Below are 57,671 nucleotides of genomic sequence, written 5' to 3'. Positions count from 1 at the left end.
AGTGCCAGTCGTTTCAGCGGCGTGCCATGCCAGGTCTGAAGATATACTGTATGCTTTGGTTTGGACATCCACAACGGTAGACGAACATTAGTCACCCAGTAATTTGCCCGAGTCATAAGCATCAGCCATTTTAACGAGAAACGTTTAACATAGGGGAGTTGATGCTGCTCGAAGAGATCCGTATAGTTGGCGTTAGCACTCCAAATCAATTGATATTCCGGACAATGTTCACGCATATACTCGTAAATAGCTCGAGGATTACAACTATATTGACGCCCAAAGAAGCTCTCAAACATGACTAAATTTTTCTTCATTGGGAGATGTGACAGCATCTGAAACGTACGGTGGTAGAGTGCGGTAAACGCCCGGCTCTTCTTAACACGATTCATTCCCCGTCTTGCTTTGCCCTTCAGTGCCTCCTTGATCGTGTATGGAGCAATACGGAAAGCAAGACTATGATTGCGATTGCGCTTCACAATCAAACTCTTCTTCATACCATTGAGATTAATGATATGGCGCCCGGTAATCACCTTTCTCCTAGCAAGGATACGGACCGGTCGTTCTGAATATAACATTCCATTTTTCTTATGGGTGAGTTCCAACCTGAAATACAGCAGCATTGGTTCCGCTATATCAGCAAACTGACTCGCAATCGGCTTCAGATCAATCACTAGTGAGAAACCCGCCCAATCGTAGTTTCTCCCTATAGACTTCGCCTCTTCAGTCAAATCCGGTCGTTCAACATTCTCTGCCCGCCATTCTGCGATGACTTCTTCCTCGCCAGTAACAAGCATTACCTTTTTTTGGATATCCGGCTTCGCTAATACATCGGAGAATGGAAAAACAACGTGGCCTTCGAGTGAAAGCATAAAATTTCTGCTGATCGCTGCCCGATCAATTCTCGCCATAACATGCACTTCTTCAATACGCAGCGAAAGGCCTCTTTTCTTCGTATAAAAGGGAATGAGCATCTTGTCCAGTTCTTCATCATAAAGACTAAAAAGGTCAAGTGATTGAAGCGGTCGAAGCGCGTGCAAACGGATAGTTAGGTGAAAAGCGTCTTCCAGCTCTTCACGCTCTGCAACAGGTACTTCATCCGTTTGTGCTTCATCCAGTTCGGCATACACTTGATCCAACAACAGTTTGTCAACGGACACTGAAACGAAGAAATCCCAATTATCTCGTTCAAACAACCGTTGCTGAATCGGGCTAAGCGAGACTTGTGTCTTGGCAATCCAATAATCATTTTCATCCTTATTTACAGAATTTATTGGAAATGCGAATGATGTATCACCAAAGCGATCACATAGCAAAAGCTCCATTTGCTTTATGTACTTTTCATCTGCCATCGGATTAATCCGAATCGTAATCGTCCATTTCTCCGGATTTGCTTCAAAAAACGTGATCCGTGGTTTCACTATTTTTTTTATTTTTTTCTCAGCTTGTTCACTGATCATTTCCCCTGTTCCTCCTAGATATAGTAGGATCTATCCATTTATTTCAATTATTTTCTTCCTAGGTAAACCGAATCATTCACTTTTACCGGCGAAGTTGAACCCTTCAACCAGTTAATCACTTATTTAAACAACAGGTTAAATAATCAACTACCTGGCTACTGGATTGACCTGTAGAATAGCGATTCCATTTTTCTGAAAAAGCGGCGATTTGATTCAAATCAAATACGTTTCGCTTTATTATTTGAACCACTTCTTGGGTGGAATGCGCAATCGGTCCGGGAACCGCCTTTATATAATCTCCCCATAATCCTCTACTTCTTTCATACGCACTAAGATCGTACGGAAAAAAGATCATCGGCCTTTTTAATAGTGCGTATTCAAATGGAATAGACGAATAATCTGTCACCAGTAAATCTGCACCAAGTAGCAGTTCGTTCACACTGTCCCATTCGGACCCGTCAATCACAAATTTTGGGTTTAAGCCGCTAAAATCCAATTTTCCTCTTTCGGCAGGATGAAGCCGAAGCAACAAAACATACTCATTGCTCAGCTCCTTTTCCATTATTTTCAAATCCAGTCCAAAGTTGTCTTCTTCCATCGGATGATCTCTAAATGTCGGTGCATATAAAATTATTTTTTTTTCTCGCCGCAACGGCTGCAGAGATTTTATCATTTGCTCTTTCTTTGTCAAGTCAAAAAAAAGATCGGTTCGTGGAACACCCAAATGAACAAAATGGGTTTCATCTAAACCGAATGACCGCATAAAAATTTTCTCCATAGCATCGGAACCGACTACAATCTTGTCGAAGTGCCGATATACGGCTGTAAAGCGAACTTGCGCACGCGCTGATCTGAGAGCAACTGAACGGTCTTTTAAGCCAAACGTTTTAAACGCCCCACAGGCATGCCAAAGCTGTATACATGTAACTTTTTTTTTGAACGTCGAAACAGACAGAAAACCATAGTAGTTATCAACAATAACAAGTTTCGCCGTCGCAAGATGGTAGGCGGACCGTATCATTAAAAGTACATTAGTAGTCTCAAATGGGATCACCAACTCGCCTGTTTTTGTAAAATGGGCAAGTGTCGCTTTACCACGGCAAAGAAAGACAACGTCCGTTTTGATTTTTCTATACATCATTTCATCATAAACAAATTGACTATTATCTGTATAGGAACAGACAAACACCACTTTGTTTCGCAATGAAAAGCCCTTGCAGATCGTAAATATAATTTTGAAGAAGAAGAGATAACAGTTGATCAGAAGTTCTTTAGCCATTTTTTACAGAGAACAAATCATGTTTAATCTTTGTCGTAGAGATACCTACCGTACGCGGAAGATAAACGACCTCACAATAGTCCTTAAGAAAATCGAATTTTCCCTTCCAATCGTCGCCCATAACAAATACATCCACATCATTATTCTTGACGTCGGAGACTTTCTGGTCCCAATCTTTTTCCGGAATGACTTCATCAACATAACGAATCGCTTCGAGAATCAATTTTCTGTTCTCATAGCTGTGATAAGCTTCTTTATGTTTCACTGCGTTAAATTCATCTGTTGAAAGGCCGACAATTAAATAGTCGCCGAGTTCTTTCGCACGTCTCAATAAATTTATATGCCCATAGTGCAATAAATCAAAGGTTCCATAAGTTAAAATTCTTTTCATTTTAATTCGCTCTCCTTAAGTTCATAGTGTACATAAACTCGTCAAATCTCACTTGATTTCGATTGATTAACGATGTGCCTATTCTACCCTAACAGGTACCTCAAATAAGTGAAAATCGTGGAAAAGATAATTTGGAAAATACTCGCCCATTATAGTTCCAAACAGACCTTAATTCAAATGCACATATGAATACAAGCATTCTACATTTTGCGTCTCTAAATGTCAATGAGCGCGTTGTATTTACGCTTTAAACACCCATAGTTTACTCAAAATGAAATTAATGCTTAATCCAATGGCTGTACTGATCAGCTTATTGACATAGAGCGGTAAAAATAACATGCTGCGCATCGCAAGCAAGGTGACCCCTAATACAGCAACATTCAGCACAACAAATCGGATTATTCGTGAGAAAGATCGCTCAGATTCAGCAAATGTAATTTTTGAGTTCCACAGGTAACTGTTCAACATCCCTGCTCCATAGGACGCAACTTGAGCTGCCGCATAAAAAGTGGAGAAAAAATGTGTAAGCAGGAAAAAGACAATAAAATCAACAGCCGTATTGCTGACTCCGACAAAACCGAAAATGAACGCTTGCTTGACCCAGCGCCATTTCGAATGCTCTGCATTTATCTTTTTTTTATCTGATATTTTCCGGATATGGTCGCTCATGGGACAAAGGTTCCTTATCGTTATTTTCATCATACATCGTATTAATCTCAATGGTATATCGTGGTCTTTTTTTCGTTTCAGTAAAGATCTTACCAATGTATTCACCAATTACGCCGATTGCGATCAGCTGCATACCTCCGATGATCCAAATTGATAAAATAAGAGAGGTCCAGCCGCTTATCGTATGATCCATCAGCCAATTGAGAAACGCATAAACCGCGATTCCGCCGCCGACCAAAACAAGCAGGAAGCCGATGCTCATAACTAATTTGATTGGTGCGATACTAAACGAAGTGATTCCGTCGACAGCAAATTGAATCATCTTCTTCAATGGATACTTTGATTCACCTGCATAACGTTTCTGACGATCATAATAAACTTTAGCCGATCTGAAACCAAGCAGTGGGATGATGCCCCGAATAAACAGGTTTTCCTCTTGGTAGCGCATGAATTCCCGCACTGCTCTTCGGCTCAGCAATCTGAAATCTGCATGGTTCTGAACCAGGTTGACCCCCATCTTTGCGATCAGTTTATAGAATGCAAGTGCGGTATACTTTTTGAAAAAGGTATCTTGATCGCGTCCTTTTCTCACCCCGTAGACCACATCGTAACCCTCATAAAACTTGTTGACAAAGGTGCGAATTGCACGGACGTCATCCTGCAAGTCAGCATCAATGGTAATCACACAGTCCGCGTGATCGCTCACTGTTTCAATACCCGCAATCAATGCATTTTGGTGACCAAAATTCCTGCTCAGCTTTAATCCGTGAATTGCTGAGTCAGCTTCGCTTTGAGTACGAATCAGTTGCCACGTCTTGTCTGCACTGCCATCATCAACAAACAGAATAAAGCTTTGACTGCTTATTATTTCCTCATTAACCAGAGATTCAAGTATTTTAGTCAACACTTTTATCGTCTCCGGGAGTACCGCCTCTTCGTTATAGCAAGGAACGACAATGCTTAGCAGCGTTTCTTCGTTCATAACACCCGCCATCTTTCTTTGACTAAATACCGACTTTTCGATCACTCAATAGTCACGTATTGGATTACGATTGTTAGTATACCGTAGCATTTTGCCTTCGAAGGCAAAATGAAATTCTTTTCATATGATCTCTGCCGAATTTCAATTACTGATGACGAAGCACATTAATAGCTAAACAGGACCAGCTCTCCATACGTTCAAAAATCGCTGGTTCGGTTAATTCCGGCAGCGTCTTCCAGCTGCCTTCTAGTTTATCCTTCTCTCGCACAGCTACTTCGGCGTTCTCAGGCAAGGCCACCACAATAAGAACGCCAACATGAACTTTGCCCACTTCCGTCTCATCATCATTAATGATGCCAATCGTTTGAATCTTTGCCCCATCTGCGTTGCTGAGGATCAATTCCTCATTAATTTCCCGATCTAAATTTTTCGCGAGAACCTGCTGAAAATCTTCCGCATCCTTTACTCTATTCATGTGGCCGCCCACACCAACGGAAAGTTTGCCGTAGAGCCGTTCTTCACCGCCTCCGCCTAAACGCCTGTATGTAAAATAATGATTATTCTTCTTAAGTACAGCGTAAGGAATAGGCTGCTTATACGCCGGATTTTCCTCCGCGTCGCCACGCCGCATCACCGTAAAATATTGGGACATTCGTTTTTTTAATTCTGCAACAGAAGCTTCTGCTCGCTCCGTTCCCTGAAAGAGTAAACGATCCACTCCTTGTCCGAATAGGTCACTTCTTTTAACCACAATGATTTGTTCATCCATTTTTCCCATAACTATACCTCCAAGTCACATTCTCTATCACAAGGGTGGGTGAATTGCTTGTACTTGTCAAGTTGCTTCAATGAAAACGATCTTTGCGTCCGTTTACCCCGAGCTTAACATGTACTGAATGGCGCTATAGTTTCCTTATCTGCTCTCATTTTCAGTTCTTTTTATAAGGCAAACGTACATCTGCAAGGATTGGGCGTTTTATTCATCGCCAAATGTCCTTGAGCAACATAGTATATCTTATCACGTGATAAAGGAGTGACTTGAATGGGCAACTTTGGTTTCGGCGGCGGATTTCCGTCAAATGCTCCATACGGTGGTGCTAGTGAAGGCTGCGGCTGTGGCGGCGGCTATCCATCTTATCCTGTAGGTGGCGCATCCTGTGGCAGTGGCTTTGCGCTAATCGTCGTATTGTTCATCCTGTTAATTATCGTTGGCGCTGCATTTGTTTGCTGATTTAATGAAAGGATTATGAAAATACCCGGCGGAATCTGTCCGTCGGGTATTTTCAATACATAAACAGAAGAAATATAATTTGACCAGAGTTTCTCGTTCAAAATCGTCCACCGTTCATGTATAATAAAAAAAGTAACACTTGATTATCTAACTGGAGGTGACACCTGAACATTGACGACAATGTTCAGGACTCATTTGGACGATACCATTGGTATATTAATCGTCATTTTTTTAATTGCTTTAACCGCTTTTTTCGTTGCCGCAGAGTTTTCGATTGTTAAAATCCGATCAACTCGTTTAGATGAACTCGTCAAGCTCGGCAACAAACGTGCCATAGCGTCTAAGAAAATTGTGGATGATTTGAATGCCTATCTGTCAACAACACAGCTCGGTATTACAGTAACCGCACTCGTGTTAGGCTGGATTGGCGAACCCGCAGTCGCACATCTTTTCAATCCCGTTTTTCAATTATTCGGATTGAACGCTGCTATGATTCATACCCTTTCCGTTATTACCGGCTTTATCCTGATCACATTTACCAGCGTCGTGCTCGGAGAATTGGCGCCTAAGGGGATTGCGATCCACAAAGCAGAGCAAATTACTTTAAATATCGCTTATCCGCTCATTTGGGTCCACCGCCTGCTCTTCCCGTTTGTCTGGCTTCTGAATGAAATGTCTAATTGGGTAACTCGCATGCTTGGTATTAAACCGGAAGATCGCCATGACAGCGCCTTAACAGAGGGAGAGTTACGGCTGACTTTAGCCGACAGTTTTAAAAGCGGTGAGATAAGTCAAGGTGAATTACGCTTCATGACGCGTATTTTCGACTTTGATGAACGAACTGCTCGAGAAATTATGGTTCCACGAACAGAGATTGTATGCATTTATAAGGAGGATGCTCTAGAAGAATCTCTCCAAACGCTGCATAGTGAAAAGTTTACCCGTTTCCCTCTTGTCGAAGAGGATAAAGATCATGTTGTCGGCATGATTAATATTAAGGATATGTTCACCGATGTGCTGAATAAGGATCTTCAGCCTATGGAGCATTATATTCGCCCCATTCTATCTGTTCTTGAGACGACGCCTATCCGCATGCTGCTCGAACGCATGCAGAAAGAAAGCATACACATGGCGATTCTGACCGATGAATATGGAGGCACATCAGGGCTCGTTACCGTTGAAGATATTTTGGAGGAAATCGTTGGAGAAATTCGCGATGAATATGACGAAGCCGAAGAACCGTTAATTAAACGAATAAGTCCGGATCAAGCACTCGTTGACGGCAAGTTACTGATCTCGCATGTTAACCGGCAATTTCAGATTGATATCGAGGAAGAAGGCATCGATACGATTGGCGGTTGGATGCTGGCTGAAGAGCCGAACGTTGAAGTTGGTTCGACTTTAAACTATGATCACGTGACTTTTGAGGTTACTGAAATGGACGCACATCAAATTCGGAAAATCATGATCACTAAGATCAAAGCCTTAACGAATAATTAAAAACCTTGGCTTTGCCAAACCTCTGGCGAAGGCAAAGTCTTAGTTGTGCCAGACATGGATGGCTAAATGTCGGATGTCCACAGGACGTACTTCCGCAGGATGCGGTGGCTTCGATGTTGCTCACAGGAAGTGAGTGCCGTTAATCGAAGATCCTTTACTTTTCCGACCACTTACACGCGTTTCCATTAATTTTTTATATACTTACCGGTGTTAAGATAGAATTTTAAAAAGAGAGGCGCCAACTAATGGCTGCCTCTCTTTTTAGTGCTCTCTATTCTGCTCTTCAACGATTTTTCTTAGATGCTTGGGTACATCTAGTTCATAAAGGCTGCGGTAACGCGGTGAATCTCGGATCAGCTGTTCGTGCGTTCCTCGCATACCCACGTGACCGTTCTCCATGAAAATAATCTGATCCATGTTTTCTGTTCCGGTCAGATGATGCGTTACCCAAATCAATGTCTTTTTGTCAAGAGTGTCAAAAATCTTTTTCATCAAATCACGTTCAGTGATTGGATCCAATCCGACGGTTGGTTCATCCAAAATAACAATCGGTGCATCGCGTAGTAAAATACGTGCCAACGCAACTCGCTCCTGTTCACCACCAGAGAAAATCGAGCCCGCTTCATGCATTTGGGTATGGTATCCCTCCGGCAGCTGCTCTATTAATTGGTGTAAACCAACCTTCTTGGCTGCCTGTACAACATCACTAAAGTTTGCCTGAGGGCTGCCAAGCGCAAGGTTGTTCAGCACTGAAGTGTCAAACAAATGCGGGTTTTGACTGAGAACAGAAATTTGTTTTGATCGGTTCGCCCCGATCTGGTGTGCCGGTGTTCCATTTAGCGTAACAGTACCCTTATTCGGAATAAGTGTACCATAGATTAAATGTGCGAGTGATGATTTGCCTGCACCGCTTCTTCCAATCACAGCGAGCTTCTCTCCCTGTTTTAGGCTAAGCGAAACATCGCTTACCGACCAGTCGTCGTCTGCTGCGTAGCGAAACGAAACATGACGCATAGATATATCAATTTTCTTGAGCGGCTTGCTCCAGCCGTCAGCCGTCGTCTGCTGACTAGAACCAGAGGACGTTTTTATTTCTTCCAATCGATTTATCGCCTGTTCATATTGAGGCAAACGTTCGACCGCTTCTGAAAGGGGAACGAAAGCCTCGGAGATCGAAAAGACGACCAGTGCGAAGGCTGCAATTAAGGTTGGGGTCATTAAGCCTTCATGCGCAAGTCGCCCCGACCAGAGTACCAAAGCGATGACGCAGATTCCGACCAGCATTTGGGCGATGAAATCGCGCCATTTTCTAAAGGAATTCAGAGCGCGCTCCTGCGCCCTTGTTCCTTGTTCTAATCGTTCATACCGATCAAGGAAGCGTTCCTGTCTTCCAGACATCATCCAGTCGGCAGAACCCAATACCGCGTCTGTCAGCTGCTCATAAAGTGTATGCCGGCTTTGTGAAATGCGCCGATACCTCTTCCGCATCCATAGTAACGACACAATCGGAAAAACAGCAAGCAAAATTAATAGATACAGCGCCATGAAGAAAGCAAAACCTAAGTCAAAAAGTCCAAGCGTCGCGATCCAAAGCACATAAATAACAAAAGCAATTCCCCCAGGGATCACCGTTCTTATAAACAGATCTTGAAGATGTTCAATATCTTCTGACAGTACACTAAGTATGTTGCCGGCTTTATATTTCGATTGAATAAATAGGGCAGATGATTCCAATTTTTCATAAAGATGCGCGCGCATTTCCGAAAGAATTTTTAAAATTGTATTATGACTTGCGAGCCTTCCCGTGTAGTTAAATACTGCCCGAAACGTCCCAAATGTCCGCACGCCGACAATGGGCACATAGATCATCAGTATGTTTTCAGGTCGCAAAGCCGCTTTTGAAATCAAGTACCCGGAAGTAAACAGCAAACCGCACGCGCACAGGATCGCTAAAAGACTGAGCACTGATGCAAGAAGCAAGCCCCTCCAATGCCTTCTCACAGAGGGAAGCAGCCATTCATTCATTAGATCCCCTCCAATTGAGAGCGAACCATGGCGCGATAGACACCGTTTGTTTGGATAAGTTCATCCTGATTGCCCGTTTCTGCGATCCGACCATCATGAATCACCACTATCCGATCCATTTGCTCCATCCAGTGCAGCCGATGGGTCGCAAGTATAACCAATTTGTTCTCAAAGAGCCGAAGCATAGGTTCCTTGAGCTCATATTCAGTTTCAATATCCAAATGCGCCGTCGGTTCGTCAAGTAACAGAATCGGCCGTTCACAAAGAAAAGCTCGCGCCAATGCGACACGCTGCTCTTGGCCTCCACTCAATTGTCTGCCCCCATTGCCAATTCGTTCGTTCATCCCTTGCGGAAAACTGCGAATCAGCAAATCTAATCCTGCCGCTTTCGCAGCCTGACGAATCTGCCGTTCTGTCGCTTCCGGACTATAAAATGCAATATTATCTCGAAACGATGCACTGAACAAGTAAGGGTGCTGTGGAATATAAGTTACTTGCTGTCGCCACTCATTCGATGCGAAACTTATCGTTTTTCCGTTCATTTTAACGGTTCCCGAGCCATTTTTTATAAATCCACTGACAAAATCAATTAATGTCGATTTTCCGGCACCGCTTGGTCCGATAACCCCCACCTTCTCAAATCCGGAGAAGGTGACCCTCAAATCCTTAAGTGCCGCTTTGCTCCCATCTTCATACGTCACCGAACAATTTTCAATTGCCAATTTCGCTTTGTCCGACCAGTAATCAGGAGCTGAAAAATGTTTAGAGTGCGGTGCCTCAACGCCATTTTTTTGCGTATACGCACTCAATTGCCGCGCAGCCTCCTTGCCATCCAGCGTCGCGTGATAATCCTGACCCAATTCGCGAACAGGCAGAAAATATTCCGGAGCAAGAATCAGCACAATCAATGCCGGCTCAAGCAGAATATGACCATCCACCAACCGAATTCCGAGCGCTACCGCGACAAAGGCTATGGATAGCATGGTGAAAAAATCCAAAGCAAAGGATGAAAGAAAGGCGAGTCGTAAAGTGCCCATAGTCATGGTACGGTATTTGTCACTAACACGGTTGATCGTCTGTTTATGGAGCTTACTTATGCCTAAATAATAAAGTGTCGGCAAACCCCTTAATGAATCAATGAAATGATTGGATAGAACGCGATAAGAGGCCCAGCGGTCATCCATCTTTTTCTGCGCGGCAAGTCCAAGAAGAATCATAAAAATAATCAATACCGGCATAGTAAACAGCAAAATGATACCGGACATCCGATCTTCCCAAAATACGTAGGCGAGAATCAGTACAGGAATAATACCGTTTGCCGCCATTTTCGGAATAAACAATTCGAGGTAGTTTCGTGTTTGGCGCACACCCTCAACTGTGAGTGACACCAGCGCGCCCGTTCCTTCCTTACGTGCTGATTTGGGGCCAAGTTCAAAAAGCTTGCTGAGAAATGATCTCCTTAATGCCGAACTCGTGCGGTCCGCAAAACGATAACAGATTTGTTTAATGATAAAAACCGTAATGTGTCTGGAGATCAATACAACGAAAAAAAGGAGCAGATCAGAGCTTACGCTCACAATCTGTTTCCCTAAAAAAAGGCCGGAGACTGCCCGGCCTAAAAATACTGCTTGAAGAATGATGCACATTCCTTGGATAACGGTCAGTAAAGCGGTTAGCGCAAAAAGAGGCTTGGCGCCTTTATAAGACAACAGTTCCCGATCCATACACAGGCTTGGCAATGACTCCGACTTGTTGCCACGAAGGCCAAGCACTCACTTCCTTTCCTATTCTTCTCTCAGTATTCCAAATGTTCGTCTTTTGAAACTCTCTTTCTAAATACATAGTAACTCCAGATCGAGTATCCGATAACAAACGGCAACAGGGTAACTGCCACAATGGTCATAACGGTTAGTGAATATGAGCCCGACGCTGAATTGTATACAGTCAGGTCATAGGCCTGTTTGACATTACTGATCATCAATCTCGGGAACAAACCAATGAATAATGAGCTGATTGTTAACAAAATAACTCCCGCGTTCATTCCGAATGCCCAGCCATCCCGCTTTTTACTCAAGAATACGACCGAAAGAATTAATGCGGCCACATCAAGTACGTAGATCGGGTACAGAAATACACCTCGCTTTGCAAATAGATCGGTCACGAAGAACGTAACAATAACAAAAGCAACCGCCGCAACTGCAAGAACCCAAAATATTTTCTTCGCCAATGCGCGGGCACGTGTTTGAAGATCATCAGATGTTCTCAAGCAAATGAAGACAAGACCGTGATAGAGGCAAAGGAGTGTAATCAATACGCCTCCAAGAACAGTATAAGGATTGACAATACTCATAAACGTCGCATGCATATTCATATTTTTATCAATAGGGAGTCCATAGACGAGCGTTGAGAAAACGACACCCCATAAGAACGGACATAGCAAACTTGCGATGAAGATTGCCCAATCCCAAGTACCTGCCCATTTCGGATGATCTACTTTCGCTCTGTATTCAAAAGCAGTACCACGCGCGATTAGAAGAAGGAGAAGGAATACAAGCGGGACATAAAAGCCGCTGAATAACGTTGCATACCAATCTGGAAAAGCGGCAAACATCGCACCGCCTGCAGTGATCATCCACACTTCGTTCGCGTCCCAGAATGGTCCGATCGTGTTAATCAACATTCTTCGCTCCATCTCATTTCGAGCGACAAAACGGGTAGCCATCCCTACGCCAAAATCATAACCTTCAAGAAAGAAGAATCCGATAAACAAAACAGCGATGAGTAAAAACCACAATTCATTCAGTAACAATATGATAACCCTCCCCATCAAACGGATCATTTGATTGAACCGTCGCCTTAGTGTTCAATGAAGGTCCTTCTTTAAATGTCCGCACAAAAAGGTAAACCATAACGACTGCAAGAATCGAATACATTGAAATAAAAGCGATAATTGAGAAAAGCAGTTCTCCCGCGGAAACATTAGGTGAAACACTAGCCGCTGTCTGCATAAAGCCGAATACGGTCCATGGCTGGCGGCCAATTTCCGTCATAATCCATCCGGAAGTACTGCCAATGTACGGGATGGCAATAGAAGCTACCATAATACGTAAAAACCATTTGCTTGTTAACAATTTCTTTTTCCAAATGAGGAACACGCCGAGCATTCCGAGCACGCAGAGCAAGCCGCCCATCACGGTCATGATACGAAAGCTCCAAAATGTTGTTTTAACCGGTGGAATATAGTTTCCCTTTCCGTATTTCGCAACATATTTTTTCTGAAGGCTGTTCATCCCTTCTACGCTGCCGCTAAATTTACCATAGGACAAGAAACTTAATAAATAAGGAATTTTTATTTCTCCTGAATTTGTGTGATTCTTTGCATCAATTTTTGCAGCGACCGTCCACGGTGCAGGATCACTGGTATCTTCCCATGTCCCCTCACTTGCAGCCATTTTCATTGGCTGTGTTTCCACTAGATATTGTGCCTGGGTATGGCCAAAAAGTGCTAACACTACCCCGGAGACGAGCCCGATAATAATGGCAAGTTTAAACGATTTTTGAAAAAAATCCACTTGTCTTTTCTTCAGCAACGCAATCGCACTGATTCCGGCAACGACAAAGGCGCCGGTGGCAAATGATCCGAAAATCGTGTGTGGAAATTCAACCCATAATTGCGGGTTTGTCAAAAGCGCCAAAAAGTCATTCATTTCCGCTCTTCCATTATTGATATGAAAACCAACCGGATGCTGCATAAATGAGTTCGCGGTCAGGATCCATAGCGCAGATAAACTTGTTCCGGCCGTAACGAGCCAAATGCAAGTAAGATGAACTTTTTTTGACAACCGATCCCATCCGAACAGCCACAAACCGATAAATGTAGATTCCATAAAAAAAGCAAGCAATGCTTCAATAGCAAGAGGTGCACCAAATACGTCGCCCATGAAACGCGAATACTCCGACCAGTTCATGCCGAATTGGAACTCTTGCAAGATCCCTGTGACGACACCAATCGCAAAGTTGATTAAAAAGAATTTCCCCCAAAATTGTGCCATTTTCTTGTAGATTTCATTGTTTTTAACAACGTACATGGTTTCCATAATCGATATCATCAGTACAAGTCCAATAGACAGCGGAACAAAAAAGAAATGAAAAATCGTCGTTGCCGCATACTGGAATCTTGCTAAACTCAAGACGTCAAACATACTCTCTCCTCTTTTCAAATAGATGACATACCTGAACGCCACCATTTATCTGTAAAAATGAAATTCGTGTACCCTGATCTGATCGAAACCTTAAAGCTCAAAGTGTAACAGATGTCACATTCCACTTATTACTTTACAACTTCCTTAACACACTTTACCCACTTGTTCATGACAATTTTGTGAACGTTTTGTGGCGCATTTTTTTCTGATTTGTGACAGAACACGCATACGCCATTGATTAAAACATATTGAATACGCAAAAAAATTCGGCATTTTTGCCGAATTTAGTGGTTTTCTATCAAAATATGGTATTTGATTCGTCTAAAAAAGGGAATTCTACAACCATTTCTTTTTATTTTCCAATTTCGACAAACCCATACATAATCAATCTCTTTTGTTGAAATAAGCGTTTAATTGTCCACGAATCATGCGTTCTTTAAGCTTATTGTCATATCGTTTGCTTTCTTTTTTTTGCATTTCTTTACGCAATTCGGAAGTCTGCATGCCATCTTCCATTTTATTGGCTATATCCATAAGCATTTCAACATCGGAAAAGGAATATTTTCGATTTCCTCGCTCTGTTCGTTCCGGAAAAATCAATTTTCTTTTTTCATAATACCGAATTTGCCGTTCACTTAAACCGGTTAGTTCGCACACCGTTCCGATTGTGATGACTTTTTTATAAAGATAAGCATCTTTTTGAGAATGTGTCGCCATTCATTCATCATCCTCTCTTCGCAAATAGGATACATCAATCGCGTATTTCGCTTGTAAGATAATATTACATCACAAATGTGTTTGTGGCAATAACTGTGTAAGACTTTATGACACATATCTGGAATTAAGGACATGAATTACGTAAAATAGTAGAGTGAATTAATCAATTTTCAAACAGTCTATTCGCGCCATAGGAGGCATTCCAATGGATCAAGAGAAAGCAATGACTTTAGCTGAGAAAATTATTCAATTAGATTTGAAACGTGATGAGTTATTTGAAGAACTAATTGCTGCCTGCGGCAATGATGCCTTCGAACTCTTGAGGCATGTCCAAAATGTTAACCAATTATCTTATGATTAGTCATTGGTTTACGAAGAAATCTTACGGAAAACAAAGAGGTGTGCGTGATGACCGATACACTCACAAAAGGTTACGAAAAGAAAAAAAACGACCTCATTGGCAAGTTACTCGATCTCGGTATCTTCAAAACCAAGAATCGCCAACTTTACGAACTTTCCTTAAACGAACTCGAAGATACGTACAGACAGCTTCTGCAAGGAAGCTAATATATAATAAAATTATCGATAGAAAGCCGGAGGATCTAATCCTCCGGCTTTCTCCAATTCACATCTGTGAATCCGGAATCCACATGACGTCTTCTAAACAGAGATGAAGCATCCACGGCCATGCTCCGTAGCCTGATTGGATGTTGATATGTCCCTGTCCCGGCAAAATCAAGCAAGGAATATGATAATCGAAATACTGCTGCAATTCTCCCTGAGGAAGGAACGGATCATTGGTTGATAAGATTAAGAGTGATTTCTGCGCGATGGTTCGTAGGAGAATCTTGTCCGCCGGCAGCGGGAAAAATTTCTGAATTTCCTCCTGCTCTAATTGATTGGATGGTGGACAGACCATGATTAATTGATCAACTTTTCTGGCGTTTCGCTGGGATGCATAATGAATCCAAAGAATGCATCCCAGACTATGTGTAATTACGACCAGGGGACCATCATCTGGGATCTCGTTGATCGTCTCATCAAGGCAGTTCAGCCATGTTTCTTTGTCCGGGTGATCCCACTGTGGAAATTGAGGAAACCAAACCCTCTTTCCTCTTTTTCTTAATTCGCGGGTCAGCCATTCCTGCCAATGCCCGTCAGTGCTGCCTCCAAGGCCATGCAGCACAAGGTAACTCGTCATATTCTGCACCTCATCAGTCATTATGCATATGTAATTCATTGATTGAATCGTAGATTGCGCTAGATACTTGTCTCATTATACCATCAAGTGAACTACATCGGCTACTTGCATCCTGATCATCTGGGGACATTGCTTACTTACTCTTGTTTTTTAAACCATGAGCAGATGTTACAACTTTTTTACCGAGGCTTGTCCCAAGCTATTTTTTCATTGCTTAATTATGGCACGTGCGTTCGTTATCTGACTATTATCGAAACAGTTACCTAACAAATTAATGGAGACCAGTTGATTTAACTGGTCTCCTCTATAAACGGATCGGGAGAACCAGATCCGTTTAGTGCTCTTTCGCTTGTGAGATACGTTTTTCTTCGTCATCCCTAACGCGGTGCGCGAGACGGCTTGACGCATCGGCCGCAATGCTGGCGATCAGATCATCAAGGAATGTATTTACCTTCCCATGCTTTTCCAAGTCAAGGCGGCCGATGATTTTCGGCTTAACTTTATCCAAATAGCCAAAGGTTGTGGCCGCGATACTGCCAAAACTAGAAACCGCTCCTAAGGCAATGGTTTCATCAACTCCAAACAAACCTTCATCCTGATCGACGAGTGATTGTAACGGTTGAGACAACATATTTTTCTCCGCAAGTCTGTCGAGTTCAATTCCGACAAGAATCGCATGCTGAAGCTCCCGTTTCGCAAGAACAGCGCGAACATTCTCCACGCAATTCTCCAGCGTCAAGCCTGACATAAATGGTTTCTGCAAATCCAACACAATTTCAGCAATATCCTTGATCATGACTCCGCGTTCTGATAAGGCTTCTTCAACAGCTTTTGCTATAGCATGTGAAGTCACTCTTTTTTTGTGTGCAGAATAAAAAGTTGCGCCTTCCGGCAATCCCGGCGCGTAAGTCATACTTTTCGAAAAAGGTTGTTCATTCATCTATCATGTCTCCTTCCAAAAAACAGCTAGAAATAGAAAGACCGGCTTGGATCATGGAAATTTTATAGCCCTTGCAATGATGGATTCAAGCCAACATATCTGCATTTCTCCGCATCTATCGCCAGTTTAAGCGGCGCAGTACGCCTGCCCCATTCTATGCAAAAAATAGTGGAAAAATGACTAACATTCCATAAATACACAAATTCGATACAGATCCACTCAATGCTACATGGTGCGATCATTATGAACTATTGTTCAATAAAAAGTCTGCACGGTTATCATAGCGTAATTGACTGCGCGCAAGCAAGGATGACCAGAAAATATCAGCAATTTTGCCTTCAAACGAATAAAAAGATTGGCTAGCCCTCAAAATAAACAGAGATTACCAATACGGCGATTGTTACGAAAGGTGGCATTTAAATGCGTGAACTACTCTCGATCGTTATTGAATTGAGTGTCGGCTTATTTGCGTTACTTCTTCTCACAAAAGTGATGGGCCGAGCATCGATGTCTGAATCTACACCATTTGATTTCATTTCAATGATCGTAGTCGGAGACTTTGTCAGTGACGCAATCTATGATCCGCACACTCATGTGTATAAAGTCATCTTCGCCATTTTATTTTGGGGTATATTAATCTACATCATTGACTTAATCACTTTAAAGTTTTACCAATCACGAAGATTTTTTGAAAGTGAACCTGCATTAATTATAAATAAAGGCCAGATCGACCGAAAAGTCATGAAGAAAAACAGGGTGGACATGAATCATCTTCAAATGCTCCTTCGTGACCGCAATATTTTTTCCCTTCGCGAAATTGAGTTTGCACTATTGGAACCGAACGGAAAGGTTTCTGTGATGAGAAAGTCCGACTATGAACAAACAAACCGCAACGATTTAAATATCGCTCAAAAATCAGTCTCCATTCCGATCACATTAATCAGTGACGGCGTTGTACTTACTAATAATTTAAAGCGAATCGGCAAAACAGAGTCATGGCTCGAGAGCGAGCTGAAAAAACACTCCGTTCACGAACCAAAACATGTAATGATTGCCGAATGGCGAAGCGAGGATGGACTATACATTCAGAAAATACGTTAATCGTTTTGTAAGTACGGAAATACATCTGCACGACACCTAGGAATCATTTACTCGGATGTGTGCCGTGATCGTCATCTTTGACTATAGGCTCTCGGTCTTGTTTTGTAAAAGATGTGTTCACAACAATTTCATTACCACATTTAATTTTATACATGTCTTCACCAAAGAACACGAAACATTCAATACGTACTGAAGTCAGATAACTGTGATCAATAGGGATTTGGAAATTGGTGAACGCAGTCGATTGGTCTGGGTTCAAGATCAAGGATCCTGAAGGCCTCACCCAAATTTCTCCGGTGGGATTCAGGTCACTCTCATCTTCCATGTCCAAAATAACCCATTGGTTCTCCTCCTGTTCACTTTCGCCCGCGAGCGCGTCCTCCTCGTGCAGGACATGTCCTTTCAATGCTGCGATATCACCAGGGTGAAAACGGAAGCAAATAGTCGGTGTACCCAATGGTAAAGATCCTGTATTTTCAATCACGACATTACCTTGAATCAAGCTTTTTTTCCCATTAAGAATCCAAGCATAATTGATATAGGAAATTGCTCGATAGTTTGCTGTACCTCTATCGCCCGTTTCGACAACCGGTTCCACTTTTTTTCGTTCATTTTTTAATCTGTTTTCAAGAATTGCGAGACGTTTTTCATAGACTGCAATTCGCTTATCTTTATCATTTATTTCTTTCTGCACCTCACCAAGCAGGCGCTCATACCCCTGAACACGGCGCTGATACGTTTCGTGTGACAGATCGGTCGTCGCACGTTGGTTCTGTTTCAGTTGGGCAATCGTCTCTTCAGCCTTATCAAGTTTATCTTGAATTTCACGGTGGCGCAGTGTGAGCGCCTCATAATCTTTTTTTAAATCAGATAATTGCTGCGTCAAGTTCTGATGATTCCGATTAATTTCCTTAGTCTTTTCACTCTTCTCGCTCAATTCCTCTTTCAACTGTGCTAATTTTTCTTTTGCGAAAATCATACTTTGCTCCAGTTTCAGCGCCTTATTACGATAATATTTCTGCCTGTCTTCCAGTGAAGCAATAGTCAACATGTCCTTTGAGTTGGTCATGATTGGCGCCTCCCGATAAATGTGATCACTAAACCCAGTATATGTTCAAACACCCCGTCCATTGCTTGATCATCTTTTTTATGCTTGTGAATGAAAAAAAGTTAAGGATTGCAGGTCACGCGAGGTACATCCCCTGCAATAAGAGGACTTCTACGATGAGATGTGCGTCATGCATTCATAATTCAAAAAAAGCAAAAAAAAGAGAGTGAAAAAATCACCCCCCTGCGCCATACCATACTTAACCGAGGTCTATTTTGATATTCCCCTCATCTACCTCGACTAATCCGGTTGCGAATGTTACTTTTCCACTCTTTTTATTGATAAGCTTTAAACTGAATCTATCTTGGCCGTCTCCTTCAGCCAGATCAAGTTCAAACCCAACTTCCTTGTCGTCCGCATGACCGACACCGGAAACTTTTAAAATAGAATATCCGTTTTTCTCAAAAGTATCAATTGATGATGGATCAAATTGGTCAGCCTCAAATGTAAAGTCCCTATCACGCTTGTCATCGCCAAGGTCTTTATATTTGAACGTCAAATTGCTCTCATCAGGATCATCGCTGTCAATCGCGACTTTTATGGCTGCGCGGCCATCATACTCACTTTCGTCAGTAACATGACCTGAAGAAGCTCCATTTGCGCTTACTGAATGATGTTTTCTCGGAAAGATATTGTCGCATTCTTTCGGAAACTCAATCTCTGGACATGGGTCATTCCAATCTGGATCAATCACTTGAATATCATTGCCACGTGATTTGCAGAATTTAGCCTGAACAGACAGTTTCACTTCTGCTTCAACCTGAACATCTGCGCAGAAATATACTTTAAGCTTGATAAACGATGGAAACGGACCATTGAGAATAACTGTATTGTCTAAGACACGCGCAGAAATTTTGGTGACTCTGCAAAGCAGATCTGTTCCATCCGGATAGCAAAGGGCAAAAGGTTCGATGGCGGAAACATCTGTTTTCAGTTTCGCTACCTCTTCACCTGCTCTGTCGACAACATATACAGTCACATTCGCCGTGAATAGAATATTGACGAGTTGTGCGTATACTTTCTTCCCGCAAAGTATTCCCTCAACGGATTGTTTCTCACCTACTTGCTCACAGAAGAAATCTTTATGCTGGCCTTTTTTTACCTCACTGTCGCCGAGCGGAAATAAAGGCGGAGTTTTCGGTGTCTTAACCACCACACGCAATGGTCTTCTGCATGGGTCGGCCAAGGCGCATTCAATGTCTTCAAGCTGCGCTTTACTAAATTGAAGTTTCACTTTGGTGCCGATTTTGTCCGTAACCCAGTCATAGACCTTGGGAACTCTGATACATTCATCCTTTAGCCTGCATTTAGGCTTGGAGATTAGTTTGCTTCCCATTCAAAACCTTCCTTTCTGTCAAATATAAAAAACATGGTTAGTTGTTTCCCTACATAGTATGGGTATGGCATAGGGATTGGCACACTTGGGGCTGCCCATTTTTTGTGCAGATTAACTAGATTGAATCTATTGGTGGATAAGGGACTGCCCATCTATACCTATGCAAATTATCAATATGATGTTTTTGCGATGAACCATGATCGCAATTTCTCACCAAAAAAAGAACTAAACAGGGGTTGATGTTGTGAAAAAAGAACACGAAGATCCGGATAAAACAATCCATTCAAGCTCTTCCCAGCAAATAGAATGGCCAATATTTCCGAGTAAGAAGAACAGTATCACACAGTCAATAAATGAAAAACAATTAAAAGATCAATCGAAGAGGATGGAAAAAGAGGGAAATCGTTTTTATCCACTATTCGAGGAACAAGATGAGAAGTCGGAAAGTGAAACCATTCAACCATTTCTAAATCAAGATGAACCACCCGGAATCAAAATTGATCCTTTTCCTGCAGATGATGTTGATCGCCCAAACGCTCCTAATCGTACTGAATAAACTGATGAAAGATACGAAAAGGAGATGCGTTCAATGAGTAGAGAGGAATCCGAGGAGCGAATTCGTAATTCAAAAAAAAGAAAGAGCAAAGCCGATCAATTTTTTACTGCACCAAAAAAGCATGGCGGTTGCAGCACGTGCGGCCATGTCACTTGGCGCCCTAATCAAAATAAGTAAAGAAAAAAGGTGCCCATCTCTTATTTATGAAATGGGCACCTTTTTTCCTTTATTGTACTTATTCAGATACTGATGATGTTGAAACCGGCGTCTACATGAATCGTTTCACCGGTAATACTCTTAGAAAGATCGCTGAACAAGAAGAGTGCCGTGTTGCCGACATCTTCAGGATTAATTGAGCGGCGGAGCGGCGCTTTTTCCTCAATAACCTTCAGCACGCTATTGAAGTCGGAAATGCCTTTTGCAGAGAGTGTACGGATTGGTCCGGCGGAAATACCGTTCACACGGATATTGTCTTTGCCAAGATCACTCGCCAAATATTTTACACTCGCATCCAAGCTGGCTTTGGCAACGCCCATCACGTTGTAATTTCTGACGACGCGTTCGCCGCCAAGATAAGTCATCGTGACAACACTTCCTCCTTCGGTCATCAATCCCTTTGCTTCTTTAAGAACCGCTGTCAGCGAATAGGCGCTGACGTTCTGCGCAAGCAGGAAGCCGTCGCGTGTCGTATTCATGTAATCTCCATCGAGTTCTTCCTTCTTTGCAAACGCAATGCAGTGTGCCAAACCATGAATCACGCCAACATCTTCCTTGATTTTTGCGAAGGTCACTTTAATTTCTTCATCAACGGTTACATCACATGCATAGAATAGGCTGTCCTGTCCCTCAAGTGTCGCCGCCAGCTTCTCCACCGGTTCCTTAAAGCGTTCATTATTGTACGTAAAAATCAACCGGGCGCCCGCGCGATCAAGCGCCTGCGCAATACCCCAAGCAATGCTTCGTCTATTGGCAACACCCATAACCACATAGGTACGCCCTTTAAGTGTTAGTTCCATGTCCATTCCTCCCAAAAAAATCACGTCAATCCAATGGTTATTATATCATGAAAGAACGTGCACGTCCTTTTCTGCTCAGGCAAACACCATTTGATTTCTAGAATTCGCTAAAAAAAGGGAAGCGACATCGAATACTTTGACTGTTTATTTAACCAGATGCCTTTTTCTTTCTGACTGCAATTGTATTCTTTCTGTTTCTTTTTTTAGTTCTTTACGCTATCATGATTAAAGTGTGAACATCGTGTTATTATCGGCATTACAGCCGCAATTTTCATGAAGAAAAGAAGGACAAATTCATGTTTAATAGGGATTCTCTAGCAAAAATTGACTATACACTGTTTTTTATTGTCTTCTTATTTGCCTGCATCAGTTATTTAACGATCTCAATGGCTCCGCTTAAGTCCGGAGCTCCCGCAATAGGAATTGCCCATCGCCAAATAATCTGGTATGTCATTAGCATTATAGTCACTTTAGGCACCATGTTCTTTGACTATGATCGTCTGAAACGAATGCACTGGATCTTTTACGGCGTCGGCATGTTCCTGCTGCTTGGGTTAACCTTTGCTCAGCTTGGTTTGCCCGTTCCTTTAGTGGATGATTCACATGGAGCCATGAGCTGGTATGCCCTTCCCGGCAATAGTCAGTTGCAGCCATCGGAGTTCATGAAGTTATTTATGATCGTCTCGATTGCGACAACCATTGATAAACACAATGAAGAGTATTCGATTCGCGGTTTAAGAGAGGACATGCTGCTGCTTGGAAAAATTGCGCTCGTTTCGTTTCCGCCCTTCATACTGGTCTTCGCGCAACCGGATCTTGGTACCGCACTCGTGATGTTCAGTATCATTATTTCCATGACCTTGGTCAGCGGGATCAATTGGAAACTGATTGTCAGTATTTTAACAACCATAGTCATCGGTCTTGCTTTCTTCGCGATCAGTTGGTTTCATTTTCCCAACATCATTAACATTTTCCTAAAGTCACATCAAAAGGAACGTTTCTTAGCTTGGCAGGATCCGCAGCGCTATTCATCGGAAGAGGGCTATCAGTTGCTCCAAGCGCTTAAATCAATTGGGTCAGGCGAGTTCTTTAATCATCAATTTAACTCATCAATTACCCTGCCCGAATCCTATAACGACTTTATTTTCGCCGTCATCGGCGGCAGCTTTGGGTTCGTGGGGGCAGTAACCGTCATCTTGCTGTTCTTCCTGTTTATATCACGCGTCGTCAAGGCTGCAACCGAAACACATGACCCCTTTGGAAGTTATATTTGCACCGGAATCATCGGCATGATTATGTTTCAGGTATTCGAAAATATCGGCATGACAATTCAAGTGATGCCGGTAACCGGGATCACGCTGCCTTTTCTCAGCTATGGCGGCAGCTCGCTTCTTTCAAGCATGATTTGTGTCGGCCTCGTACAAAGTGTCCGGATCCAAACGCAGAAGTTTATGTTTTCTTAAATAGCCCTGCCACTTGGCGTAGCTCGAATGTACACTAGATTCCTCTAAAAACGGTCGATATCGGCCGTTTTTTTATTACAAGTAAAGAAAGATAGCGTTTTGCCTTGCCGGTACGACGATAAGGTCATAAGATTCGTTTGTTTGGGCTGGGCGATCAGGTAAGCGCTCAATCTGAGAAATAAACGGAAAAATTCCGCTTAATTAGAAAATGAATGAAAAAATCGCTTAAATAGACGGAGAAATTCCGCTTATCGAATCGAAAAACGTGTAAATGATGTTTTTTGAAGTGCATAAGCGGAAAAATTACCCTTATTTACCCGTGAGCCAAGCGCCATGATGCAAATAACCGGAAAATCTCCGCTTATTTCATTCCGGCCGCGTTACTTAATTAAGGACCAGAATGATTTATTAGAAAACTTGGCTTCGCCAAGCCTCTGGCGAAGGCGAAGACTTAGTTGCGCTTACACTCGTTTCCTTGAATCTTTAATTTTTTTATACTTTTTTATCAGTGTTAGAAAACTTGGCTTCGCCAAGCCTCTGGCGAAGGTGAAGACTTAGTTGCGACGGCCATGGACGGCCTAGTGTCCGGTGAGCCGCAGGACGCACTTTCGCAGGATGCGATGGCTTTCGCGTTGTGTACAGGACGTACACGTAGTTAGCGAAAGGTCCCTAATTTTCGGACCGCTTACACTCGTTTCCTTTAAATGTTTTCTTATACTTTCCTACCAGTGTGAACTAGAAATGTCTGTTCAAGACAAGGTTGATGATTCAAAACGGTATTTGGAGCAAAGGAACTTTCGTATGAAAGGACCGGGCTTACCCAGTTTTTCTAACATATTCCTTCTTAAGGTACTTAGAATCAAACGATACACTAAGATCTTTTAATTTGGGAACTATATAGGTACTAAGTAAAATTGGAGGATGGGCTGAATGTATGATGTAATCGGAGATGTCCATGGATGTCGCCACGAATTTGTTCAACTTACAGAAAAACTGGGGTACCGATGGCATCACGATCTGCCCATCCACCCGAAGCACCGGAAACTCGTTTTCGTTGGCGATATCACGGACCGTGGACCTTCCTCTGTAGATATGATTCGAATCGTAACCGATCTTGTCGAACGCGATTTGGCCCTATACGTTCCCGGCAATCACTGTAATAAGCTATACCGTTTCCTCATCGGCCACCATGTACAGGTGTCGCATGGGCTTGAGACCACTGTTCAAGAACTGGATCAATTGAACAGCAATCAACGCGTGCGCATCTCGGAGCGGTTTGTCTCGCTCTATAAGAAAGCGCCGCTGGTCCTCTACCTTGACCAGCATCAAGTGGCAGTATGTCACGCAGGCATTCAAGAAGAAGATTTAGATAAACCGATCACGCGCAGAATCAAAACGTTCGCACTGTATGGTGACATTACCGGAAAAAAAGATGCGAACGGACTGCCTGAACGCCGAGACTGGGCACAGTTCTACCATGGTAATCCATTGATTGTATACGGCCACACCCCGGTGACCAAGCCGCGTTGGAAAAACCACACGTTAAATTTGGATACCGGGTGCGTTTTCGGCGGCATGCTGAGCGCGCTCCGTTATCCGGAAATGGAGACTGTTTCAGTTGCTTCTTCCATGCCTAAGTTTGCGGAACGCTTCAGATCGTTTCCAGATTGATCGGTTCCGAAATCAGCCGCAGCATATCGTCCGGACATTGCTTATGCAGATGTATCGACGCTCCTGTAAAAGGATGAGTAAAGGATACCTCGAAGCTGTGCAGCGCCTGACGATCAATGAGATTCATTTTCCCACCATAAAGATCATCGCCGAGCAGCGGATGCCCGATTGACGCAAAATGAACGCGTATCTGATGCGTTCTCCCTGTTTGCAGCCTCACAGCAACAAGTGTCCAATCTTTTGACCTGCGTAGCACTTTATAATGGGTTATTGACCTTCTCCCATTCTGCCAATCGACTTGTCTCTCGATCGCACTGCCATCCCTGCGCCCAATCGGAGCGTCAATGATGCCGCTACCTTGCTCAATACGTCCTTCCACACATGCCAAGTATCTGCGGTGGACTTCTTTCTTTTTCTGCATTTTGAAAAAGCGCTCATGACTGAACCGATGTTTGGCCACCAGCATCAGCCCCGATGTGTTCCGATCCAATCGATTAATGATATGGACGGTTGACGCGAGATTCTGTTCTTTGAAGTAACGAAGCAAGCCATTCGCTAGTGTACCCGACGGATATTGATGGGAAGGAATGACCGGTATCCCTGACGGCTTATTAACAATCAGAACAACCTCATCCTCGTAGACGATATCAAGCGGCATGGCTTCATCCGAAAGAAAATCGCTTGGCGTCTCCGCGGGGAAAATAATCGTCAGCACTTCGCCTTCTTGAAGTACGTAACGCACGGAACGTTCCTGACCATCCACGAGCAGCTTTCCGCCTTTATATTTAATCGCGGATAACGCCCTCCGCGACACTCTGATTTCCTTCTTTAAATAGTCTCTCATAATCATGCCCTGTTCCGCGGCGCTCATCGTCTTCTCTATCGTATAGCATTGTTTTTCCATTTGATCGGAACGAGCTCGTTCCTTGTTCACGTCCTTTTTTTCTATAAAAATCAGCCAATAAATGAATCCCGCACGCGTCGCCAAAACGGAAATGGGCGAAAACGCGCAAAGCGGATCTTTTCATCCGCTACACCAAATTCAATCTGTTTCACTTGGTCGTGAATACGCGACAAGTGATCCAGAGAAAGCGTAAAAGATCGATCAATAACCGGCAGTACTTGGCAGCGATGATGTTGAGGAAGAATTAGCGGCGAACCGACCGTTCGATAGACCCGATTATTTATCGATGCAATTTCTGTCAGCTGAATGGACAACAACGATGGATGAATAATCGCCCCAGACAATCCCTTATTATAAGCCGTGGAGCCTGTCGGTGTTGAAAAGCAGAGACCATCACCCCTAAAGCTCTCGAATTTCTCGCCTTTAATTAAAACATCAGCGACGAGCAGCCCCTCATCGCTTCGCACGGTACACTCGTTTAACGCCAAAAAACTTTCGGGCGTTCTCTCATTTATATACTCGACGGAAACATGCAACAATGGATACTCAACGATATTAAAGCCCTTCCCAATGATGGATTGTACGAGACCATCGACCTCCTCGGCAGTCCAGTCTGCATAGAAGCCTAAGTGTCCGGTATGTACACCGACAAACGCAGTCTCATTCAGACGGTTGGCGTATCGGTGAAAAGCCTGAAGCAAGGTTCCGTCACCACCAACCGATATGACCAGATCCGGCTGAAGATCATCATAGACAAATTTATGTACGCTCAGCTGCTCGAAAATACGGCTCCGTAAAGCGTCTGAAAACGAGTCCCCTCTATTTTCAATCGCAAATCTTTTTAACCTGCCGGCAGGAACATTTGTCATATTCAGTGTTTCTTGACCCATTCCTCACGAACTCCTTCCTATTTGTTCAACGGGCGAGTTAATCATCGGCGTTTTTCTGGAGAAACCGCAACTGCGCGACTTGAATTTCATCTCTGATCTGTGACATTTCTTCATCAAGTCGAAAAGCCGCCTCAGCCGCACTTAGCAGTCTCGTTTTCACATCGGCCGGTATTTTCCCATTATATTTATAATTTAACGAATGCTCAATCGTTGCCCAGAAGTTCATTGCTAAGGTACGCACTTGAATTTCAACCAATAGCTTTTTCTCTCCGCTTACTGCCTGCACCGGATACTGAACCACAACGTGATAGGATCGATAGCCGCTCTTCTTCTTCTCACTTATGTAATCGCGTTCTTCGACAACAACTAAGTCGGTACGGCTTCGAATCAGTTCAACTACTCTGCGAATATCATCGACAAATTGGCACATAACGCGAATGCCTGCAAGATCCTGCATCTGCGTATTCAACTGCGTCAGCGGCATACCTTTCCGCCGCGCTTTCTCTATAATACTTGGTATTGGTTTCACTCTGCCTGTAACAAATTCAATCGGTGAGTTTTCTGAGGTTACCTCGTACAGGTCACGATAACCGCGCAATTTAACCTTTAGTTCGTCCACCGCCTGCTTGTAAGGCGCAAGGAATATATCCCACTCCATTCCAATCACTCCATCTGATCCAAGACAAGAACAACGTGTCATCAAGTGCTGCTCTTTCACTCGAAAATTTACAGTATGTCTGTTGTTTCTTCACCCCCATTATGTCATAATTTAGAAGAAGTTACGAGTTTCTAATTAGTACCATAGATGAGGGCGGGGCATGCGACGAATGACTCAGGAATTAGAAATTGAATATAAGAACATGCTGACGGCTGAAGAATTTACCACACTTTGCACAGAATTCGGCCAGAAGACTTCCTCGTTTTTCAAACAAGTGAATTACTACTTTGACACCCCCACCTCCGCATTGAAAAATAGGAAAACAGTCTTGCGCATCCGTGATGCCGGAAATCAGCATGACTTTACATTGAAACAGCCGCGTAACGGCGTCATTCTTGAAACGCATCAGCAGCTCGATGATGAGGAAAGTCAGTCGATGATTCGGCTTGGTATTGTTCCTCCCGGTGAAATCGAACAATCAATTACCAAAATGGGTGTTGATGCCGATCAGCTCGTTCTCATAGGGGAACTTGCCACCAAGCGCGCCCAGTTCCCCTATCAATCCGGAGAGTTGTTTCTTGATCACAGCATTTATTTAGATCATAACGATTATGAATTAGAATATGAAGCGACAGATCAACGTTCCGGTGCGGATATTTTCAATGCTTTGCTTCATGCGCATTCGATTCCGCGCAGACCGTCGAAAAGTAAAATGCTTCGTCTCTATCAAGCTATTCAAGAAAAAAGGAGCTGATTTGGCGATGTCTATCGATCCAAGCACAGTTGCCCATTTTTTATCAATGTCCGCTATGTCCGGTAGTCAAAGCAGTTCGAATCAATCAAGTCTTCTTCCCGAACAAAACAGCGACTTTTCGAATTTATTCGGCACATTACTCGCGCTCATGATGAATGCCAACTCAAACGGTGATGATGGGGATCAGTACAGCAATTCACTCAACACTCCCGCTTACATGTCTGGCCAAGCCTCGCTTGGGAGCTCGGATACGAACAACTCGCTCTGGCAGAAGCTGTCCTCATCGCTTTCACCATTAAGCATGCAACAGACTTCTCTTGATACCGCTTCGGATTATGGCAGCACCGTTCAGGCGATGAGTAAAAAATATTCGGTTGACGCGAATCTGATCCAATCGGTGATTGATGCTGAATCCGGCGGCAATCCGAACGCCACCAGTGCGGCAGGTGCTCAGGGCTTGATGCAGCTGATGCCCGGTACGGCGTCTGGTTTGGGTGTTACCAACCCCTATGATCCCGCTCAAAATATCGAAGGTGGAACAAAATACTTGAGCAAGCTGCTTAATCGCTATAACGGCGATTATTCACTTGCGCTGGCCGCCTATAACGCGGGGTCAGGCAATGTGGAAAAATATGGAGGCATCCCTCCTTTCGCTGAGACTCAGGCCTATGTAAAAAAAATCATGAATAAACTCCAAAGTACGTATGTATGAAAGGCGGGTGTCATTAATGGATGATGAAAAGTTAAAAGCAATTGAGTCCAGATTAGACGCTATTGAAAAGCAGCTTAAAGCATTGGAATCTGAACAGCACAGGCCCCTGATCGGTTCAAACGTTTGGGTACTTGTTCCGATTGTCGCCATCGTCATGTGGGGCCTGCAAAATATATAAAAATAACAAACCCTGTATCGGACAAGGATCGTCCACTATAGGGTTTGTTTTATTAACACTTATTTTTTTTTGATCCATTAGTAACTGCTGTCGTCAATCTGATCAAGCCAATTTGTCACCGCGTCAACTATGTCGGCAACACAGCCTTCTTTAAATGGCGACTCCAGACCCGCTGATTGAACCAGCTCCAAAAAGGACTTGCTTCCGCCTTGTTTGCACAGCTTCAAATAGTCTTTCCACGCGCCATCATAGTCTTCCTGCGACTTTTTCCAGAACTCAAACGCGCATACTTGAGCCAATGTATAGTCAATGTAATAAAACGGCGATTCGTAGATATGTCCTTGACGCTGCCAGAATCCACCCATTTCAAGGAAGTCAATACCGTCATAATCACGATATGGCAAATATTTTTTCTCAATGTCCTTCCAGGCCTGTTTCCGCTCTGCCGGTGTCATTTCCGGATGTTCGTAAACAACATGCTGGAACTCATCCACACTCACACCATACGGCAGAAACAGGAGCGCGTCGCTTAAATGTGAGAATCTGCGTTTATCCGCATCTTCTTTAAAGAATAGGTTCATCCATGGCCATGTGAAGAATTCCATGCTCATCGAATGAATTTCAGCGCCTTCATAAGTCGGCCAGCGATATTCAGGTATATCACTATGTGTCGAGTAGACTTGGAACGCATGGCCTGCTTCATGCGTCAGCACATCAATATCGTCTGCCGTACCATTAAAGTTCGAGAAGATAAATGGCGATTCATAATCAAAAATATATTCGCAATATCCGCCTCCGGCTTTGCCTTTTGTCGCAAGCAGGTCCATCAAATGATGATCCAACATAAATTGGAAAAATTCACCGGTCTCAGGTGACAGTTCCGCATACATTTTCTTTCCATTGTCAATGATCCATTCCGGATCGCCTTTTGGTGCTGCATTCCCAGTCGTAAACTGGAACGGCACATCATAAAATTTCAGTTCGTCGACACCAATACGCCTGCGCTGCCGTTCGTAAAGACGATTAGCCGCCGGCACCACATAGTTGCGAATCTGCTCGCGATAGCTCTTTACCATTTCCTTATCGTAGCCAACGCGCGCCATTCGATAATAGCTGAGATCGGCATAGTTATCAAAACCAAGTTTGGTTGCGATCTCTGTTCTGATTTTAACCAACTGATCGTAGATTTCATCGAACTCTTGTTCATGAGCGGCAAAGTAGCCAAAATAAGCTTCAAGCGCCGCCTTTCTTACATGGCGATCAGGAGATTGCTGGAATGGAGCTAACTGTGCGAGCGTACGTTCCGTTCCTTGAAACGGAATTTTTGCGGCAGCAATCAATTTTGTGTATTTAGATGCCCATTTATTTTCCTGTTGCATGAGCGGAATCACTTCAGGTGAAAAGGATTTGAGCTGTGCTTCCGCAAGAGCGAAAAGCTGCCTGCCCCATTTCTTCTCCAGATCCGCACGGAACGGTGAAGCTAGAAGAAGTTGGTAGAACTCTGTTGTTTTCCCTTCAAATATAGGCATTGTTTCATCGGCAAAATCATTTTCCGTTTTGTAGAAAGGATCCTCTGTATTGATGGTGTGCCTGATTTCAACAAGGCGAAACATCGTATCCAAATGTTTACGCAAATGATTGATCTCTTCAATGGAACGCTCCGCCTCTTCAAGAGTTGCCGCATTCTTTAGCACATCGAAAGCCTTGTGAAACGATTCTTCATACTTCGTCACATCCGGCCGCTCATACTGATAATCTTCAAAAACCGTCACTGCAAAACACCCCTTTTCAAAGCCTATTTCTCTTTCTTCCTCGTGTTTCCATAACTTAACTATTATATATAGAAAACGTGATGAAGCCAAGTTTGCGTGGGCTGAATCTTTTTTATCCATGATGACGACAACAAAACAACGAAAAAATCGACGCTCATTTTCATAAAATGCGCGCCGGTTTCTTTTATCAATTCAATAGGTTCATTTAACTTTTATTGTTGTATTAGATATGTTGCCCTGCAACTTTTTGATGATGGTGCATGTGGTGATTGTGGCGGAAACGATGGCATGCTCCATTAGCCACTAGCCTGCGTACATAGGCACAGAGCAGAAGGCCAATTAAAGAGAGCACCGATATTGAGACTACAACGCCTGCCCATCCGAACGATTCCAAGAACAATCCTCCTACCGGTCCGACCACGCTGGAGCCAACGTAATAGAAAAGCAGATATAAAGAAGAAGACTGCGCTTTCTCCCGCCTATTAGCCAAGATACCTACCCAACTGCTTGCCACTGAATGACCGCCGAAGAATCCAAAAGTAAACATGGCCAATCCGAAGATTTTCAGAATCAGAAATGACGACATTGTAATGATCAGGCCACAGGTCATCATAATGAGACACAGTGCGATGACTCCGGAGCGGCTTGTATGGTCAGATAGTCTTCCCATCCACGTCGAACTGAATGTGCCGACAAGAAAAATAATGAAGACAAAGCCAACCAAGGTCTGGCTTAAATTATATGGCGGCTCCATAAGCGGAATGCCAAAGTAGTTATAAACCGTCACAAAGCTCCCCATCAGAATGAAACCAATTAAGTAGAGGAAAACAAGTGCCGGTGATTCAATATTTTCAAGAAATCCCGCAGTCGTTCTTCTCATTGATCCGCGTTTAGCGTCAAAATGCTTGGATTTAGGAAGTAACAAGATGAACAGAGTGCACATCACGAGGTTCAACACGCCCAAAATAGCAATTGCCACATTCCAGGAAAAAGCGTCACTAAGTGATCCGACAATCAGCCGCCCTGCCAAACCGCCAAGACTATTGCCGCTGACATAGATACCAATCACATAGCCCAGCACTTTCTTGTCGAATTCTTCATTTATGTACGCCATGGCGATTGACGGGTAACCGGCAAGCAGCGCCCCCTGGATGAAGCGCACAGCGATCAGCAACGGCAAATAATGAATAAAACCGACAACTACTGAAAGAAAGGCCGAGGTGACAAGAGCTAAGGCCATAACTTTCTTGCGATCGTACATACCTGAAGTAAACGAAACAAATAATAGAAAAATAGCAAGAGCACCGGTCGCAGCCGACAAGGTCAGACTTGCTGCAGCCGGCGGCACATGAAATTGCGCGGCGATGACGGCAATGACCGGTTGTGTGCAGTAAAGGTCGGCAAACATGATAAAGCTTCCCAGAAACAAAGCGACAAGAGTTTTCTTAAAGGCTTTGCTTTCCGGAGAAATATAATTCATTGAAAATTCCATCCCTTCGGTTTCTCTTTGTATCCTCCATACTATGACAATCCCTATCTGTTGTCTAATAAATTCTGTGAATGATATTGATGCATAGAACTGCTGAAGCCCATTCAGACAAAACGTGACCTGATTGTATTTGAAAAAAAGCCTTGATATGGACGATTTTTCACTATATCTGTGGTACTATATATGGTACACGTTGAGGTACGAAGACCGTCATTGAATGACGGTCTCTTTAAACACGAATACAGAGACGTGTCAGGTTTGGTGTGATTTTCCATCCTTTTTAGGAGTGATTAGTTATGGAATGGCAGCAGATTGAATATTTTCAAAAGGTTGCCCAGCTACAGCATATGACGCAAGCTGCGGAGGATCTGTCAATTTCACAGCCCGCACTTAGCAGATCCATTGCCCGTCTTGAGGAAGAGCTTGGGATCCCTCTTTTCGAAAGGCAAGGAAGAAGTATTATTTTGAATCAGTATGGCAAAGCATTACTGAAGCACGTCAACAGAATTCTGAAAGAAATTGATGACACAAAAAAGGAAATCAAATCTCTTCTTGACCCTGAATATGGTGAAGTTTCATTAGGCTTCCTGCACACGCTTGGTGTGAACATGATTCCTGATATCCTTCGTGAATTTCAAAAGGAACACGCCAACACAAGAATCAAGCTCTACCAAAACAACAATGTGTCGCTGCTCAAACAGCTCCAAAGCGGTGAAATTGATTTATGCCTGGTGCATCATGCCTTTGATGATCCGCATATCCAATGGGAAAGATTGTGGGATGAGGAGCTTTTTCTGATGCTTCCGCGCACTCACCCGCTCGCACAGAGGGAATCCGTCACACTGGATGAAATTCAATCTGAGCCGATGATCGCAATGAAAGAAGGCTATGAACTTCGTAAAATTGCTGACAACCTTTGCCGAAAAGCAAATTTCACGCCAAACATCACCTTTGAAGGCGAAGAGGTAACCACCCTTGCCGGATTGGTTGCAGCGGGATTGGGAGTCGCCCTGCTTCCCGATCAGAAGGATATTGACGACAGCAAGGTGGCTAAGCTGCACGTGCGCTGGCCAGGCTGTTCGCGGCAAATCGGTCTTTCATGGTATGCGGATCGTGAGCTATCTCCGGCAGCCGCACATTTCAAACGTTTTGTCTTCACCCATTATAGAGAATGAAAAGAGAGGGACGGGCCTAAACTAGGCGTCCCTCTCTTTATTTATTTTATAGCCGACGTTTCAAATAGTTTCTGGAAGTGTTCATAATCTTGCGCTCCAAGCGTCTGTTTCACTTTCCCCACATTTTCTCCATGTTTCATCGCTTGAATCGCTTTTTGCTGTTCTTCGTTGTGGAACGTGCCGATTATTTTGTTTGTCTCCAGAATATTCGTAAATGCATTCGGATCCATTGCTTTAATCAGCCGTTCCATTTTGTACAACTCATAATGGCTAATAACGACCATCAGTGTGCTTTTTTTCATACCGGTGAATCCCCCGTACGATGGAATGACTGTCATTCCGCGATCAAATTGATCCTGTATGGCGTCAATCAGCCGCTCTGTCTGATCTGTAACCGTAATAACCGTCAATTTCTGATATTTCGTGTGGATCATGTCAATCACATAGCTGTTCACAAACCGTGAAATGAGTGTGTAAAGTGCGTACTGCCATTCATATACGGCCCCTGCGATTATAATGATAATGCCATTCAAGATTAAGAAATATCTTCCCGATGATGCATTGCGGTTACGCCGGGTCAGGAAGATCGCAATAATATCCAAACCTCCTGTTGAGATCCCGTATTTCAGAGCAATTCCCACACCAATTGCAGAGATCATTCCGCCAAATATGGAATTGAGCAGGATGTCTGAAGACAGTGGATGTACCGGCAGAATAGTCAGAAACAATGAAGTCAGTACAACGGTAACAAAACTGAACAAGGTAAAGCTTTTTCCAACCTTGTACCACCCTAAAACAGCGATTGGCAAATTCAAAGCAAGAATCAGCAAGCTGATCGACAAATGAACATGCATCCCATCAAGCAGGAGATCCGAAATCAATTGAGCCGCGCCATTAATTCCTGCGGCGTAGACATGGGCGGGTACGAGAAACAGGTTCATGCTCAGCGCGCACAAAAAAGCCGCGCAAATCGACATTATTGATTTTTTAATGAGTTCACTAATTGCAGACACGGATAACATAACAGTCTTCCTCTTCATTCAGTTCATTTTTTTCTTATTTCCCCGGGTCTCAAATTATAGCACCTTATTCATTGGATTCAACCTCTGACAAGATTTTCCCAACACTTTCATTTATCATACTAAGTGAATTATTTGACTATTCGTTTCTTATGGCGGCCACGAATCTTTCACAAGTACCGATTAGTTGCTCTTAGTGATCGGAACTTGTTACAATATAGAAGTTCCATAACGGTGGGCCACAGGGTCTTGCTGCTCACTCAATGTTTGAAACTGACAAGAATATAATAAAGGCAGGTTAACTTTATTAATAATGAATCACGATATGATGAGATGGACCAATCCGGATACCGGCAAAGCCTATCTGAATCAGGCGCCGTTTTTAAAATTTCTTCTAGAGGTGGGGTTCTATGACACGCTTTGATGAAGGATCGACATGTGAAGGAACACCGGGGAATGAGTCATGTACACTTAGAACAGTCAAAAAGAATTCCTTTCAACGCGTTGAGATCCTGGCCTTTATTGACCCGCTTTGTCCGGAATGCTGGGGGTTTGAGCCTTTACTCAAAAAATTTATTTTGCAATACCATGACTATTTTACATTTCGCATTCTGCTTACAACCAAACATGACACGGCAAACTGTTGTCGGTTTCACCGAGCAAAACAAATTGCCGAAGAGTGGGACAAATACGCACGCCTGACCGGCATGTGCTGTGACAGTGACGTATGGTTTGAAAATCCGCCCTCCCCTTATTCGATTGCTTACGCCATTAAAGCGGCCGAATTCCAAGGAGGTGCGGTCGGACAAATCTTTCTTCGACGCGTGCGTGAACAAATTTTCCTCAGAAAACAGGGGCTGAATGAATTTGAAGAACTGCTTGAGATCGCCCGGCTTTCCGGATTGAATGAACAGGAGTTTTCAAATGATTATCATTCCTGCCGCCCGATCAAAGCTTTTCAATGTGATCGAAAACTGGCAAATGAATTGTCTATTACTGAATTGCCGACTTTTGTTTTTTCAACACCATGTAATGATTCGGAGGCCATAAAAGTAAACGGACACTATCCTTATCAGGTCTACGTGCAGATCTTAACGGAATTATTGGGTGAATTACCCGTACCTGCTCCAAACATTCCGTTAATCAATTATTTTCAGCAACAATGTTTTCTAACCACTAAAGAAGTCGCCGTCATTTATGATTTGACTGAAGAAGATGCGCTCAAGGAACTGCGTAAACTGCAGTTACAGCAGTTCATTGAACCGATTGTCCTAAAAAGTGGTGAATATTGGACTTATATCACCCATCCCGAATAATGCGCGACGGCATTTCCGTCGTACCGTTTAACGATCATCAATTACAGCCACTTGGTCAAAGTCTTACTTCTTTTGTAGAAGTAAGGCTTTTTCATTACTTCTTTTTCCGCCACTGTTGCTTCTTTTCCTCTATTTATCCGTTCATAAATCCAATGTGACGAACGCATGTTTTTATTACCAGTACTAAAAGAACGTTTGTTCGTGTATAATAGATCCATATTCAATTAATCGAGGTGCCGTACATGGATCGAGTCATTTTCCTGGTCGATATGCAAACGTTCTATGCTTCTGTTGAAAAAGCTGATTTTCCAGAATTCAGAGATAAGCCGCTTCTCGTTGCCGGTGATCCCAAGCAGCGAAGCGGCATTGTACTGGCTGCTTGCCCGATCGCCAAGCGATTTGGCGTGCTCACCGCCGAACCGCTTGGTCAGGCATTGCGTAAATGCCCACAGGCAGTCATCCAGCTGCCGCGCATGCAGCATTATATTGATGTTTCTACAGCCGTGACACGATTTCTCAGGCAATTTACCGATCTGGTCGAGCCCTACTCTATTGATGAGCAATTTATTGACGTGACTGGAAGTGTTCCATTGTTCGGTTCGCCCTTGACCATTGCGCGAAAAATTCAGCAATGCGTGCACGAACGTTTTGGAATTTACGCCCGTATCGGCATTGGGCCGAATAAGGTACTCGCCAAAATGGCCTGTGATCATTATGGAAAAAAGAACCGAACAGGCATTTTTGAATTAAATGCCAAAAATATTGAGAAATACCTTTGGCCGTTGCCCATTGGCGAACTGTTTGGCGTCGGCCACAGGATGGAGCAGCACTTCATCGGAATGGGCATTCGCAAAATTGGCCATCTCGCTCGCTTTCAAGTTGATTTCCTGCGTAAGCGTTGGGGAGTGAATGGAGAGCTATTGTGGCGAACCGCGCGCGGTCTGGACAGTTCCCCCGTCTCCCCGGGTACATTCACCGAGCAAAAAGCAATTGGACACCACATGACCTTGCCCTTTGACTATCCGGCAATAAAAGATATTCGTGTGATCCTGCTTGAACTAAGTGAAGAGGTCGCATACCGAGCGCGCTCGAAACGCTATATGGGGCATGTTGTCTCTGTTGGCATTTCCGGGGCCTTTGAGAGACACAGCGGTTTTCATCGCCAAATCACGCTGCCCTTTGCGACAAATTTCGGAATGGATCTTTACCATGCCGCCAACACGCTGTTTACAGAGAGCTGGGATCGCCTTCCTGTTCGAGCCGCATCGGTCACACTTGGCGATCTCCAACCGGCGTCAAACAATTATCAGCTGGATTTCTTCGCGCATCTTGAAGAAAAGGCGAATTTGAGCGCTGCGGTAGACATTATTTATAGAAAATATGGGAAAACGTCCATCTTTCGCGGAACATCACTCATGCCATCCAGCCAACTGTGGGCACGCGCAAGTAAAATCGGAGGTCATTTCAAATGAGTGATCAAGAAGTTTTTCTTCCATCTTCGGAGATGACTGAGGATGAAAAAAGAATCGCCACCGAATATGCACTTTTACCGCTTATTAAAATGGCGTTTGAACGCGATCGCAAAGTCATTGCGGTGACAAACACTAAATTCAGACCACTCTATTTGGAAGCTCTTGACGACATGATCCATCGAGTGACCCAGGATCTGCAAAAAAATAAACAGGAACTCTTCAGCAGCCATATACGTATGACCAAACGCGACTGGTTCAGCTACGAAGTATACCTCCGTGGGCGTCTGTTTGAATTCGTATACCAAAAAAGTGTGGCCATGGACTGGATTCATGAGCGTGTGCGCGACTATCTCAGATCCTAGTTTTCTCAAACATACAGGTGTATTTTTGGTTCAAAATAATCATATGCTTGTTCTAAGAGAAATTGTGGAGGTTTTATCATTCATGAAACTAATCGTTTTCTGCCTTCTAGCCGCCACCGTCATTTTCTGTTTCTATTATTTTCTGCTTGGCCTGATGCATCTGGAATCACTGCTGCTGTCTGGGGCCATTCTCTTCACAATTATTTTCCTAATGGTGCGTCTCTTGACTTGGCATCGACACAACAAAGAATGAAAAAGACAAGGACTGAAGAGATTGATCCTCAGTCCTTGTCTTTTTTTAATAGCAGCATTTTCAGCTAAATAGCAGGTTCTCCGTTTCATCCAGAACCTGGGCAAATACATCCATTGCCTGTTGTACCGGCTTAGGGTCTGCCATGTCCACGCCTGCTTTTTTTAGTACCTCAATCGGTGAATCTGAGCTCCCCGATTTCAAATAATTCTTGTAACGCTCAACGGCCGGCGCACCTTCTGTAAGGATCTGTGAGGACAGCGCAGACGCCGCACTAAAGCCTGTCGCGTATTGGTAAACATAGTAGTTGTAGTAGAAGTGTGGAATGCGTGCCCATTCCAGACCGATTTCCTTGTCAACAACAATATCCGACCCAAAATATGTTTTATTTAGATTATAATAAGTTTCCGTCAGCAGATCGGCGGTTAGCGCTTGCCCGGCACGTGCCTTCTCATGGATGATGTGTTCGAATTCTGCGAACATTGTCTGCCTGAAGACCGTTCCTTTAAAGCCTTCCAACTGATTGTTCAACAGATACAGCTTTCTTGTCTTATCATCCGTATTTTCAAGCAGGTAGTGATTTAGAAGTGCTTCATTACATGTAGACGCAACCTCGGCAACAAAAATCGAATAATCGGAATATGGATACGGCTGACATGTACGTGAATAATAGCTGTGCATCGAATGGCCAAGCTCATGCGCCAGCGTGAACATGCTGTCGACGTTATCCTGCCAGTTCAAAAGAATGTAAGGCATCGTACCGTAGCTGCCGCCTGAGTAACCGCCGCTCCGCTTGTTCTGTGTTTCGCGCACATCAATCCAGCGTTTTTTAAAACCGTCCAGAATGACGTTCAAATAATCTTCGCCAAGTGGTGCCAATGCTTTAATGACAAGTTTCTTCGCCTCATCATAAGTCACTTTGATCTTCGCATTCGGGACAAGCGGCGCATAGAGATCATACATATGAAGTTCATCAACATTGAGTGCCTTTTTGCGCAACGCAACATATCGGTGCATCAATGGCAGGTTGTCATGAATGGTTTTAATCAGATTATCATAAACCGTTTCCGGAATATCATTACCGAACAAAGCCGCTTCCCGTGCCGACTTGTAATGGCGTGCATTTGCATAGAACGTATCTCGCTTGACCTGCCCGCTCAATGTCGAAGCCAAGGTGTTCTTAAATGCGCCGTACGTCTTATAAATGCCCTCGAACGTAGCTTTGCGCACTTGACGATTTTCACTTTCCATGAGCGTACCATAACGTCCATGTGTAATTTCAACGTCTTCTCCGTCCTCACCCTTAATCGTTGGAAACTTCAAGTCAGCATTATTCAACATGCCGAATGTTGTGGATGAAGCATCGGTAACCTCTTCAGCTGCCGCAAGAAGTGCTTCTTTTTCACTATCAAGCACATGGGGACGTGTCCGAATGATTTCGTCAAGTGCATGCCGATAGAGCTGCAAATCTTTGCTGCTATCAATAAAACCGTTTAGTGTTTGCGGATCAATTGCTAAGATTTCAGGAACGGCAAAAGCTAATTTGCTCCCTGCTACGGCAGCAAGATTCCCGGCACGATCATGCAGCGCTTGATAAGTCGCATCTGCCGTATTTTCATCTGATTTCATGTGTGCATAGACATAGACCTTGTACAATAATTCCGTCACTTCATCCTGCTTTTTAAGAAGTGCGTATAACGTCTCAGCCGAATCTCCAATTTTCCCCTTAAACCGTTCCGCTTCCTCGATTAAATCCTTAACTTTCTGAAATGCGTGTTCCCACGCGTCAACATCCGGATAGATCGCTTCGAGGTCCCAAGTCTCTTCAACCGGGATCGCCTCTCTTTTCGGGAGCGCAGTTGTTTTTTCACCCGCCATTGCGGCACCTCCATTGTCATTACTCTTCCAAAAAATGTATCAAATCTATCGTACTTCTTTTTCTCTTTTTACGCAAAATTTAGTTATTCATGTATTGGATCTGCGTATAGTGCCATTTCTAATCGCTTCAGCATCACGCGATCCTCATTAAGCAAAGCAGAAATTGATTCTTCTCTTTTCGGCAATTGTTTGATTCGATAGCTGCCGCTGCTTTTCTCTGCGATACGCAGTCGAACAAGCTGCTCCAGGTAAATGATAACCAACTGTTCCACTGTTTTTATTGTGCAAAGCGGGAGATTCCGAAGCATGAACAAATTTCCCAATCCGCGAATCACTGCCTCGTGAATGATTCGACGCGGTGTGAAGCGATGTCCGGGTTCACTAATGCCCATAAGCAGAAAAAGCCACATCTGCCATAGCAAAGGAGGATTCACAAATTGGACGAATGCGTGATGTGGTAAGCCTACATATCCTGGAAAATAAGCAAAATGCTGTCTTAACCCATAAGCTAGAGCACGCAATGTGTATTCTTCACGTGTCATGTGTTTAGGTACTGCCAATCTAATACTTTTCTTCATCATGAGCCAGCTCTGACTAAATAACCTGGGTAAGAAAACATATGTCGGGGCGAGCAGTTGATACGGTTTGCAATCAGAGAGAGTGACACAACTTTCCTGGGAAATAAAAAGGGTTTTTGATATTGGGGATAGACAATGGGAGTAGCGGAAACATTTGGCTGAAGGATCGTAAAAACAGACATAATAAGATGAGGCAAACGGGTGCGCATCTGGAGAGGCTCTGGACTGGCGAATAGCCATAGAAGTAAAACCGGATAGCCGGATCTTGTTTCGATGTCCATGATAATGCCCGGCACCGATGATCCAAACGGGGGTAATGCGCGCGTCTACATAGCCCTTGGAGCGTGCGGCAAACCGCTCTTCAGGGATCATGCTGCATTGATATTCAAGCACAGTAGGTTCAATCCCGGGCAAATATACATCCGGTCTTTGGCGTAGTGCCGGCAAATAAAATTCCAGCCGCGGCGATCGGCCCGCAACTTCGCACCAATACAAAAGATCCTCTTTGCCGGATAAGTGCGCCGCGGTTTCCGGTTCATTATCCACGAGACACGCATGATGGGATTGATGTGCGAAATGCCATCTTCGCTTTTCACCGCTTTTAAGAAGCAATGGTGCTCGGCAAACCGGACAATAGAATCCATAGTGTTTTTCCAGCGCTTTTAACGCTTCACGTGACAATTTAGAGGAAGCAAGCGAGATTGATTCACCGCCTTTTGTTGACGCGATAAGCACAGGATCACCACCCTATTCATGTTAGTAATTAATTCTACACGAATAGCAGTCATTCCTGCACCCAGTTCAGAACATATTTTCCTCACCAAAAACAAAAGGCCTGCCAGCGGCAAACCTCACGAGAAAAGCTACTTATGGAATCTTTCAAACTATGCAAGTAAAGGAAAATGGGATTTTATTGTCTGCAAGGCATGATCATGGATCAATTCCTTCCCATACTCCTGAAGAACATAAACGGTCAAACTCGTATCAAGCCCAAATTCAAGCATTTTGCTTAAATCATCATCTTGACAATCATCGGATAGCTCGTCGGCAAAGGTCACTTGTAAATAATACCGACTCTTGTAAGCATACAGCGCGGTATCCATCGCATCATGTGCCTCAAAGGTATGGCTCAAAGAAATCAGATTCTCAATATCGCCAAATTCAATGATGAATGAAATGGGCTGTGCGTCCTCAAGCTCATTTTCCTCCTGATCATCACCATCAGTAACTGCTTGATCATCAGCCATATCGGCATCACGATCTTCACGTTCATTAATTGGAATATCCAGATGCTTATCTTCCGAGATCGGCAACTGAAGGTTGGATCCATCCTTCGAAATCTGCGCACGAGTCACAATAATTTCCATGCCTTTATCAAGCGCCTGAACCTGGATCCAAAGCGGTCCCTCAAGAGAGAAGGATTCTTGACTATGCGCTTCATCCATCATCTGCCAAAAAAGTTCTTCGCTGCGATCGCGATTATACCAAATCTCTTCACGGTCAAAGCCAAGGTCTTCAATATCTAAATAACTGATGTAGAATTTCAGTGTGTTTTCATTTATTCGTTCGATTTTCATCGCTATCTCTCCCTTCTTCTTCAGTAGGTTTGGGAGTGACCAACCGCCAATGGGACAACATGTATCCTGTACCTCTATTGTATGATAAAACCTTTACTATTGAAATAAAAAATAATCAGTATTATAAATATTCCGCACTTGCCTCCTAAGCAAACAAAAATAAGTTTAATTGCTTCATTTTATTGAATCACCCAGTCATTTATGCAAAAAAAGCGATAAAGGTGACAAATGTTAGGCTGTGGATCGCCGGAATGATTCAGGACAAGTTCGCATAAATTGAAATGGAGACAGAGGAAAGGAGCTATCAACGCATGTCTTTCGATCTCAATACTGTGTTTTTTATCCTAAAAATTATTTTTATAGATATTATTTTAGGTGGAGACAATGCGGTCGTGATTGCTCTTGCCTGCCGCAGACTAGTTGAAAAGCAAAGGAATGAGGCTATATTCCTTGGGACGGGCCTCGCTGTCATTGTTCGAATCGTGCTGACTGCTATCGTCGTCTCTTTGCTCAACATCCCTTTTCTGCTGCTTGCCGGGGGCCTCTTTTTAATTGTCATTGCGATCCGTCTCATTACGAATAAAGAAGAAGAACATCATGTTCGAGCAGGCGCGTCCATGTTTGCGGCCGTTCGAACCATTGTGCTTGCGGATGTGGTCATGGGATTTGACAATATGCTCGCCATCGCAGGTGCTTCAAAGGGACATATTGGCTATATCGCGATCGGTCTTATCGTATCAGTCCCTATAATTGTCTGGGGCAGCAAGCTCATTTTAATCGCTATGGAACATTTCCCGGCACTAGTCTATGTTGGAGGCGGTGTACTTGGTTACACGGCTTCCGAGATGATCATGAGCGAGCCGAAGATTCATTGGCTGTTTGAATCTTCTCAGCATCTCTCCAAGCTTTTTCCAATTATACTGATCATCACACTCATCATCGTTGGATGGCTGACCAATCTCTATTCGTCCGCTCAAATCGCTAGAAAATCGTAACCCATCGATAAAATGTAAACAAGAACGGCCGCCCGATCATGGACGGTCGTTTAATCTTGCTAATAAATAAACGGATGTCCATAGTGATACAGGGACATCCGTTCGTTTGCATTTCACTTAATTAACCAAGCGCTGCGCTTCTTGAAGCTGGAAAGTACGTACCTTTCTAGGAAGAAAGCGTCGAATTTCATCGTCATTATAACCAACCTGCAGCCGTTTATCGTCGAGCATGATTGGGCGACGCAACAGGCCCGGATTATCTTTAATCAATTCAAAAAGCTGTTGAATAGACATTGTCTCCAATTGAATATTCAATTCTTGAAATGCTTTTGACCGCGTCGAGATGATCTCATCCGTACCATTTTCGGTCATACGCAGGATGTCTTTAATCTCTTCAATGGATAACGGTTCGGAAAAAATGTTCCGTTCTTTGAATGGTATGTCATGTTCCTTAAGCCAAGCTTTTGCCTTTCTGCACGATGTGCAACTTGGTGATGTATATAATGTAACCATTTTTCGCCCTCCTTTGGATAAATAGAAACGTTCTATTCTCTGAGGCTTCTTTTATTATATAATAATTCTTATAAATTTTATACCCTTTTTTATATGAAAATTATTTCATATTTCATCATAATACAAGCCTTTTTTCATCGTGATTCGACAAAAAATAATTTTCATTAATTAATTCCATTCTCATTTCCGATGTATTCCGGATTCAAAATATGTAAAAAGAGACTTCCCATATTCAAGAAGTCCCCATTTATTAGTCATTATGTCTATGTGGTTGGTTAACCCCACAACATTACGCCGGTAATTTTAAGTTCGCTGACGGTGCGTCTTGGGACTTGGGTTGCAGTTGTCCCAATGTCTCCTTCAACCATTTCCTGATGGAATTTTTGCGCCTCCGCCTTACGTCTTTCGGTTTCACTGATGATCGCCTCCTTAAATCATTCGTCCAAAGTACATCTCCGGTCACAAGAGTCTTCTCTGTCTGCCTTTATTCTCAACCCGTCACGTCTGCTTGTCAAGGTTAAATTTTGACACGGCAACTTGTACAGATGTCCTGCACAGGCTGATCCTATGCGTTCACTTGAGACTCAAGCTGGATTGTGATAAGCTTGGACATCGGCTACGAAAACATCACCGTATCATTTCAGTTGAGACAAGAATGTCCAATCAGGGACACTCCTCTTATACTATACGTGAATGAGACAAAAAGTATTCAAAAAATTGCACTTGATGGAGCTGACTTTATGACACGTCGAATCACACTCGTCCTCACTGCGTTACTTGTCATTGCTATTCTTTTATATCAATTTTTTCATTTACTGACTATGTCAATCGTCACGGTTTTATTAGGACTCACGATCATCAGTTATTTTGTGCAGTTATTTGTTAACTATCGAAAAAAATAATCCCCACGTTTCATTCGTGGGGATTATTTTTAATTTAAGCTTTTTCGGTTTTCAAGCCTTCATCATGAAGATGGCAGGCTACCCAATGTCCTTTTTCTACCTCATGCCACTTAGGTCTGACCTTTGCGCAGACATCCATCGCAAATGGGCAACGTGTTCTGAAACGGCAACCGCTTGGCGGATCAATCGGACTCGGCACATCACCTTGAAGGATAATTCGTTCACGCGTACGTTCAAGCTTAGGATCAGCAACCGGAATTGCTGAAAGCAGCGATTGAGTATATGGATGAAGCGGATGATCATATACTTCATCACTTGTTGCCAATTCTGCCATATTCCCGAGATACATAACGCCCACGCGATCGCTTATATGCTTCACCATTGATAAATCATGCGCAATAAAAAGGTAGGTTAGGCCTTGCTTTTCCTGAAGTTCCTGAAGCAGGTTGACGACCTGTGCCTGAATGGACACATCAAGCGCTGAAATCGGTTCGTCGGCAATGATGAAATCCGGATCAACGGCAAGTGCTCTCGCAATTCCGATTCGTTGCCTTTGACCACCACTGAATTCATGTGGATAGCGATTGGCGTGTTCACGGTTCAGGCCAACCGTTTCCAGCATTTCATACACACGATCCATGCGTTCTTTCGATGACTTGGCTAAGTGATGAATATCAATACCTTCGGCAATAATATCCTTAACCATCATTCTTGGATTAAGTGAAGCGTATGGATCCTGAAAAATCATTTGCATCCGCTTTGATAATTCTTTCTTTGATTTAAGGCTTAGTTTTCCGCCAACATCCTGTCCATCAAAAATGACTTCACCTTCAGTGGGATCATATAAACGGATGATTGTACGGCCCGTCGTTGATTTACCACAGCCGGATTCACCGACTAGACCAAGTGTCTCGCCTTTATATACATCAAAGGTTACTCCGTCTACCGCTTTTAAAACATCGCGGCGGGAAACATTAAAATATTTCTTCAAGTTTTTCACTTGAAGCAGTTTTTCTGTTTTTTCAGCCATTATGATTCTCCTCCCACACCAATCGTCGCCGGCGGATCTACTTTTGGTGCTCGTTCATCAAGCAGCCAGCAAGCAGCCTTCTGTGTAGCCGAAAGCTCCGTGTACGCAGGCATATGCTCAGTACAAACCTTCATTGCATGCGGACATCTTGGCGCAAACGGACATCCTTTTGGCGGATTGCTTAGGTCAGGAGGAGTTCCTGGAATAGCCAATAGCTTGTCTGTCTTCGCATGCAATTTCGGCATGGAGGATAACAAACCCCATGTATATGGGTGTTTAGGATTATAAAAAATTTCATCCAAAGTCCCTGTTTCAACGATTTTACCGCCATACATCACAGCAACACGCTGTGCCAAGTTCGCAACAACGCCTAAATCATGGGTAATCAAAATAATTGCTGTGCCAGTTTTCTCCTGTAAGCCACGCATCAGGTCAAGGATCTGTGCTTGAATCGTTACATCAAGAGCCGTTGTCGGTTCATCGGCAATCAGAATTTTTGGATTGCAGGCAAGAGCAATCGCAATCACCACTCGCTGTCTCATTCCTCCGGAAAACTGATGAGGATATTCATCCACACGTTTCTCAGGGTTTGGTATACCTACCAATTGCAGCAGTTCGATCGCGCGATTTTTCGCATCATGTTTTGATAAGCTTTGATGCTTGATCAAGCCTTCCATAATTTGCTTTCCAATTTTCATGGTTGGATTCAATGCAGTCATCGGATCCTGGAAAATCATTGAAATGTCTTTTCCGCGCACTTTTTGCATTTGTTTCTTTGAGTATTTAACTAAATCTTTACCTTCAAACAAGACTTCGCCAGTTGCGATTTCTCCTGGCGGGTTGGGAATAAGTCCCATTACCGCCTTAGAAGTCACCGATTTACCTGAGCCGGATTCACCAACAATCGCTAGTGTTTCCCCTTTATTCAGTTGTAGGCTGATGCCGCGAACCGCTTGAACATCTGCTCCAAATATATGAAAGACGACGCTAAGGTCTTTAATTTCTAATAAATGATCCATTATTAAACCTCCCGTATTATCGACGCAGCTTCGGATCAAATGCATCACGAAGCCCGTCCCCCATAATATTGAAACAAATTAACAGGAGCGAAATAATAATCCCCGGATAAAGAGTCTGATACGGATGAATTTGCAGCATCTGATATCCGTCATTGATCAGAGAACCTAGTGACGATTGCGGAGAACGGATTCCCAAACCAATAAAGCTTAGAAACGCCTCAAAAAAGATCGCGCTTGGAACGGAAAACATCGTGTTAATGATGATCATTCCAATGGAATTAGGGATCAAGTGTTTAAAAATAATTCGTCCATCATTTGCACCAAGGGTACGAGAAGCCAAAACGAATTCCTGATTTTTAAGTTTTAACATTTCTCCACGGACAATTCTCGCCATGGAAAGCCAGCTCGTCGCAAGTATGGCTATGGTAATGGTCACCAAGCCCGGCTGCAAAATGAGAATCAGCAATATAATCCATACAAGGCTTGGAATACCGGCAATGATTTCAAGAATACGTTGCAAAACGTTATCAACCATGCCGCCAAAATATCCGGAAACTCCTCCATAAACCACACCTATACATACATCTGCAAGTGTTGCGATCAAGGCAATAATCAAGGAAATTTGAGTTCCCATCCATGTTCTTGTCCACAAGTCACGTCCGAGTTGATCCGTACCAAACCAATAGTTTTTGGTTATTTTCTTTTCTTTGTAAACATCTACTCCGCCTTCATGGCCGCTGAAAGCAGGAATCCAGCTGAGTGCGCCAATTTTTGGAGGGAGATTGGCACGGGAAACGTCTTGATCATCAACGCCATAGCCAAAAAAGTGCGGACCGATAATCGCAAATACAACAATTAAGAAGATAATGATCATCGATGCCATGGCACCTTTATTCGTGACAAAACGACGGATCGCATCTCTCCATGCACTGACACTTTCACCCGAAATTTGTTCGCTAACCGAATCATTCAGATCTGCCGGCACAAATAATTCCTTAGTTACATCTGCATTTGAAGTTGTCATGCTGGCTTACCTCCTGACACGCGAATTCTAGGATCAATCACACCATATAAAATATCCACAATAAAAATGGTCACAATAAACAATGCAGCGTAAAGTTCCGTTGTTCCCATGATCATTGGGTAATCATTTGTAATGATGGCATCAATGAATTGCGAACCAATACCAGGAATTGCAAATATATTTTCAATAACCAATGAACCTGTCACTACCGCCGCTGTCATCGGACCAATAACGGTAACGATTGGAATCATTGCATTACGAATCGCATGTTTATAAATCACAGCTGGTGTACTGAGACCCTTCGCTTGCGCAGTTATTATATAGTCTTGTCCCAAGACCTCAACCATTTCTGTCCGCATAAATCGAGCGATTGAAGCCATTACCCCGACACCGATTGAGATTACAGGCAAAACATGTGTCATTGGCGTGTCCCAGCCAATAACCGGGAAAATACGGATCTGTACAGAAAAACAATACTGAAGAATCGCAGCGAAAATAAACGACGGAATCGAAATAAATACAACGGTAAGCGTTACTGTTCCCCAATCAAGAAAACGTCCACGATAAATTCCTGAAATGATTCCCAAAACAATACCTAGGATGGTACCAATAATCATGGATTCAATCCCAAGTTGCATCGAAATAGGGAATCTCTGGGCAAGAAATTCAGTTACCGGCTGCATTCCATACTGAAACGAACCGCCAAGATCGCCATGCAGCATATTCCAAATATAGTGTACATATTGAACAGGTATCGGTTGATCAAGCCCATAATAATGTTTCAGCTGGTTCAATTGTTCTGGCGTCAACCGATTGGCAAACTTGAACGGAGTACCTGGCAGCATCTTCATAGCAAGGAAAGTCAATGTTACAACGACGTAGAAAGTGACGAGCATATAGCCGACCCGTTTTAAAATATATCGCCCCACCGAATTGAGACCTCCTAAAAATTGATATCTATTTTTTAACTCTGAGTAGTCGATAATGCAAATAACTTAACATACAAAATTAACAAAAAAATATTTTATTAATTGAAAGGAGAGTATATGCCAGGACCGACATATACTCTCCTTCAAAAATGCCCCACATATCTTTCTAAGCTCCGCTGAAATTAGTGTTTCAGAAGGTAAGCTTGAGAGAAATCAATTTGAGGACCATAAGATGGGAATGAAAGGCCTTTAAGATAAGGTTTTTCTACCCATGTATGACCTGATTGATAGAGAGGAACGATTGGGTATTCAGACATCATCAGTTTTTCAGCTGAAACGAGGCTGTCCCAACGTTTCTGAACATCAGCAGTGTCTGTTTGAGCACTGTTGATCAGGCTATCAAATTTCTTGTTAGACCAACCAATTGAGTTCATCGGGTTGCCAGTAGTCCACATATCAAGGTAAGTCATCGGATCTTGATAATCTGGGAACCAACCACTAAATGCGATATCATATTTGAATTCTTGATTTAGTTTCAGATAGTTAGCCCAAGGTTGAGCATTGATTGTTACTTTAACGCCAGGAAGATTCTTATTAATTTGGTTCGCAACATATTGGTTCAATTGTTGTGTAGAGCTTCCGTCTTGGCTCAAGAAGTTGATTTTCAAAGTCTTGATACCAAGCTCTTTCTTAGCTTTATTCCAGTATGTCTTAGCTTCTGATGCAGATCCTGCAGGGAAACCATTAGGAGCTGAGGCACGGAAGTCTTTACCGTCCGGACCTGCAACAAAGTTCTTAGGCACTACGAAGTTAGATGCTACAGAACCGTTATTCAGAATTGACTTAACTAAGCCGTCACGGTCAATTGCGGCGTTCAACGCTTTACGTAAGTTAAGGTTCTTCAGGTTTTTGTTCGTTTTTTGGTTAATGTAGAGGTAGTAAGTACCAGCATCTACACCTGTTTTAATTTCTTTTGCATTCGTTTTCTTGAATTGATCAACGAATTCAGCAGAAAGTCCAACTTCGTCAATTGAACCTGTTTTGTACATGTTAATCGCTGTTGCTTGTTCTTTCACAACTTTGAAATTAACAGTGCTGAGTTTCGTTGCTTTCGCATTCCAGTAGTCTTTGTTTTTCTTATATGTCCAGCCTGTGCCTTTTTGCCATTCAGTAAGAGTAAATGGACCATTGTAAAGAAGTGTGTCAGCTGAAGTAGCGTATTTCTTGCCTTGCTTCTTAACAAAATCTTCTCTTTGCGGGAAGAACTGAGGTTGGGACAAAATGCTGTAGAAGAACGGTGGAGCTGCTTGTTCCAACGTTACTTGCAACGTTTTGTCATCAAGAGCTTTTACACCCAAGTTATCATACTTGCCATACAGTGGGTCTTTTGGATTTTCAACTTTTGCCGCATTCTTAATGCCTACAGATGCGAACAGGAAGTTATAAGCAGGTTTTGCTTTCGGATCGTTCTGACGATGCCAGCCATAAACAAAGTCTTGAGCAGTTACCGGCTTGCCATCTGACCATTTCTGATCGCGAAGCGTAAATGTATAAACCTTCTTATCCGAGCTTACTTTCGGAGCGCCCTTTGCGAGATCCCATTGGAACTTGTTGTTATGCATTCTTGTAAGTCCGGCTTCTGTCATTGCGATTGCATTTGTTGACGTTGTGTCGGTTGCAAGATTCGGATCAAGCGTAGGAATGTCAGCAGTAATCGCGAATCTCAGATCCTGTTTCGCTGCTAATTTTGATGCGCCGCTTTTGCTGCTGTCACTGCTGCTTGAGCTTCCGCACGCGGAAAGCACAAGGCTCAATGCTAGCACAAATGTCAGCACAAGTGACCATTTTGCCTTCTTCATAAAAGTAATAACCTCCCCTAAATTGCTATCTTTTTTTAGGCCTGTACCCCTATATTTCAACAATATAAGAGGTTCGCTCAACCTACAGATGCTATTATACAAGTTCTCTTGACATTTTGCATGCTTTTTTTGAAAATTTGGCGGATTTATTTTGAAGAGAATGCAGAATATATTGATGTCACGCCATTTTTTAAGTCATATATTTTCTGCTTTATGTTATAATTTCTTACAATTGATAGATATTAATAGCGTTTTTTTCTAAAAAGTTTAATTATTTGAGGTGTCTTAATGAATCTTTTCAAAACAAACGTACGTTTTCTATTTATGTTTATTTTTCTGATCGAAATAACTATTGCATTACTTTTGCTATGGCTGCTCCATGCTCCATTCTCCCTTTTAGTCTTTATTAACTATCTTTCAGTTGTTAGTTTGCTTTTCTTTAATTTAGGTTTAATCATTTTCATTATTCAGGGAGGCTTTTTTGATGGTGCTGCCTACAGTTTCAAACGTTTTGTTCGAGCAACGCGCAAAAAAGCGCTACAAGAGGAAGATGCTGAGGCACCATTAGAAGAATATAACCGACGTGATGGCAAACGAGCGCTTATTACTTGGCCGTTGATTGTCGACAGCATTCTCTTGTTTCTCTGCTCCATTTTACTTACGTGGTTTATCTAATCACCAATTTGCTTTTCTTTTCATAGTTGACTATAATAGTCACCATTAATAAGATATATTGGTGCAATGATGAAGAGAAGTACCTGCAGAAAGTCTTCAGAGAGCTTGGGATTGATGGAACCCGAGTGGCGGACTGTATGGGAATGGACTTCTGAGCCTCAATCTGAACCTCGGACTTTTAATCCGTCAGTAGGCATTGACGTTTCCGTACGTTACAACGGTGATGATTCTTTACTAGAATCTGACTAAGATGTTTCTGTTTCTCAGAAAAATTAGGGTGGTACCGCGGTCTATTCGTCCCTTGTGGATGGATAGGCCTTTTTATATTGTCTTTTATTTTATGAAATCAGGAAGGTGAATGATTTTGGCAAAAATATTTTCCGGCGTTCAGCCGACATCAATTCCGACACTTGGCAACTATTTAGGCGCAATGCGCAATTTTGCCACATTACAGGAAGGCAATGACTGTATCTACTGTATCGTTGATGAACACGCGATTACAGTGCCTCAAGATCCCAAAGAGATTCAAAAGAACATCCATAATCTTGCGGCACTCTATTTGGCAATGGGGATTGATCCGAAACAATCGATTCTTTTTATCCAGTCTGAGGTTCCCTGTCACGCGCAGCTTGGATGGATCATGCAGTGTGTCAGCTACATGGGTGAGCTTGAACGCATGACCCAATTCAAGGACAAATCAAAGGGCAAGCAAACGATTCCTGCAGGTCTCCTTACTTACCCTCCGCTCATGGCTGCAGATATTCTGCTTTACCAGACGAACCTTGTGCCTGTCGGGGCAGATCAAAAACAGCATATGGAACTGACACGCGATCTGGCCGAACGCTTTAACAATAAATACGGCGAAGTGTTCACAATACCGGAACCGTATATTCCACCGGTCGGTGCACGCATCATGTCGCTGTCCGAACCAACGAAAAAGATGAGCAAATCGGATTCAAATCGCAAAGCAACAATCTTTACGCTTGATAACGAAAAAGATATTATCAAGAAAATCAAATCCGCCACAACCGACGATGAAGCATCGATTCGTTATGACCGAGTCGCGAAGCCTGGTATCTCCAATTTGCTGGATATCTACTCCCTCTGCTCCGGCCGATCGGTTGACGATCTTGTCACCGCTTATCAAGGCAAGGGCTATGGTGAACTTAAGACCGACGTCGCCGAAGCCGTTGTCGGTATGTTGAACCCAATTCAAGAACGCTTTAACAACCTGATCGAGTCTTCGGAGCTTGACGAAATTCTTGACGAAGGCGCGGAGCGTGCATACGCGATCGCCAAAAAGACACTGAACAAGGCTGAGAAAGCATTGGGCATTGGACGCCGAAACAAGCAGTGACAAACTAGTGAACAAAAAAACAGCTACCAAAGCATCGTATCGCTTTGGCAGCTGTTTTTCTATCCAATAATTAACGGTTTAGTCCGCATCATTTTTTAATATAGTAGAATCCAAAACACCCTGAAGGTAGTTGGCATGTGTGCTGGCTTGGGATGTGCTTTCCAATTCAGTGAGAATCTGGATGGCTTTTAACGCCATTTTTTCACCACGCTCGCGCTTTCCCAGTTTAATTGTGTAGATGCCTTTTAAATACATGAGTTTAATTTTCATATAAAAGTCTCTTTCTTGATCGAGCAGCTCATTTAAGAGAATGAGAAAGGTATTTGCCTCGGTGAGCCGATTATTCTCCAGTAAAACGGTCGCCGTATTGATCAAGATAAGTTGTTTCTTGTCTTCACCTTTCCCAAGTGGATTATAGTCCATACTCTTTTCATAGGCCATCCGCGATAATGAGATCATTTGATCCACGGGGAAGCTGAACAGTGAATTGTTATACACAATTAATTCATAGTAACCCCAAACATCCACATTTGATAGGTAATCACTTAGTAATTTAACCATTTTCGGTTCCGATTTTTTCTTGGATATTCGCTGCACATAAAGGGCCGCGATTATTGAAAAATGAAGATAGTGAATTTTTTTCTTCATTATATATAGCGAATTCATGCGATCATGAAGCACCTGTAACATATGCAAATTATCTTCCATCACATACTTGTTTACATTCTCAAAGAATTGTTGAAGATCGCTCACCTCATAATCATTTTTCACATAGAGAAATTCATCGATCGTCACATTCAATTTGTTAAGCAGATTGAGAAGGTGGGTAAACGAAATATCACAGTCACCACGTTCAAACCGTGATAAAAAGGCGACAGAAACTTCACCCTGAGCAAGCTCAGAGAGTGTCACTTTCTTTGATTTTCGAATGTATCGTAATGTCTCGCCTGAATGGTTCATCGCTGCACCTTTTTTAATATAGTAAAATTTAGTTTCCTATCCTTATACGTTCATCATTGCGAAAAAACAACTGTCATCCGCAGCTCCACACGCATGTCAAGAAAAAGAATTTCCTAAATCTATCTTATCAAAAATTATACAACAATTAAAACATCACGTGTGAGAGGCACAAATGCTCATCAAAAAAAAGGAGCAGGTGCATCATCCTGATCCCTTTCACCAACCAACTCGTTATATTTTTCACTGTACTTTCGATCCTTGCTCCAGTTCCCATAACTTTTCAAAATAAGATTGACCTTTGATCATCCGTTCGCAGATATCCCCATGCTTCTCCGACCACCCGTGCTTCATTCCCGTTACCAGCTCCTGCCACGCTTCATCAAAACTCATACCCCTACTAGTAGCATATTTGGTGGGAAACCACTCGGTATACCAGTAGCGCATCTCTTCAACATTACCCGAGGAATGAAGCTGATCAAGAGCCATAAACAGAAGCTGTTTTAGCTGCCTCTCCTTTCTCGTAAGTCCAATCATCCACTTCGGATTCAGAGAGAGCATGTGATATTCTTTTTTTTGAAAATGCATCGAGGAAACCGGATAGTTTTCCACGGTCATTTTCGCAGCTTTTTGGATGATCATGCTTTCCTGTCTTGGAATCAGTCGACTCTTTCGTACGGGGATGGCGTAGCCCAATGTATCAGCAACAATACAACGTTCGCCATCAGTTGCGATAAAACAATATTCAATAATTTCTCGCTGATTGTTTTTACAGATTACGCTTCGATTCCGAATATCTTTCAACAAGTCCTGAGGAAGATCCTGCAAATCGTTTTCAATGTAGTCAAGGAGTGGTTTTTCCACTTTTATGAGTGGAATCTGGTCAAGCAATTCGATAAAATCATGCTTGCGCCATTCGTAAAATTCGCAGACATTATAGCCGTTCTCTTCGCCCTCAAACCAGTTAACCCAGATATCACTGACAATCTCCATGAGGCTCCATCTCCTCTATCTGATTTGACAACATTATGGTCATTATTGGAAGATTTTATTCGATCTCATCAGATTTTTTACACCAGCAAGAAAGTATAAAAAAATTAAAGGAAGGAAACAAGTGTACGCGATCCGGCAAAAAGGGGACGATCGCTAAGTGTAAATGAGCTTTCGCTAATTACGCATACGTCCTGTATGCAACGCGAAAGTCATCACATCCCGTGAAAGTGCGTCCTGTGGCAGGCCGGGACACTAGGGCCGTCCATGTCCGTCGCGACGGCGGCTGTGCCTTCGTCAGAGGCTTGGCAAAGCCAAGTTTTCTAACAAGGATGCCGTACCTTTAATCTATGCTCGATGCTTTAAGTCCATTCACTGGATTCGGTTATCAATTAGGCGCCTTAAATTAGCGTGATTGGATAGATGCATTAAAAAAAGCCCTCTAATGCTGAGACATCTATCCCAAACATTAAAAGGCAAAAATTGATCGTAACGGTGACCCACTAATCTTCTTGTAAAATCACAACTTGATCGAAATAGTTCCTAAATGATCTACTGAGAGATACGTGCTTTCCCCATTAACTTCATACGGTATCTTTTCCCCATCAAGGATTACTTCAGATGCAATGGTATGGTTCAGAATGATTTTAAAAGATTCATAGGCTTTTCTATATCCATTGTGCTTCATTTTAATTGAGAGCGTCAAATCATCACTCGGATCATTATAAATGATGCTCAATTCATAGAGATTGTATCCGCCGTTTTGATAATTAAAACTCTCACCATCATCTTGGTAATGAATATAGGAACCGTTTTTCACGGATTCAGTTAAATAAACATCCAAGGTCAATTGTTTAATTTCCTGTTCTCCGACATAGTTTTGTACAGGATAAAGCGGTACAATGCCCCCGCCTTTAATATAAATCGGACAAAGATCGAGCGGCGCTTCCCTTACAATATATTGCCCTCCGGCAAAGACTTCTTTTGTCCAAAAGTCAATCCATTCATTGCCTTCAGGCAGATAAACAAGACGTGTCCGAGCGCCCTGCTCTACAACTGGGGCAACAAGGATACTATCACCACAAAGAAATTCATCATTAATCTCATACGTCCTCACATCGTCCTGATAATGGAGAAACAGGGGACGAATGACTGGCAGACCGCTTGACTCCCCATCATGTAACAGATCATATAAATAGGGAAGAAGCTGATATCTTAATTTGATATATTTCCGATTAATGGCCTCAGTTTGATCATCAAATGCCCATGGCTCCTGATCTCTTGTATAAATACTGGAATGATTACGGAATAATGGTGTAAACGCTCCGACCTGTACCCAGCGTGAAAGCAACTCCGCTGTACAGTCAAATCCAAAACCACCAACATCGGTACCACAAAACGCGATACCGCTAAGGCCGAGATTCATCAGCATCGGCAAGGACATTCTCAGATGCTCCCACAGACTCTGATTATCTCCGGTCCAAACCGTAGCATATTTCTGAGTTCCGGCGTAGCATGCCCGAGTGATGACAAAAGGGCGCTTGCCGGTCGCCTGCTTGATTCCTTCATAAGTTGCTTTTGACATATAATGACCGTATACATTGTGCACTTCACGGTGATCCGCTTGAACGCCGTCATTATTAAACAACACGTCATCTGGTAACGGTCCATTGAAGCTTGCCGGCTCATTCATATCATTCCATATACCTGCGACACCGGTATCTGTCATGATTTTTTGATTGCCCGCCCACCAATTTCTGACTTTTTCATTTGAGAAGTCCGGATAGAGTGCGTCGCCAGGCCAAACTTTGTTTACATAAGGAACAAGATCCTTGTCTGTAGCAAAATAGTCATTAGCAATTCCTTGATCGTATACGCTGTACCCTTTATCTTTCTTAACACCGGGGTCAATGATAGTGACTACTTTAAAGCCTTGCTTCTTAAGAAGTTCCAGTGTGCGCTTTGGATCGGGGAATTTCTTGTGGTCCCAAGTAAATACGCGATATCCGTCCATATAGTCAATATCAAGATACAGAGCGTCACAAGGAATATCCTTTTTTCTGAAGTTGTCTGCAATTTCTCGTAATCTGTTTTCCGGAGTATACGACCAGCGGCATTGCTGATAGCCTAATGTCCACAATTGCGGCAGTGGTGTCGTACCAGTCAAATCGGTGTACCTGTTTATCACAGATTTGACTGACGGACCATAGATAAAATAGTAATCAATGTCTCCACCAACTGCTCCAAAGCTATAATAATCACTATTTTCCTTACCAAGATCAACTATGGATTCAAAGGTATTATCTAGGAAATATCCGAAAGCTTGTTTTTCTTTCAATGTTATAAGAAAAGGAATGGACTTATATAATGCGTCAAAACTTTCGACATGTGGCGATGGATTATCAGTATTCCACATTTTATAATGATAGCCTTTTTTATTCAGGTGTCCTGTTTTATCGCCAAGGCCATAGAAAAACGTATTTTGATCCAACTTTTTTTCAATCTTAAATAGAAGTTTATTACGTTCAGCTTCAAGTTTATGCCCTTCCTCAGCAGCAATCGCTAAACCTTCACCGGAACCTTTGCGAATAAATGGTTTCCCCTCGCCTTGATAATCTTCACTCAAGACATGTCCTGCACGATCAGAAATCGTTACATAGAATTCATCTTTTATCGTGACCACTAATTTTTCTGTGCAAATCGTGAGTACCCCATCCGCATGATGTGTCGTCAATGAGCCCGGAGCACAGTTAAGATTTTCAATTGCTTTCGACTTGCGATCCAATCCGGCTACTGAAACAAAGAAACGAATAATTGCGGGAGTGATCGTTTCAATAACAGCCTCGCTTTTCTCAAATTGGACAATGACTTTGTTTTCATGCTGTTGGTATCCGATCAAATTACCATACATACAATCCCTCCGTTTGCGAAACAAAAATAGTGGTTCATTTAATGCTGAATCATCTGATCAAAGTGTGACGTAACACCTACATGGTAGCATATAAATAAAGCGTTCTCAATAGTTGTTTTTTTATAATTGGCGCATCTATTATTCCAAACAACCGATACGCTGACTAGTGAATGGATCGGAAAGAACATTAGCTTTCGTCCCCCTCGAGAAATTTATTAATCCGCTAATAATTTTAGAACTCGTGATCAATCATCTGGTGATGTTCCTGTTTCATTAAGCATTCTGGCCTTCATTAAGTAACGAGTAAAATAAGCGGAGATTTTCCGGTTATATGCATCCTGGCGCTTGTTTCACAGGTAAATAAGGGTAATTTTTCCGGTTAAGCACAGAAAAACTCTCCATTTTCACGTTTTTCGATTCGATAAGCGGAATTTCTCCGTCTATTTAAGCTATTTTCTCGTTTATTTTCGAATTAGGCGGAATTTTTCCGTTTATTTCTCAGATTGGGCGCTTACCTGATCGTCCAACCGAATCTTATGACCTTATCGTCCTACCAGCAAGGCAAAACGATAAACTTTTATTCTTGTAACTCAACTTTCGCACCCTAATTTGGGCAGATAAACCTTGATATAGTTGGGTAAGCTCTCAATCCATTGTGTCAGTTGACAAGTAACCCATCTT

The 57,671-nt window shown here is 43.0% G+C and carries 55 protein-coding genes and 1 other annotated feature (1 of these 56 running past the window's edge); of the genes, 21 read left to right on the top strand and 34 right to left on the bottom strand.

Annotated features, from left to right (window positions below):
• The 6 genes from BM003_RS18090 to BM003_RS07285 all read right to left on the bottom strand — a co-directional run.
• Positions 1 to 1,457, bottom strand: partial view of a CDP-glycerol glycerophosphotransferase family protein gene (locus BM003_RS18090; protein ID WP_281242877.1) — the 5' portion only. Its footprint begins 787 nt before the window's first position; 1,457 of the gene's 2,244 nt are visible here — the first part of the coding sequence; its start codon is at positions 1,455 to 1,457; its stop codon lies beyond the left edge, outside the window.
• A 115-nt stretch (positions 1,458 to 1,572) separates the two neighbouring features.
• Entirely contained in the window at positions 1,573 to 2,661 is a 1,089-nt protein-coding gene (locus BM003_RS07305; RefSeq protein WP_245734143.1) for a CDP-glycerol glycerophosphotransferase family protein, read from the bottom strand.
• A gap of 67 nt (positions 2,662 to 2,728) precedes the next feature.
• Complete coding sequence (gene tagD, locus BM003_RS07300; protein ID WP_093671618.1) at positions 2,729 to 3,127, bottom strand: glycerol-3-phosphate cytidylyltransferase; 399 nt, start codon at positions 3,125 to 3,127, stop codon at positions 2,729 to 2,731.
• A 240-nt stretch (positions 3,128 to 3,367) separates the two neighbouring features.
• Positions 3,368 to 3,796: a GtrA family protein gene (locus tag BM003_RS07295; RefSeq protein WP_093671616.1), complete on the bottom strand. Its 429-nt coding sequence runs from the start codon at positions 3,794 to 3,796 to the stop codon at positions 3,368 to 3,370.
• Entirely contained in the window at positions 3,765 to 4,778 is a 1,014-nt protein-coding gene (locus BM003_RS07290; RefSeq protein WP_093671614.1) for a glycosyltransferase family 2 protein, read from the bottom strand. The genes BM003_RS07295 and BM003_RS07290 overlap by 32 nt, the downstream gene beginning before the upstream one ends.
• Before the next feature lie 145 nt (positions 4,779 to 4,923).
• Positions 4,924 to 5,556, bottom strand: a complete 633-nt coding sequence (locus BM003_RS07285; RefSeq protein ID WP_093671612.1) for a hypothetical protein — start codon at positions 5,554 to 5,556, stop codon at positions 4,924 to 4,926.
• Positions 5,557 to 5,820: 264 nt separating this feature from the next.
• On the opposite strand from BM003_RS07285, the gene BM003_RS18085 reads away from it, so the two are divergent.
• Complete coding sequence (locus BM003_RS18085) at positions 5,821 to 6,009, top strand: YjcZ family sporulation protein (RefSeq protein ID WP_093671610.1); 189 nt, start codon at positions 5,821 to 5,823, stop codon at positions 6,007 to 6,009.
• Positions 6,010 to 6,189: 180 nt separating this feature from the next.
• Positions 6,190 to 7,509, top strand: coding sequence for a hemolysin family protein (locus BM003_RS07275; protein WP_245734151.1), 1,320 nt, complete (start codon positions 6,190 to 6,192; stop codon positions 7,507 to 7,509).
• Positions 7,510 to 7,770: 261 nt separating this feature from the next.
• Here BM003_RS07275 and cydC read toward each other — a convergent pair whose 3' ends face one another.
• The 5 genes from cydC to BM003_RS07250 form a co-directional block, all read right to left on the bottom strand.
• Positions 7,771 to 9,534: a thiol reductant ABC exporter subunit CydC gene (gene cydC / locus BM003_RS07270; RefSeq protein ID WP_093671608.1), complete on the bottom strand. Its 1,764-nt coding sequence runs from the start codon at positions 9,532 to 9,534 to the stop codon at positions 7,771 to 7,773.
• The gene (cydD, locus tag BM003_RS07265) at positions 9,534 to 11,258 is read right to left on the bottom strand and encodes a thiol reductant ABC exporter subunit CydD (protein ID WP_093671606.1); all 1,725 of its coding nucleotides are present in this window, start codon (positions 11,256 to 11,258) and stop codon (positions 9,534 to 9,536) included. Before cydD ends, cydC begins: the two co-directional genes overlap by 1 nt.
• A 71-nt stretch (positions 11,259 to 11,329) precedes the next feature.
• Positions 11,330 to 12,346, bottom strand: a complete 1,017-nt coding sequence (gene cydB, locus BM003_RS07260) for a cytochrome d ubiquinol oxidase subunit II (protein WP_177184701.1) — start codon at positions 12,344 to 12,346, stop codon at positions 11,330 to 11,332.
• Positions 12,330 to 13,736 (bottom strand): cytochrome ubiquinol oxidase subunit I, encoded by a 1,407-nt coding sequence (locus BM003_RS07255; RefSeq protein ID WP_093671602.1) that lies wholly within the window; start codon positions 13,734 to 13,736, stop codon positions 12,330 to 12,332. The genes cydB and BM003_RS07255 overlap by 17 nt, the downstream gene beginning before the upstream one ends.
• A gap of 384 nt (positions 13,737 to 14,120) precedes the next feature.
• A complete protein-coding gene (locus BM003_RS07250; protein ID WP_093671600.1) occupies positions 14,121 to 14,453 on the bottom strand; it encodes a MerR family transcriptional regulator in 333 nt (110 codons plus the stop codon).
• 205 nt (positions 14,454 to 14,658) lie between these two features.
• Here BM003_RS07250 and BM003_RS17605 point away from each other — a divergent pair, with 205 nt between their 5' ends.
• Positions 14,659 to 14,814 (top strand): hypothetical protein, encoded by a 156-nt coding sequence (locus BM003_RS17605; RefSeq protein ID WP_093671598.1) that lies wholly within the window; start codon positions 14,659 to 14,661, stop codon positions 14,812 to 14,814.
• A gap of 47 nt (positions 14,815 to 14,861) precedes the next feature.
• Positions 14,862 to 15,020 carry a Fur-regulated basic protein FbpA gene (locus BM003_RS07240; protein ID WP_093671596.1) on the top strand — a complete coding sequence of 53 codons (159 nt, stop codon included), beginning with the start codon at positions 14,862 to 14,864 and terminating at the stop codon, positions 15,018 to 15,020.
• A 58-nt stretch (positions 15,021 to 15,078) separates the two neighbouring features.
• Here BM003_RS07240 and BM003_RS07235 read toward each other — a convergent pair whose 3' ends face one another.
• Together BM003_RS07235 and BM003_RS07230 are read right to left on the bottom strand one after the other, a co-directional pair.
• Positions 15,079 to 15,654: an RBBP9/YdeN family alpha/beta hydrolase gene (locus tag BM003_RS07235; protein ID WP_093671594.1), complete on the bottom strand. Its 576-nt coding sequence runs from the start codon at positions 15,652 to 15,654 to the stop codon at positions 15,079 to 15,081.
• Positions 15,655 to 15,988: 334 nt separating this feature from the next.
• Entirely contained in the window at positions 15,989 to 16,594 is a 606-nt protein-coding gene (locus BM003_RS07230; RefSeq protein ID WP_093671592.1) for a phosphatidylglycerophosphatase A family protein, read from the bottom strand.
• A 420-nt stretch (positions 16,595 to 17,014) separates the two neighbouring features.
• Here BM003_RS07230 and BM003_RS07225 point away from each other — a divergent pair, with 420 nt between their 5' ends.
• On the top strand, positions 17,015 to 17,695 hold the full coding sequence (locus tag BM003_RS07225; protein ID WP_093671590.1) for a DUF421 domain-containing protein: 681 nt from the start codon (positions 17,015 to 17,017) through the stop codon (positions 17,693 to 17,695).
• A gap of 43 nt (positions 17,696 to 17,738) precedes the next feature.
• Here BM003_RS07225 and BM003_RS07220 read toward each other — a convergent pair whose 3' ends face one another.
• Both BM003_RS07220 and BM003_RS07215 read right to left on the bottom strand, forming a co-directional pair.
• Entirely contained in the window at positions 17,739 to 18,764 is a 1,026-nt protein-coding gene (locus BM003_RS07220) for a coiled-coil domain-containing protein (protein WP_093671588.1), read from the bottom strand.
• 238 nt (positions 18,765 to 19,002) lie between these two features.
• Complete coding sequence (locus BM003_RS07215; protein WP_093671586.1) at positions 19,003 to 20,139, bottom strand: BMQ_0737 family morphogenetic spore coat protein; 1,137 nt, start codon at positions 20,137 to 20,139, stop codon at positions 19,003 to 19,005.
• A gap of 244 nt (positions 20,140 to 20,383) precedes the next feature.
• On the opposite strand from BM003_RS07215, the gene BM003_RS07210 reads away from it, so the two are divergent.
• A complete protein-coding gene (locus BM003_RS07210; RefSeq protein ID WP_093671584.1) occupies positions 20,384 to 20,695 on the top strand; it encodes a hypothetical protein in 312 nt (103 codons plus the stop codon).
• Between the two features lie 33 nt (positions 20,696 to 20,728).
• On the top strand, positions 20,729 to 20,872 hold the full coding sequence (locus tag BM003_RS17600; RefSeq protein ID WP_177184692.1) for a hypothetical protein: 144 nt from the start codon (positions 20,729 to 20,731) through the stop codon (positions 20,870 to 20,872).
• 62 nt (positions 20,873 to 20,934) lie between these two features.
• Here the strand turns inward: BM003_RS17600 and fabI are convergent, their stop codons facing one another.
• A complete protein-coding gene (fabI, locus tag BM003_RS07205) occupies positions 20,935 to 21,711 on the bottom strand; it encodes an enoyl-ACP reductase FabI (RefSeq protein ID WP_093671582.1) in 777 nt (258 codons plus the stop codon).
• Positions 21,712 to 22,007: 296 nt separating this feature from the next.
• On the opposite strand from fabI, the gene BM003_RS07200 reads away from it, so the two are divergent.
• Both BM003_RS07200 and prpE read left to right on the top strand, forming a co-directional pair.
• Positions 22,008 to 23,174 carry an FtsW/RodA/SpoVE family cell cycle protein gene (locus tag BM003_RS07200; RefSeq protein ID WP_093671580.1) on the top strand — a complete coding sequence of 389 codons (1,167 nt, stop codon included), beginning with the start codon at positions 22,008 to 22,010 and terminating at the stop codon, positions 23,172 to 23,174.
• Positions 23,175 to 24,104: 930 nt separating this feature from the next.
• Positions 24,105 to 24,845: a bis(5'-nucleosyl)-tetraphosphatase PrpE gene (gene prpE, locus BM003_RS07195; protein ID WP_093671578.1), complete on the top strand. Its 741-nt coding sequence runs from the start codon at positions 24,105 to 24,107 to the stop codon at positions 24,843 to 24,845.
• On the opposite strand, the gene BM003_RS07190 is transcribed toward prpE, so the two are convergent.
• From BM003_RS07190 to yjbM, 3 genes are read right to left on the bottom strand one after another with little or no spacing between them, the layout of a single operon-like run.
• Positions 24,826 to 25,749 carry an RluA family pseudouridine synthase gene (locus BM003_RS07190; RefSeq protein WP_093671823.1) on the bottom strand — a complete coding sequence of 308 codons (924 nt, stop codon included), beginning with the start codon at positions 25,747 to 25,749 and terminating at the stop codon, positions 24,826 to 24,828. The genes prpE and BM003_RS07190 overlap by 20 nt on opposite strands.
• A gap of 50 nt (positions 25,750 to 25,799) precedes the next feature.
• Entirely contained in the window at positions 25,800 to 26,639 is an 840-nt protein-coding gene (locus BM003_RS07185) for an NAD kinase (RefSeq protein WP_177184691.1), read from the bottom strand.
• A gap of 37 nt (positions 26,640 to 26,676) precedes the next feature.
• On the bottom strand, positions 26,677 to 27,297 hold the full coding sequence (yjbM, locus tag BM003_RS07180; RefSeq protein WP_093671576.1) for a GTP diphosphokinase: 621 nt from the start codon (positions 27,295 to 27,297) through the stop codon (positions 26,677 to 26,679).
• Positions 27,298 to 27,457: 160 nt separating this feature from the next.
• Between yjbM and BM003_RS07175 the strand changes: the two genes are divergently transcribed.
• From BM003_RS07175 to BM003_RS17595, 3 genes are read left to right on the top strand one after another with little or no spacing between them, the layout of a single operon-like run.
• The gene (locus BM003_RS07175) at positions 27,458 to 28,051 is read left to right on the top strand and encodes a CYTH domain-containing protein (protein ID WP_245734139.1); all 594 of its coding nucleotides are present in this window, start codon (positions 27,458 to 27,460) and stop codon (positions 28,049 to 28,051) included.
• 7 nt (positions 28,052 to 28,058) lie between these two features.
• Positions 28,059 to 28,763, top strand: a complete 705-nt coding sequence (locus BM003_RS07170; RefSeq protein ID WP_093671574.1) for a lytic transglycosylase domain-containing protein — start codon at positions 28,059 to 28,061, stop codon at positions 28,761 to 28,763.
• A gap of 16 nt (positions 28,764 to 28,779) precedes the next feature.
• Positions 28,780 to 28,941, top strand: a complete 162-nt coding sequence (locus tag BM003_RS17595) for a hypothetical protein (protein WP_177184690.1) — start codon at positions 28,780 to 28,782, stop codon at positions 28,939 to 28,941.
• 77 nt (positions 28,942 to 29,018) lie between these two features.
• On the opposite strand, the gene BM003_RS07165 is transcribed toward BM003_RS17595, so the two are convergent.
• Together BM003_RS07165 and BM003_RS07160 are read right to left on the bottom strand one after the other, a co-directional pair.
• Positions 29,019 to 30,713, bottom strand: a complete 1,695-nt coding sequence (locus BM003_RS07165; protein WP_245734137.1) for a M3 family oligoendopeptidase — start codon at positions 30,711 to 30,713, stop codon at positions 29,019 to 29,021.
• Between the two features lie 223 nt (positions 30,714 to 30,936).
• Positions 30,937 to 32,193 (bottom strand): MFS transporter, encoded by a 1,257-nt coding sequence (locus tag BM003_RS07160; RefSeq protein ID WP_093671817.1) that lies wholly within the window; start codon positions 32,191 to 32,193, stop codon positions 30,937 to 30,939.
• A gap of 305 nt (positions 32,194 to 32,498) precedes the next feature.
• Between BM003_RS07160 and BM003_RS07155 the strand changes: the two genes are divergently transcribed.
• Entirely contained in the window at positions 32,499 to 33,377 is an 879-nt protein-coding gene (locus BM003_RS07155; protein WP_093671570.1) for a LysR family transcriptional regulator, read from the top strand.
• Between the two features lie 41 nt (positions 33,378 to 33,418).
• Here the strand turns inward: BM003_RS07155 and BM003_RS07150 are convergent, their stop codons facing one another.
• Positions 33,419 to 34,399 carry a YitT family protein gene (locus BM003_RS07150; protein ID WP_245734134.1) on the bottom strand — a complete coding sequence of 327 codons (981 nt, stop codon included), beginning with the start codon at positions 34,397 to 34,399 and terminating at the stop codon, positions 33,419 to 33,421.
• A 407-nt stretch (positions 34,400 to 34,806) separates the two neighbouring features.
• On the opposite strand from BM003_RS07150, the gene BM003_RS07145 reads away from it, so the two are divergent.
• The 4 genes from BM003_RS07145 to BM003_RS17590 all read left to right on the top strand — a co-directional run bounded on the left by BM003_RS07145 (position 34,807) and on the right by BM003_RS17590 (position 37,799).
• Complete coding sequence (locus tag BM003_RS07145) at positions 34,807 to 35,712, top strand: DsbA family protein (protein ID WP_093671566.1); 906 nt, start codon at positions 34,807 to 34,809, stop codon at positions 35,710 to 35,712.
• Between the two features lie 242 nt (positions 35,713 to 35,954).
• Entirely contained in the window at positions 35,955 to 37,184 is a 1,230-nt protein-coding gene (locus tag BM003_RS07140; protein WP_093671564.1) for a DNA polymerase IV, read from the top strand.
• Complete coding sequence (locus BM003_RS07135; RefSeq protein ID WP_093671562.1) at positions 37,181 to 37,546, top strand: YhjD family protein; 366 nt, start codon at positions 37,181 to 37,183, stop codon at positions 37,544 to 37,546. The genes BM003_RS07140 and BM003_RS07135 overlap by 4 nt, the downstream gene beginning before the upstream one ends.
• Positions 37,547 to 37,628: 82 nt before the next feature.
• Entirely contained in the window at positions 37,629 to 37,799 is a 171-nt protein-coding gene (locus BM003_RS17590) for a hypothetical protein (RefSeq protein ID WP_177184689.1), read from the top strand.
• Between the two features lie 60 nt (positions 37,800 to 37,859).
• On the opposite strand, the gene pepF is transcribed toward BM003_RS17590, so the two are convergent.
• The 3 genes from pepF to mecA all read right to left on the bottom strand — a co-directional run bounded on the left by pepF (position 37,860) and on the right by mecA (position 41,829).
• Complete coding sequence (pepF, locus tag BM003_RS07130) at positions 37,860 to 39,674, bottom strand: oligoendopeptidase F (RefSeq protein ID WP_093671560.1); 1,815 nt, start codon at positions 39,672 to 39,674, stop codon at positions 37,860 to 37,862.
• Positions 39,675 to 39,757: 83 nt separating this feature from the next.
• Entirely contained in the window at positions 39,758 to 40,987 is a 1,230-nt protein-coding gene (locus BM003_RS07125) for a competence protein CoiA (protein WP_093671558.1), read from the bottom strand.
• A 149-nt stretch (positions 40,988 to 41,136) separates the two neighbouring features.
• Positions 41,137 to 41,829 carry an adaptor protein MecA gene (gene mecA, locus BM003_RS07120; protein WP_093671556.1) on the bottom strand — a complete coding sequence of 231 codons (693 nt, stop codon included), beginning with the start codon at positions 41,827 to 41,829 and terminating at the stop codon, positions 41,137 to 41,139.
• Positions 41,830 to 42,140: 311 nt separating this feature from the next.
• On the opposite strand from mecA, the gene BM003_RS07115 reads away from it, so the two are divergent.
• Complete coding sequence (locus tag BM003_RS07115) at positions 42,141 to 42,824, top strand: TerC family protein (RefSeq protein WP_093671554.1); 684 nt, start codon at positions 42,141 to 42,143, stop codon at positions 42,822 to 42,824.
• Between the two features lie 117 nt (positions 42,825 to 42,941).
• Here the strand turns inward: BM003_RS07115 and spxA are convergent, their stop codons facing one another.
• Positions 42,942 to 43,337, bottom strand: coding sequence for a transcriptional regulator SpxA (gene spxA / locus BM003_RS07110; protein ID WP_023509241.1), 396 nt, complete (start codon positions 43,335 to 43,337; stop codon positions 42,942 to 42,944).
• A 740-nt stretch (positions 43,338 to 44,077) separates the two neighbouring features.
• On the opposite strand from spxA, the gene BM003_RS17585 reads away from it, so the two are divergent.
• The gene (locus BM003_RS17585; protein ID WP_177184688.1) at positions 44,078 to 44,239 is read left to right on the top strand and encodes a hypothetical protein; all 162 of its coding nucleotides are present in this window, start codon (positions 44,078 to 44,080) and stop codon (positions 44,237 to 44,239) included.
• A gap of 34 nt (positions 44,240 to 44,273) precedes the next feature.
• Here the strand turns inward: BM003_RS17585 and BM003_RS07100 are convergent, their stop codons facing one another.
• The 5 genes from BM003_RS07100 to BM003_RS07080 form a co-directional block, all read right to left on the bottom strand.
• Positions 44,274 to 45,269, bottom strand: a complete 996-nt coding sequence (locus BM003_RS07100) for an ABC transporter ATP-binding protein (RefSeq protein ID WP_177184687.1) — start codon at positions 45,267 to 45,269, stop codon at positions 44,274 to 44,276.
• Positions 45,269 to 46,288, bottom strand: a complete 1,020-nt coding sequence (locus BM003_RS07095; protein ID WP_093671548.1) for an ABC transporter ATP-binding protein — start codon at positions 46,286 to 46,288, stop codon at positions 45,269 to 45,271. Before BM003_RS07095 ends, BM003_RS07100 begins: the two co-directional genes overlap by 1 nt.
• A gap of 16 nt (positions 46,289 to 46,304) precedes the next feature.
• On the bottom strand, positions 46,305 to 47,312 hold the full coding sequence (gene opp3C, locus BM003_RS07090; RefSeq protein WP_093671546.1) for an oligopeptide ABC transporter permease: 1,008 nt from the start codon (positions 47,310 to 47,312) through the stop codon (positions 46,305 to 46,307).
• A complete protein-coding gene (locus BM003_RS07085) occupies positions 47,309 to 48,241 on the bottom strand; it encodes an ABC transporter permease (protein WP_093671544.1) in 933 nt (310 codons plus the stop codon). The genes opp3C and BM003_RS07085 overlap by 4 nt, the downstream gene beginning before the upstream one ends.
• A gap of 182 nt (positions 48,242 to 48,423) precedes the next feature.
• A complete protein-coding gene (locus BM003_RS07080) occupies positions 48,424 to 50,100 on the bottom strand; it encodes a peptide ABC transporter substrate-binding protein (protein ID WP_093671542.1) in 1,677 nt (558 codons plus the stop codon).
• A gap of 288 nt (positions 50,101 to 50,388) precedes the next feature.
• On the opposite strand from BM003_RS07080, the gene BM003_RS07075 reads away from it, so the two are divergent.
• Together BM003_RS07075 and trpS are read left to right on the top strand one after the other, a co-directional pair.
• Positions 50,389 to 50,775: a DUF3899 domain-containing protein gene (locus tag BM003_RS07075; protein WP_093671540.1), complete on the top strand. Its 387-nt coding sequence runs from the start codon at positions 50,389 to 50,391 to the stop codon at positions 50,773 to 50,775.
• A 57-nt stretch (positions 50,776 to 50,832) separates the two neighbouring features.
• Positions 50,833 to 51,080: a binding site (T-box leader), on the top strand.
• Between the two features lie 59 nt (positions 51,081 to 51,139).
• Positions 51,140 to 52,132: a tryptophan--tRNA ligase gene (gene trpS / locus BM003_RS07070; protein WP_093671815.1), complete on the top strand. Its 993-nt coding sequence runs from the start codon at positions 51,140 to 51,142 to the stop codon at positions 52,130 to 52,132.
• A gap of 78 nt (positions 52,133 to 52,210) precedes the next feature.
• Here trpS and BM003_RS07065 read toward each other — a convergent pair whose 3' ends face one another.
• From BM003_RS07065 to BM003_RS07055, 3 genes are all read right to left on the bottom strand, one after another.
• Complete coding sequence (locus BM003_RS07065; RefSeq protein WP_093671538.1) at positions 52,211 to 53,092, bottom strand: helix-turn-helix domain-containing protein; 882 nt, start codon at positions 53,090 to 53,092, stop codon at positions 52,211 to 52,213.
• A 240-nt stretch (positions 53,093 to 53,332) separates the two neighbouring features.
• Positions 53,333 to 54,082 carry a YjbA family protein gene (locus tag BM003_RS07060; protein ID WP_093671536.1) on the bottom strand — a complete coding sequence of 250 codons (750 nt, stop codon included), beginning with the start codon at positions 54,080 to 54,082 and terminating at the stop codon, positions 53,333 to 53,335.
• Positions 54,083 to 54,599: 517 nt separating this feature from the next.
• Complete coding sequence (locus BM003_RS07055) at positions 54,600 to 56,990, bottom strand: glycoside hydrolase family 31 protein (protein ID WP_093671534.1); 2,391 nt, start codon at positions 56,988 to 56,990, stop codon at positions 54,600 to 54,602.
• Positions 56,991 to 57,671: the final 681 nt, after the last annotated feature.

It is taken from the genome of Sporolactobacillus nakayamae, assembly GCF_900113325.1.
Lineage (GTDB): Bacteria > Bacillota > Bacilli > Bacillales > Sporolactobacillaceae > Sporolactobacillus > Sporolactobacillus nakayamae.
Note: the sequence above shows the minus strand (reverse complement) of the source record. Positions and strands in the feature narration are given on the sequence as shown.

Coding starts and splice junctions, on each gene's coding strand:
- BM003_RS07190 (WP_093671823.1), bottom strand. CDS start 25,749: ATGGAAAAACAATGCTATACGATAGAGAAGACGATGAGCGCCGCGGAA.
- fabI (WP_093671582.1), bottom strand. CDS start 21,711: ATGGAACTAACACTTAAAGGGCGTACCTATGTGGTTATGGGTGTTGCC.
- BM003_RS17590 (WP_177184689.1), top strand. CDS start 37,629: ATGAAACTAATCGTTTTCTGCCTTCTAGCCGCCACCGTCATTTTCTGT.
- BM003_RS07065 (WP_093671538.1), bottom strand. CDS start 53,092: ATGAACCATTCAGGCGAGACATTACGATACATTCGAAAATCAAAGAAA.
- BM003_RS07115 (WP_093671554.1), top strand. CDS start 42,141: ATGTCTTTCGATCTCAATACTGTGTTTTTTATCCTAAAAATTATTTTT.
- BM003_RS07200 (WP_093671580.1), top strand. CDS start 22,008: ATGTTTAATAGGGATTCTCTAGCAAAAATTGACTATACACTGTTTTTT.
- prpE (WP_093671578.1), top strand. CDS start 24,105: ATGTATGATGTAATCGGAGATGTCCATGGATGTCGCCACGAATTTGTT.
- BM003_RS07285 (WP_093671612.1), bottom strand. CDS start 5,556: ATGGGAAAAATGGATGAACAAATCATTGTGGTTAAAAGAAGTGACCTA.
- BM003_RS07075 (WP_093671540.1), top strand. CDS start 50,389: ATGAATCTTTTCAAAACAAACGTACGTTTTCTATTTATGTTTATTTTT.
- BM003_RS17605 (WP_093671598.1), top strand. CDS start 14,659: ATGGATCAAGAGAAAGCAATGACTTTAGCTGAGAAAATTATTCAATTA.
- BM003_RS07225 (WP_093671590.1), top strand. CDS start 17,015: ATGCGTGAACTACTCTCGATCGTTATTGAATTGAGTGTCGGCTTATTT.
- BM003_RS07150 (WP_245734134.1), bottom strand. CDS start 34,399: ATGTTATCCGTGTCTGCAATTAGTGAACTCATTAAAAAATCAATAATG.
- BM003_RS07140 (WP_093671564.1), top strand. CDS start 35,955: ATGGATCGAGTCATTTTCCTGGTCGATATGCAAACGTTCTATGCTTCT.
- BM003_RS07220 (WP_093671588.1), bottom strand. CDS start 18,764: ATGACCAACTCAAAGGACATGTTGACTATTGCTTCACTGGAAGACAGG.
- BM003_RS07160 (WP_093671817.1), bottom strand. CDS start 32,193: ATGAATTATATTTCTCCGGAAAGCAAAGCCTTTAAGAAAACTCTTGTC.
- cydD (WP_093671606.1), bottom strand. CDS start 11,258: ATGGATCGGGAACTGTTGTCTTATAAAGGCGCCAAGCCTCTTTTTGCG.
- BM003_RS07185 (WP_177184691.1), bottom strand. CDS start 26,639: ATGGGTCAAGAAACACTGAATATGACAAATGTTCCTGCCGGCAGGTTA.
- BM003_RS07060 (WP_093671536.1), bottom strand. CDS start 54,082: ATGGAGATTGTCAGTGATATCTGGGTTAACTGGTTTGAGGGCGAAGAG.
- yjbM (WP_093671576.1), bottom strand. CDS start 27,297: ATGGAGTGGGATATATTCCTTGCGCCTTACAAGCAGGCGGTGGACGAA.
- BM003_RS07170 (WP_093671574.1), top strand. CDS start 28,059: ATGTCTATCGATCCAAGCACAGTTGCCCATTTTTTATCAATGTCCGCT.
- spxA (WP_023509241.1), bottom strand. CDS start 43,337: ATGGTTACATTATATACATCACCAAGTTGCACATCGTGCAGAAAGGCA.
- BM003_RS07080 (WP_093671542.1), bottom strand. CDS start 50,100: ATGAAGAAGGCAAAATGGTCACTTGTGCTGACATTTGTGCTAGCATTG.
- BM003_RS07240 (WP_093671596.1), top strand. CDS start 14,862: ATGACCGATACACTCACAAAAGGTTACGAAAAGAAAAAAAACGACCTC.
- BM003_RS07255 (WP_093671602.1), bottom strand. CDS start 13,736: ATGTTTGACGTCTTGAGTTTAGCAAGATTCCAGTATGCGGCAACGACG.
- BM003_RS07290 (WP_093671614.1), bottom strand. CDS start 4,778: ATGAACGAAGAAACGCTGCTAAGCATTGTCGTTCCTTGCTATAACGAA.
- BM003_RS07175 (WP_245734139.1), top strand. CDS start 27,458: ATGCGACGAATGACTCAGGAATTAGAAATTGAATATAAGAACATGCTG.
- opp3C (WP_093671546.1), bottom strand. CDS start 47,312: ATGACAACTTCAAATGCAGATGTAACTAAGGAATTATTTGTGCCGGCA.
- BM003_RS07230 (WP_093671592.1), bottom strand. CDS start 16,594: ATGAATGAACAACCTTTTTCGAAAAGTATGACTTACGCGCCGGGATTG.
- BM003_RS07215 (WP_093671586.1), bottom strand. CDS start 20,139: ATGGGAAGCAAACTAATCTCCAAGCCTAAATGCAGGCTAAAGGATGAA.
- BM003_RS07100 (WP_177184687.1), bottom strand. CDS start 45,269: ATGGCTGAAAAAACAGAAAAACTGCTTCAAGTGAAAAACTTGAAGAAA.
- tagD (WP_093671618.1), bottom strand. CDS start 3,127: ATGAAAAGAATTTTAACTTATGGAACCTTTGATTTATTGCACTATGGG.
- BM003_RS07055 (WP_093671534.1), bottom strand. CDS start 56,990: ATGTATGGTAATTTGATCGGATACCAACAGCATGAAAACAAAGTCATT.
- BM003_RS07145 (WP_093671566.1), top strand. CDS start 34,807: ATGACACGCTTTGATGAAGGATCGACATGTGAAGGAACACCGGGGAAT.
- BM003_RS07135 (WP_093671562.1), top strand. CDS start 37,181: ATGAGTGATCAAGAAGTTTTTCTTCCATCTTCGGAGATGACTGAGGAT.
- mecA (WP_093671556.1), bottom strand. CDS start 41,829: ATGAAAATCGAACGAATAAATGAAAACACACTGAAATTCTACATCAGT.
- BM003_RS07095 (WP_093671548.1), bottom strand. CDS start 46,288: ATGGATCATTTATTAGAAATTAAAGACCTTAGCGTCGTCTTTCATATA.
- BM003_RS07250 (WP_093671600.1), bottom strand. CDS start 14,453: ATGGCGACACATTCTCAAAAAGATGCTTATCTTTATAAAAAAGTCATC.
- BM003_RS17595 (WP_177184690.1), top strand. CDS start 28,780: ATGGATGATGAAAAGTTAAAAGCAATTGAGTCCAGATTAGACGCTATT.
- BM003_RS07295 (WP_093671616.1), bottom strand. CDS start 3,796: ATGAGCGACCATATCCGGAAAATATCAGATAAAAAAAAGATAAATGCA.
- cydC (WP_093671608.1), bottom strand. CDS start 9,534: ATGAATGAATGGCTGCTTCCCTCTGTGAGAAGGCATTGGAGGGGCTTG.
- BM003_RS17585 (WP_177184688.1), top strand. CDS start 44,078: ATGACACGTCGAATCACACTCGTCCTCACTGCGTTACTTGTCATTGCT.
- BM003_RS07235 (WP_093671594.1), bottom strand. CDS start 15,654: ATGACGAGTTACCTTGTGCTGCATGGCCTTGGAGGCAGCACTGACGGG.
- BM003_RS18085 (WP_093671610.1), top strand. CDS start 5,821: ATGGGCAACTTTGGTTTCGGCGGCGGATTTCCGTCAAATGCTCCATAC.
- BM003_RS07275 (WP_245734151.1), top strand. CDS start 6,190: ATGTTCAGGACTCATTTGGACGATACCATTGGTATATTAATCGTCATT.
- BM003_RS17600 (WP_177184692.1), top strand. CDS start 20,729: ATGAGTAGAGAGGAATCCGAGGAGCGAATTCGTAATTCAAAAAAAAGA.
- pepF (WP_093671560.1), bottom strand. CDS start 39,674: ATGGCGGGTGAAAAAACAACTGCGCTCCCGAAAAGAGAGGCGATCCCG.
- BM003_RS07155 (WP_093671570.1), top strand. CDS start 32,499: ATGGAATGGCAGCAGATTGAATATTTTCAAAAGGTTGCCCAGCTACAG.